This window comes from Paenirhodobacter ferrireducens (genome assembly GCF_004022265.1).
GTDB lineage: Bacteria > Pseudomonadota > Alphaproteobacteria > Rhodobacterales > Rhodobacteraceae > Rhodobacter > Rhodobacter ferrireducens.
Window position 1 is genome coordinate 1 of sequence record NZ_SAVB01000016.1, and the last position, 55840, is coordinate 55840.

Genomic DNA, 55840 nt, shown 5'->3' on the forward strand with positions numbered 1-55840 from the left:
CTGCGAACACCATACGGGCCCGCGGCATGGAGAAAGCCGCAATATGAGGCCGGATACATGTCAGCACCCGACACCGCGCACAACTGCTTCAAATGCCCTCTTGCGTAAGGGGCGGTTATACATGTTGCGCTAATCGGACGACGGGCCGATCTGGGCCTTATCCCGTCTGTCTCATGTCACGGCTTCGATCTCGGCCCGTCCAAGGGCCGAGCAGCGGTTCATGAATGAGCCATGTCGCGCCATTGGTCCGAGCGACAATGGCGAATGATGCGGATCTGGATTTCGGCGGTCTGCCGGTCAGGGTCTCGTGCCATGATCCGTTCGCCGAAGAGCTTGAGGCGGTTCATCCGGGCCTCGACGCGACTTCGGGCGTGGTAGCCGGTCCATTTCTTCCAGATCGATCGCCCCAGACACCGCGTCGCCCGGAGGATCTCGTTTCGTGAGATTGCGGCGGGGCAGTCCGGCTTCCAGGCGCGTCCATTGCGGCGGATCGGGATGATCGGGTCCGCACCGTGTTCAAGGATCGCGGCATGGCAGCGGCGCGTGTCATAGGCTCCGTCGGCAGTGACCGTTTCGATCTCTTCGACTGCCGGGATCTGCGCCAGTCGCTCCGGCAATGAGGAGGGGCAGGAAACGATCCGGGGGATCGTTTCCCCGACGAATGGGCTATCGCCCTGCCTGCTCGAGGTGAACTCGACCGCGCGAATGTCGCCCGTGGTGGTATCCATCGCCAGATGCACTTTGCGCCACTCGCGTCTGCGCGTCGCGCCATGCTTGCGCGCCAGCCATTCACCATCGCCGCGGAAACGGATGCCTGTGCTGTCGATCAACAGATTCAGCCGCGCACCGGAGCGCCGATACGGGATCAGCACCTGGATCCGAGCCTGACGCCGGCACAGCGTCGAATAGTCCGGCACGGGCCAGTCGAGCCCGGCCATCTCGATCAAGCTCGCCACCAGACCGTTCGCCAGTGGGCTCGGACCAATGGCGCCTCACTGGCTCACTCTGACGAAGCGGCAGGCCGAACAACACTTTCAACGTCAGGCAGGTCTGAATGGCGCTGTCGGAGAAGGTCTCGGGGTGGCCGCGCTTGACGGCTCGCTCGGCCTGCCAAGACATTTCCGGATCGAACCAGACGGACAACGATCCTCGCCGCTTCAGGGAGGCGTTATAGCCGGACCAGTTCGTCGTGCGGTAGCGGGTGTCGGCAGGCTCTGGCATGCCAACGATCTAACCCTCAGGATTCTCAAGATGAATCCCTCTCACTGATATGTGCAACAAGCCCTCGGTGACCCGGTCGCGGGTGAAGCCCCAGTAGAGGTCAAGCGCGCGTGACACGGTGATCTCCGGCGCCGACACTGCCCCGAGGATCGCGGCGGCCTCCTGGCGGTTCGGGACCTCCCCATGGGCAGGGATGGCCTCGATCCGCTCGAGAAGCTCCTCGCGCGGCAGACGCGTCACATCCTTGAGCGGCAGCCATGAGAACCCGCGTTTTGCGGCCAGATCCTGCGCGGCCTGAAATCGCCTCTCTGCACCCTCCGATGCCCCGGCCAGGCGTGCCTCCCAAGCCTCGATCTGCGCCCGCCAGATCGCGGGGGCCTTGACCTCGGCCTCGGCTCTCGAATCCGTGTGAAGGCTCAGCCAGATCTCCCTGCGCGGCTCGACTTCGCCGTAGCGGACCGGCACACGCTTGCGCAAATTCTACGTCGCCCCGCGCAACATGACTGCCATGTGCTGCCCCCGCCGAAAACCTCGTGCCAGAGCAAAATGTGGGGCAAGTTGTGTAGCAAAACAAGGCGCCGGGCACGTGCCCTCAGGGGCACGCCAATATAACGCGTTGTATTCACATGAGAAATAATTGCGCACCGCTGCGAGCGATGGCGGACGGGATGGGATTCGAACCCACGAGACGGTTCCCCGCCTACACACTTTCCAGGCGTGCGCCTTCGACCACTCGGCCACCCGTCCGGGGCCGTGTCTAGCCGCAAAGCCGGGGGCGATGCAAGGGCCTCCGTCATCTTCGGAAACCGCCGCGCCGGGCACGCCGGGCCGGACCGGCGAACGGGGCGGTGTGGCCGCCCGAGCTTGCCTCGCCCCAGGCCTGCGCCTAGGCTGGAGATGTCTCTCATCCGCACCGCGCGAAGGAAATCCCATGCAGCTGCCCGTCGAGCCCGGCCAGACCGTCCGCAGCGAGAAGATGCGCGACGCCTGGCGGCTGTCGAACATGCTGCTTGGCATCATCGCCTTTGCGCTCGTGCTGTTCTTGCTGGTGCAGGCGCGCTTCGTGCTGATCTCGCTCGCCATCGCGATCATCCTGTTCTCGCTCACCTCCGAGGCGATCGCGGCGATCGGGCGGGTGCGGATCGGACCGCTGCGGGTGCCGAGTTGGCTCGCCTCGATCGTCGCCCTCGCCCTGATCGCCTCGGGGCTGCTCACCGCCACCGCGGTGCTGCTCGCCCAGGCGAACGAGGTGGTGACGATGGCTGTGGCCTATGCCGGCCCCGCGCAGCGCGCGCTCGCCAGCCTGTTTGGCTGGATGGGCGCCGATGTCGAGCAGGCGGTGCTCGAATCGATTCAGAAGATCGAGATCGCAGGCTATCTCAGCACGCTCGCCGGACAGGCCTCGAACCTGCTTTCGGCTGCGGTGCTGGTGATCCTGTTCGTGGGCTTCCTCTTCGCCGAGCGGATCTGGTTTCCGGCGAAACTCGAGAACCTGATGGGCACCCCGGACAGCGCGCGCAACGTCGAGCGCACGGTGGCGCGGATCATGCGGCGGGTGAACCACTATCTTCTGGTCAAGGCCGCGGTCTCGGCGGTCACCGGCGCGGCGGTCTGGGGGGTGTTCACCATCGGCGGCTATGAACTCGCGCTGCCGGTCGCGGTGCTGACCTTCGCACTGAACTTCATCCCCTCGATCGGCTCGATCATCGCCACGGTGATCGCCGGGCTTGCCGCCTATATCCTGAGCCAGGACACCGCCGCGGCGCTGACCGTCTTTGCCGTCTGCGGCGCGCTGCAATTCGTCATCGGCAACATCATCGACCCGATGCTGATGGGCCACGCGCTGCGGCTGTCGAGCTTCGGCATCATCATCTCGCTCGCCTTCTGGGGGGCGGTGTGGGGTCTGCCGGGGATGTTCCTTGCGGTGCCGATCATGGTCGCGCTGATGATCGTCTGCGCGCAGTCGCAGACCCTGCGCCCGCTCGCAGTGATCCTGTCGCGTGAGGGGCGGCCGGACAGCGAGTGATCCCGCCGCCCTGCGCTGTCCCGCCCGGACTCAGCGGCTGTCGCCTTCCTCGGCGCCGTCGTTGTCCGACAGCGTCACGGCATCGCGCCCGGCATCGAGCGGGTCGCGCGGCGGGGCGACGGGCTGCGCGGGTTCCGAAGGCACCACGCCATGCGGCACCACGGCCCCGGCACCGGCCACCGGCGCCGCAGCCGTCCCCCCCTGCCCCGCCTGCGCCAGCGCCTCGGGGTTGCGCAGCCAGATGTCGCGCTGTGCGAAGGGAATCTCGATCCCTTCCTCGACGAAGCGGGCGTTGATCTGGTGGTTGATTTCCGAGCGCACGCGGACGGTGAAGTTCACGTCCGACAGGATCGCGCGGATCTCGAAATTCAGGCTGTCGGCGCCGAATTCGGTGAACAGCACGAAGGGCTCGGGGTTCATCATCACCAGCGGATGCGCTTCGGCGATCTCCTGCAGGATCCGCGCCACCTTGCGGGTGTCGGTGCCATAGGCCACGCCCACCGGCACGATCAGCCGGCCGTTCTTGTTCGCCCGCGTCCAGTTCGTCACCTGACCGCTGATCAGATCGGCGTTCGGCACGATCACCTCGGAGCGGTCGAAGGTCTCGATTCGGGTCGAGCGCACGGTGATCGCCTTGACGATGCCCTGCTGCGAGCCGACCTGGATCCAGTCGCCCTCGGAAATCGGGCGCTCGATCAGCAGGATGATGCCCGAGACGAAGTTCTGCACGATGGTCTGCAGACCGAAGCCGACACCGACCGAGAGCGCACCGGCGACGATCGCAAGCGAGCTGAGGTCGATCCCCGCGGCCGAGATCGCCAGCACCGCCGACAGGAAGATGCCGATATAGCCGATGCCCGAGACGATCGCGTTCTGACCGCCGCGGTCGAGAGAGGTCTTCGGCAGGATCGAGCTTTTCAGTGCCCCCTGCAACAGCCGCGTCACCGTGTAGCCGATGGCGAAGACCACCACGAGGGTCAGGAAGATGGTGGGCGAGATCTTCACCCCGCCAAGGTCGAAGCCGTTGCGGAACTGCGTCCACAGCTCCATCAGGTCCTCGCGCCGCGCGCCCCAGATCAGCGCGAAGAGCGGCAGCGCGGCGATCGTCAGCACGAAGCCCGCCAGCACCGGCACCAGCGCCTCGCGCCGGCGCTCTTCCGAACGGGTGATGACCACCCAGAACTCGGCCACGAAGCCCTGCAGCACGGCGACGATGCCGATCAGCCCGAGCGAGGTGATCGCCGGCCAGATCAGCGCATTGGCGGCACTGACATAGCCGATCAGACCGAGCACCGGCCCGGCGAGGCCGATCAGGATCAGCACATTCGCGATCCAGCGCATCAGGTTCAGCCGGAACGCGGTGTCGTCGTCCTGCGCCTGCATGATCTTCAGCTGCCGGCGCACGAGCTGGCCGACGCGGAACAGCATCAGCCCGGCAAAGACCTGCAGCGGCGCCTGCAGCACCGAGATCGCTGCATCGGCGCGCGCCGCCACCGCCTGCGCCTTGTCCGAGGCCATCACCCCCGCGCCGCCGAGGAAATCCTCGGCCCGCGGCGTGATCCAGTTGATCACCAGATATTCCAGCCCGACCGCGACTCCCATCATCACGACGTGGAACCGCCCCTCGGCGCGGCCCTCCTCGGCAAGGCCAAGCGCGCTTTCCGCCCCGGGCTGGCCCGGGAAGACGCGGCTGCCCAGCCACCAGGCGGCGACGATGAGCAGCAGCACCACCGGCAGCTCGCGGAACAGCTCCATCAGGATCGGCCCGAAGAGTGAGCTGAGCTGCAACGCGATGACCAGCAGCACCGCCCCGATGAAGGGCAGCAACACCTGGCCAAGCGAGACGAAACCCGAGATCAGGTTGCGCCCGCGCATGGCGGTCTTGCCGAGCAGCCAGCGGGTCATGCCGAGCATCCAGCGGCTGCCGCGCAGCATCAGGATGCCCGACAGGATCACCAGCACCGCGATCAGCGGCGCGCTGTTGCGCAGCGTGTCGTAATTGCTCGGCTGGGTGAAGCGCCACACCGTCTCGTCGTAGATCCACGCGCCCATCCAGCGGAAGAGCGACAGCCCGTCGGACCAGTTCACCGGGTTCAGCGCCGAGGGCGAGAGCCGCAAGAGCTTGACCGCCTGGCGCTCGCGCACCAGCTTGTCGATATTGCGGATGATGCTGTCGGCGCGGGTCGCCGCCTCGCCCGCGGTGATGCCCGGCGCCTGCAGCTTGGCCAGCGTATCGGCAAGCTCGGCGCGGCGCTTGGCGATCGCGGGGTCCTCGGTCTGGCCCTCGGCCGGCGGATCGCCAAGTGCGGCAATCTGGCTTTTCACCGTGGCGATCTGGTCGGCGTTCACCCCCTGCGCATCGGTGAAGGTGGTGCGCCACGTCACCATTTCGGCGCGCAGCTCGGACAGCTTGGTATCCGAGATCTTCGCCTCGGACACCGTTTCCTCGGCGGTGGTCGCCGTCTTGTTCCAGCTCTTGTAATCGGGGGCGTCGGGTTCCTGCGCGGCCAGCGGCAGCGCGAACAGCATCACCACCAGCCAGAGGCGCAGGACCCGCAGGATCATCCCTCGAACACCTCCGGCACGGCGCGGCCGGGCCCGTCGAGCCATTGCGGCACCGGCAGCCCCTTGCCCTTCAGGAAGGCCGGGTTGAACAGCTTCGACTGGTAGCGGTTGCCATAGTCGCACAGGATGGTGACGATGGTGTGCCCCGGCCCCATCTCGCGCGCCATGTGGATCGCGCCCGCGACGTTGATCCCCGACGAGCCGCCGACGCACAGCCCCTCTTCCGAGAGCAGGTCGAAGACCACGGGCAGCGCCTCGTCGTCATGGATGTTGAAGCTCATGTCGGGGGTGAAGCCCTCGAGGTTCTTCGTGATCCGCGCCTGACCGATGCCTTCGGTGATCGACGATCCCTCGGCCTTCAGCACGCCGGTGGTGTAGAAACTGTGCAGCGACGCCCCGTCGGGGTCGGCAAGGGCGATCTTCACCCCTTTCGGCTGCAGTGCCATGCCGGTGCCGGCGAAGGTGCCGCCCGAGCCGACCGAGGCGACATAGCCGTGCACCCGGCCCTGGGTCTGTTCCCAGATCTCGGGGCCCGTGGTCTCAATATGAGCCTGCCGGTTCGCGACATTGTCGAACTGGTTCGCCCAGATCACCCCGTTCGGATCGGTCTTCGCGAGTTCCTTCGCCAGCCGCTCGGAATAGCGCACGAAGTTGTTCGGGTTCGAATAGGGCGCCGCCGGCACCTGGACAAGCTCGGCGCCCGCAAGGCGCAGCATGTCCTTCTTTTCCTGGCTCTGGGTTTCCGGGATCACGATCACCGTGCGGAAGCCCATCGAGGCGCCGACCAGCGCCAGCCCGATGCCGGTGTTGCCCGCCGTGCCCTCGACGATCGTGCCGCCGGGCTGCAACTGCCCCCTGGCGATCGCGTCCTGAATGATGAACAGCGCGGCGCGGTCCTTGACCGACTGGCCCGGGTTCATGAACTCGGCCTTGGCGAGGATGTCGCAGCCGGTGATCTCCGACGCTTTCCGAAGCCGGATCAGCGGCGTGTTGCCCACGGCCGCGGCCAGATCCTTGCAGATGGTCATGCCCATATCCTCGCGCAGTGAAATCAGAAGCCCAGACTTAGGCCGCAACCGCGGCCGCCTCAAGCCCCGTCGGAGGCCCCCGCGCCCATGCCGGAGGCGACGCCGGCCTCGGCCCGCAGCCCCGGGCGCAGCCGCGCCAGCCACAGTGTCAGCACGATCAGCGGCGCGTTTTCCGCCTCGCCGGTCTCGATCAGGGACATCAGCCCGTCAAAGGAAATCAGATGCGAACGGATGTCCTCGCCCTCTGCCTCGATCCCGCCAATGCGGGCGCTGCCATCGGGCAGATCCGCGAGGCCGAGATAGGTGAAAAGATATTCGCTCTTCGCCCCCACCGAAGGATAGAAACGCGGCGCCGCGATCAGCCGCGAGAGGGTGAGTCCCGCCTCTTCCTGTGCCTCGCGCCGCGCCGCGGTCTCGGGCGTCTCGCCGGCGTCGACCCGACCGGCGATCGGCTCGAGGCACCAGGGGTTCGCATCGCCGCGGGCCAGCGGGCCGGTGCGGAACTGCTCGACCAGAAGCACCCGGTCGCGCACCGGGTCATAGGGCAGCACCACCGTGGCATCGCCCGAGACGAAGGCCGCACGGTCGAGCGGCGCACTCATTGCGCCGCCGAAGGTACGGTGGCGCAGGGTATAATCCTCGACCGCAAAGAATTTCGCATAGGGCCGCTCGAGCGCCTCGATCTCGATGTCGCCAGGTTGCGGCACGCGGCGCAGCGTCGCCGGGCGCGGCGCCCGCGCCCTGAGCCGCGAGGCGGCGCGCACGAGGATCAGCGGATAGCGGCGGATCGCCGCCTCGAGCGGCAGCACGCCCCGCAATGCCATGTATTCGGCAACAGCCTCGGTCACCGTCTCCCCCCAGCGGTCGCGCCAGACGTCGAGATCCCAGGGCGCACCGGGCTGCCAGTGCGCCGCGCCCTCGAGGTAGCTGCGCGCCGTCACCCGTCCGCCCTCCGCAAGCGCGACCTCGACCGGGCCGGCGGCATAACCCGCCTCGTAAAAGTCGAGCTGCGGCACCTCGGCGGGCGCAATCTCGGCCACCAGACCCGGCACCCCGGCGCGCCCCGGCACCAGCATCGGGAAGGACAGCTCCTCGCCCCGGGCATCCAGCGCGACGCGCGCCTCGTGCCCGGGAAGATGGGCGGCGCGCGCCTCGACCGGTCGCCCGAGAACCCGCTCCAAAAGCGGAAGATGGCACAAAGTCCCGAAAAAGAAATGAAGTTCTGCCACCGTTCCCGCCTGCCCCTGCCCTGTTCGGGCCGCAAGGCGGCGTGTCACTGCCAGCGCCGGGCGGCCCAGGCCGAGAGGATAGCGGAAAGCACGCCCCCCAGAAAGAGCATGGCGATCACGTCAAGCTGAACCGCCGCGGCCCCGAGCCCGAGCCCCTGGGCGATGACGTCGGTCAGGGCCTCGCTCAGCCCGTGATAGCGGCCACGCAGCATCCGCGCCATCATCTGCAGCGCACCAAGATAGAGCAGCACCGTCAGCGCCAGCCACAACGCGGCGCGCAGCCCGACGCGGGCCGCCCCGGCCATCGTCGCCTGCGGCGCCCGGCCGATCACCCGCCAGCCGATCAGCCAGCCGAAGGACATCGACATCAGCCCGGCTCCCTGGTCGCGCGTCCCGGCCGGCAGGTAGGGCAGAATCGCCGAGGCGGTGAAGAAGCCGGTGAGCGCAAGCCCGATCCCGGCGACCAGCTTTGCCGCCGTCGGCAGGGCTCCGCGCGAGCTGCGCACGATCACTCTCTGCATCGGTCCCCTCGTCACGTTCACACTTCGTCAAGCAAGACTGCCTAGCAGCCGAATGTGGCGCAAATGAGGAGCGCCTCAGCCCTTCAGCGCCTGATAGGCGGCCAGCGCCCGCGCACGGCCCTCGGCCAGATCGACGAGCGGCGCAGGCGGCGGCGCGGCGGGGTCGAGGTTCCACGACCGCGGCGCGGCCGCGAAGAAGGCCTGCGCTCCCGGCGCTCCCGCGGCCAGATAGTGCTGACGATAGCGCCCATCCGGGTCGAACTTCGCCGCCTGCCCCTCTGGGTTGAAGATGCGGAAGAAGGGCGAGGCGTCGGGCCCCGAGCCCGCCACCCATTGCCAGCCCATCGCGTTCGAGGCCGGATCCCAGTCGATCAGCGTCTCGGCAAACCAGGCCAGCCCGACGCGCCAGTCGGTCAGCAGATGCTTCGTCAGGTAGGAGGCGGCAATCATCCGGGCGCGGTTGTGCATCGTGCCGGTGATGAAGAGCTCGCGCATCGCGGCATCGACGAGGGGCGCGCCGGTCTGCCCGCGCCGCCAGCGCTCGGCCGCCGGGCTGTCGCCCTGCCAGGGGAAGGCGTCCCATTCCGGGCGCCAGTTGCGGCTGCCCAGCTCGGGGAAATGGGCCATCAGGTGCCAGGCGAAATCGCGCCACACGAGCTCTTTCAGGAAGGTCTCGGCGCCCGCCGCGCCCGCGTCCATCGCCCGCCGGCCCGCGTGCCAGATGGTGCGGGCGCTGATCTCGCCCCAGGCGAGATTCTCGGACAGGCCCGAGGTGCCGGGCTCGGCCGGCAGGTCGCGCCGCTCGGCATAACCGGCAATCCCGGTTTCGAGGAACCGGTCAAGGCGCGCCAGCGCCGTCGCCTCGCCCACCTGCGCGTGGCGCGCGACGACCGCCGCGCCGCGGTTCATCGCCGCGCCGAGGCGCCAGTCCGCAAGGGCCTCGCTCGCGGGTGCGGTTGCCGGTGGGCGCAGCGCGGTGACGGGCGGCAGCGGCGCGCCCGGGTCGCGCCCGCGCACCGCCTTCCAGAAGGGAGTGTAGACCCGATAGGGCCCGCCCTGCCCGGTCTCGACCGTCCAGGGATCGAACAGCACCTGGCCCGGGAAGGACCGCGCCTCGACGCCCGCGGCCTTCAGCGCCGCCTTGACCGCGGTGTCGCGCGCCTTCGCGGCCGGATTGAGATCGCGGCTCCAGTAGACCGCCGTCGCCCCGGTCTCGGCAATCAGCGCCAGAAGCGTGTCCAGCGCCGCCCCCCGGCGCAGCACCAGCCGCGCGCCGATCCGGTCAAGTGCCGCGGCGAAGGCTGCCAGCGCCTCGCCAAGCCGCCAGCGCGGGGCCGCGCCCCAGACCTCGGCCACCGGGTCGAGAACGAAGACCGGGATCACCGGACGACCGCTTGCGGCGGCGGCGGCCAGCGCCGGGTGATCGGCCAGACGAAAGTCCCGCCGCAGCCACAGAAGGATCGCCCCACTCTCACCCATTCCCGTCTCCCCGTTCCATTCACGCAACCCAAGTCCTTGCGAAGGTTGGCTTTCCCAAAGCCGGCCTGCGGCAACTGCCCCTTCGGCAGGCATCGCACCGCGCTCACGGGCGAAACACGCAGGCCGCACGACAATTTGCTTGTCGTGCCGTTTTCCGCAGTCTAGCGTCGCTTTTGAAGCCCCTCGCAGCTTCCCGCAGCATCCACTCAATACAGGATCACAGTGCTCTGATGAAGAAATCTTCCCTGCTCCTGGCCGGTGTCGCGGCCTCCGTCCTGGCAGCCCCTGCGCTTGCCGCCGACAAGGACCTGCTCGTCTTCGACTGGGCGGGCTTCGAGGTGCCCGGCCTGTTCGAGACCTACAAGGAAAAATACGGCGACAGCCCGACCTATGCCTTCTACGGCGATGACGACGAGGCCTATCAGAAGGTCGCTTCGGGCTTCAAGGCGGACGTCGTGCACCCCTGCTCGCAGATGGTGTCGAAATACCGCGACGCCGGCCTGATCGAGCCCTGGGATGTGTCGAAGATCCCGGCCTTCGCCGACATCGACCCGAAATTCCTCGACAGCCCGATCTTCAAGGACGAGGGCGGCGTGTGGTATCTGCCGACCGACTGGGGCGTGACCGCGATCGCCTACAACCCCGAGCAGGTGCCGGCCGAGGATGTCGCGACGCTGCAGGTCTTCGTGAACCCGAAATACAAGGGCCGCACCTCGCTGCCGAACTCGTCGGACGACGTCTGGGCGCTTGCCTATCTGGCGACCGGCGTCACCGACTGGACCAAGGTCACCGACGAGCAGTTCAAGGCCGCCGCCGACTGGCTGCGCAAGGCCAACGAGAACGTGCAGAGCTATTGGGCTGACCCCTCGGAGATGTCGCAGATCATGGCCTCGGGCGAAGTGCTCGTCGCCTGGTCGTGGAACGACGGCGTCGCCTATCTCAAGGCCGACAACTACCCGGTCGCCTTCCAGCGCGAGGCGAAGGAAGGCTCGTCGACCTGGTTCTGCGGCTATGTCAACATGAAGGACGCGCCCGGCTCGGAAGAGAAGGCCTATGACTTCATGAACTCCTGGCTGCGCCCGGAAGCCGCGCAGCCGCTGATCGACGAGATCGGCTATGGCCATTCGAACACCAAGGGCATGGCGCTGCTGTCGGAAGAACAGAAGCTCGACGCCGGCCTCGGCCCGATCAACGCGCCGATCCTCGCCCAGGTGCCGAACGATCCGAAGCTGCGCGAAAAGCAGCTGGCCGAGTTCGAGAAGATCAAGGCGGGCTACTGAGCCCCGCCCGCACCGACCGTTCGGGGGCGCCTTCGGGCGCCCCTTGACTTTGCCCCCCCTGTCCCCAGCAAAAGACCCGCTGAGGAGAAACGCCATGGCAACGGCCGTCTCCTGGCAGCGCGCCGAAGGCGCGGTGCTGTTCATCGCCGCCATCGCGCTCTACCTGCAGGCCGGCGCCGGCATCCCTTGGTGGGCGGCGGTGCTGCTCTTCTTCGCCCCCGACCTCAGCTTCGCCGCCTATGTTGCCGGGCCGAAGCCCGGCGCCGCGGGCTACAACCTCGTCCATCTCTATGCAGGTGGTGCCGCGCTGCTGGCGCTTGGCCTGATCGCGGCCCTGCCCCTCTGCGCCGCGCTCGGCGCGCTCTGACTGGCGCATTGCGGCCTTGACCGGATGCTCGACTACCGGCTGAAATCGCCCGAAGGCTTCGGACAGACGCATCTCGGCCCGACCGGCAAGCCGCGCTGACCGGCGCGCTCCCCGATGCGCGCGGCCCCCTTGTGCCGCCCCTCGCCCCCCCCTATATTGGTCCTGTCCGGGGCAACCCGGTCTATGGGCATAAACGCGCACAGAATAAGCGGATCGGACCCGGGGGCGGTACCCGGCGGCTCCACCAAAACTCCCTCGTTGGGGGCACATGGGGCCGAAATAGGATCGACGAACGTCTAAAGGTGTTTGCTTTGTCTCGGTGAGCTACCACCGTCATCGGTGCAAATTGTACAGTTGCCAACGACAACCGTGCTCCGGTGGCTCTGGCTGCGTAAGCAGTTCGAGTACCGAAACTTAAGTCCTTGCGCTTAGCCGCGTAAGGCGGGGCCCGCAGGAGCCTGGCAACAGAATCCTGCACCTTCCCCCTTATTTTTAACGCTTGCGTAATCGCCATCTGCGATTGTCTCTTCATCACGAGACGAGGCGATGCGACAGATGGACAAGCTGCAGATTCTCGATGACTGGTTCCAGCGGGTCTGGATCGGCGGCGCCTATGCCGAGATCGGCTCGTTCTATACCGAAGATTTCCTCGCTTCCGGCGTCATGCCCGGGCTCGAGCTGCGCCCGACCGATTTCGCCGAGCTGATCCCCGCTCTCAAGGAGATGATCTCCGATCCCTCGGTCACCTACCTGCGCCATTTCGAGAATGACGAGTGGCTGTGGACGCTGATGCTGATCCGCGGCCGCGCCGCCGAGACGCATGCGCCGCTCGAACTGACCGCGCAGATCGCGCTGCGCTTCGAGGGCGACAAGATCGCCGAGGCGCACAACCATTTCGACGTGCTCGCCTTTCTCGAGGGTGTCGGCATGCTGCCGCCCGACACGCTGGCGCTGTGCCTTGCGGGCGAACACCTGGACTAGTTCGCACCGCCCGCGCCCCCTCTTCCCTTGCGCGCCAAATCCCCTATGCTGAGCGCAAAGGAAAGGGTCCACGCGATGCGCGAAATCGACTACGGCAACCTCATGCACAAAGCCATGCGCGGCCTGATCCAGACCGTGCTGACGGATGTGTCCGAAAACGGACTGCCCGGCGCGCATCATTTCTTCATCACCTTCGACACCCGCCACCCCGAGGTCGAGATGGCAGAGTGGCTGAAGTCGCGCTACCCCGAGGAAATGACCGTGGTGATCCAGCACTGGTTCGAGAATCTCGCCGTCACCGATGACGGTTTCTCAATCACGCTGAACTTCGGCAACAGCCCCGAGCCGCTCTATATCCCCTTTGACGCCGTCCACACCTTCGTCGACCCCTCGGTCGAATTCGGCCTGCGTTTCGAGACTCAGGATTTCGACGAGGACGAGGAAGAGGACGAAGAGGAAGACGAGGATCAGGCCCCGGTCGCCGAGGCGAAACCGCGCGGCGAGGCCGAGGTCGTCAGCCTCGACAAGTGGCGCAAGTAAGCGCCTGCGGTATACCTCTGCATACTGATTGCAAAACAGGTTCCGGCGTCTTATGACGCCCGGGAAGGTTTTGCGCAATTCACGGAGGCCCAGGATGACCGCAACCCGTACCGAGACCGACAGCTTCGGTCCGCTCGAAGTTCCCGCCGACAAGTACTGGGGCGCGCAGACGCAGCGCTCGGTGATGAACTTCCCGATCGGCTGGGAGCGTCAGCCGAAACCGATCATCCGTGCGCTTGGCGTGATCAAGAAGGCCGCGGCGCTGGTGAACAAGGCGCAGGGCGACATGGACGCCGAGATCGCCGACGCGATCGCCGCCGCCGCGACCGAGGTGATCGAGGGCAAGTTCGACGACAACTTCCCGCTCGTGGTGTGGCAGACCGGCTCCGGCACGCAGTCGAACATGAACGCGAACGAGGTGATCTCGAACCGCGCCATTGAAATGCTCGGCGGCGTGATGGGCTCGAAGAAGCCCGTGCACCCGAACGACCATTGCAACATGGGCCAGTCCTCGAACGACACCTTCCCGACCGCGATGCACGTGGCCATCGCCATGCAGGCGCGTGACGTGCTGCTGCCGGGGCTCGAGAAGCTCTCGAAGGCGCTCTGGGCGAAGTCCGACGAGTTCAAGGACATCATCAAGATCGGCCGCACCCATACGCAGGATGCGACGCCGCTGACGCTCGGCCAGGAATTCTCGGGCTATGCAACGCAGGTCGACCGCGGCATCGAGCGGGTGAAACTCGCGCTGCCGCATATCTACGAACTCGCGCAGGGCGGCACCGCCGTCGGCACCGGGCTCAACACCCGCGTCGGCTGGGACAGCCGCATCGCCGCGCAGATCGCCGAGATCACCGGCCTGCCCTTCGTCACCGCGCCGAACAAGTTCGAGGCGCTCGCCGCCCATGACGCGATGGTGTTCTTCTCGGGCGCGCTGAAGACGGTCGCCGCCTCGCTCTTCAAGATCGCGAACGACATGCGTCTTCTGGGCTCGGGCCCGCGCTCGGGTCTGGGCGAACTGATCCTGCCGGAAAACGAGCCGGGCTCGTCGATCATGCCGGGCAAGGTCAACCCGACCCAGGCCGAGGCGCTGACCATGGTCTGCGCCCATGTCATGGGCAATGACGCCGCTGTCGGCTTTGCCGGCTCGCAGGGCCATTTCGAGCTCAACGTCTACAACCCGATGATGAGCTACAACGTGCTGCAGTCGATGCAGCTTCTGGGCGACTCGGCCTCCGCCTTCACCGACAACATGGTGGTCGGCACCAAGGCGAACGTGGCGCGCATCGACAAGCTGATGAAGGAGAGCCTGATGCTGGTCACCGCGCTCGCCCCCACCATCGGCTATGACGCAGCGACCAAGGTCGCGAAGACCGCGCACAAGAACGGCACCAACCTGCGAGAGGAAGCGATCGCGCTCGGCTATGTCGACGGCGAGACCTTCGACCGCATCGTGCGCCCCGAGGACATGATCGGCCCGAAGGGCTGAGCCACGGCCTGACGCCGGGACACTGACTGGAAAGGCGGCCCTCACCGGCCGCCTTTTTGCGTGGCCCCGGCCGTCGCAAGAGGGGGCGCTGCCCCCGGCCTGCGGCCTCCCCCGAGGTATTTCCGGCAAGGAGAAAGCCCGGGGTGTTTTTTCTTGGCCCAAATACTCCGGGGGGAGACCGCAGGCCATAGGGGGCAGCGCTCCCCTCGCCGGCTCAGGGCGTGACCGTGTAGAGGATGAAGCCCGAGGCCGGGGCATAGCTGTCGTAAAGCGCGCGCGCCGTCGTGTTCGTCTCGGCGGTGAGCCAGCGCACAGAGCCATAGCCGCGCGCCCGGGCAAAGGCGCGAACATGGTCGATCAGCGCCCGACCGACACCGTGCCCCCGCGCCGCGGGCAGGGTGAAGAGGTCACTCAGATAGACCACCATGCCCCCCGAGAGCGAGCGGTGCATCAGCGAATATTGCACGAGACCGAGGGCACGCCCCGTCTCGTCGCGGGCGATGTCGGCCCAGTAGGGTTCGGCGTCGGACTGGATCCAGTCCCAGACCTGCGGCTCGGCCGCCTGCGCATCGGTCTTGTAGAAGGCCGCATAGGCGCGGAAGAGCGCTTCCCACTCGGGGCGGTCGGCGGGGCGGACGGGGGTGATGATGACGGACATGGGGCACTCCTTTACCACAGGGGACCCCGCCCAGGTGGCAGGCGCAAGGGGGCAAAATGGCAGACGGGGCGTGGCTTTGGCCGGATCCGCCTCTTGCGCCCGACGCGTCCGGGCGCTTTTCTGGCGCGAACCACCGGAGAGCCCATGCAGAGCCTGACGCAATCGCCGCTCGATCCCGCCTTCGTGCAAAATCCCTACCCGTTCTATGACCGGGTGCGGGCGGCGGGGGGCTTCGCGGTCTGGGAGGACTATGGCCTGCCGGTCTCGGCCCGCGCCGTGGTGGTCGGCGCCGCGCTGCGCGACCGCCGCCTTGGCCGCGAGGCACCGCCCGAGCACGCGCCCGAGATTCCGCCCCACCTCGCCCCCTTCTACGCGGTCGAGGCGCATTCAATGCTGGAGCTGGAGCCCCCGCGCCACACCCGGCTGCGCCGGCTGGTGCTGCGCGCCTTCACCTCGGCCCGGATCGCGGCGCTTGGCCCCGAGATCGAGCTTCTGGCCGAAGAGCTGATCGGCCGCTTTCCGGCAGGCGGCGGCGATCTGCTCGCCCATTTCGCCCGCCCGCTGCCGGTGATCCTCATCGCGCGGCTGCTCGGCGTACCCGAGGAGCGCGCCGACGACCTTCTGTCCTGGTCGAACGCCATGGTCGGCATGTATCAGGCCCGCCGCACGCGCGAGAGCGAGGCCGCCGCCGTCGCCGCGACCGAGGCCTTCGTCGACTTCCTCGGTCGCTATGTCGAGGAGCGCCGGCGCCGCCCGGGCAACGACCTGATCACCGAGCTGATCGCCGCCGAGGAGGCGGGCGACCGGCTCAGCCGCGACGAGCTGATCGCGACCTGCATCCTGCTGCTGAACGCCGGGCACGAGGCCACCGTGCACACCATCGGCAACGGCGTGAAGACGCTTCTCGAGACCGGCACCGGCGCCTATTGGCTGACGCCGAACCGGATCGAGGGCACGGTCGAGGAGATCTTCCGCTTCGATCCGCCGCTGCATCTGTTCACCCGCTGGGTCTACGAGGACCTCGAGATCGGCGGTCAGGCCTTTCGCCGCGGCGACCGGGTCGGGTTGCTGCTCGCCGGCGCGAACCGCGATCCGGGGCCGTGGGAGGAGCCGGCGCGTTTCAATCCCGGCCGGCCGCAACAGGTGAACTACAGCTTCGGCGCCGGGGCGCATTTCTGCATCGGCGCGCCGCTCGCCCGGCTCGAGCTGCAGCGCGCCTTGCCCGTGCTCTTCCGGGCGCTCCCCGATCTGCGGCTGGCTGCCCCGCCGCGCTATGCCGACCTTTACCATTTCCACGGGCTCGAGCGGCTCGATCTGTCATGGTGAGCGCCGCCCCGTCTTCCCCACCCCCGCGCGATATGGCACAGTCATCCCATGGCTGACGTGACCAATCTCAACCGCTTCCGCAAGCAGAAGGCCCGCGCCGAGAAACGCACGCAGGGCGACGAGAATGCCGCGAAGTTCGGCCGCACCAAGGCGCAGCGCGTGCTCGAGGAAACGCAGGCCGAGCAGGCCCGCGCCCGGCTGGATGCGCACCGGCGCGAGGGCGACGAGACGCCATGAGCCGGCCGCGCAAGCATTCTCTGACGCTGCACGGGCACCGCACCTCGGTCTCGCTGGAAGACGAATTCTGGGCCGGTCTGCGCGAGATGGCGGCCGAGCGGGGATTGGGCATCAACGAGATCGTCACCGAGATCGACGATGCGCGGGTGACCGAATCCGGGCTGGCGACGGCGATCCGGCTGGCCGTGCTGCGCCATTACCGCGCGCGGGCGGGCTCAGCCGGGTAGCGCGCCGCGCACCAGCGCCTCGCCTGCCGCGGCAAGCTCCTTGCGGCCGGCAAAGGCCGCGACCTCGAGCGGCGGATGGAACACCACCTCGACCCGGCCCTGCCGCGGCGCCGCCAGCACCTTGAGCAGATGCGGCCCGAAGGACATGTCGCCCCACCAGCCGTAAAAGCGCGGGTCCTCGCCCTCCGGCGCGGTGTAGACCACCGTCACCGGCTGCACCCGCATCACCTTGTCGAGCCCGTCGCTGTAGAAGGCCTGAAACAGCGTCGGCTTGAACGGCAGCACGCGGCGCCCGTCGGTCGAGGTGCCCTCGGGGAAGAACAGCAGGTGGTGGCCGGCACGGATGCGCTCCTCGAACAGCGCCTGCTGCGCCTTCGCCTCGCGCGGGTCGCGGCGGATGAAGACAGTGCCGGTCGCGCGCGCCAGCATGCCGATGCCCGGCCAGCGCGCCACCTCGGCCTTCGAGACGAAATAGACCTTCTGGCAGGCGTTGAGCGAGAAGATGTCGAGCCAGGACACATGGTTGGCCACCACCGCGCCGATCTCGGTCATCGGCGCACCCTTGACCCGGTATCGGATGCCCATCAGCGGGAAGACGGCGCGGCACACCGCGCGGGTGATCTTCGGCGTCCAGGGCCGCGCATGACCATGCAGCGGCCGCTCGACCAGCCGCAGCAACAGCATCAGCGTCAGCCCGCCATAGATCACCACCGCCATCGCCCCGCCCCGGCGCAACACGCGCAGCTTGCCCGCAAGGCTCAGCGGCGCGACATCGGGTTCCGGCTCGCCATGCCAGGTCGGGCTCACGGCTTCACCTCGGCGCGGCGGGTGTAGAACTCGCGGTGCTTGTCGGACATCGCCTTGGTGTCCATCAGCAGCAGCACGTCAGTGGTGTTGAAGGGGGTGTCGATGAAGGCCCCCTCGCCCACGAAACCGCCAAGCCGCAGGTAGGCCTTGATCAGGTTCGGCATCTCGGCCATCGCCTGCCGGCGGTCGAGCTCGGCCTCGGGCACCAGGTCCATCGGCTGGAAATGATCCGCCAGCGCCCGCACGCGCAGCGCCTCGGGGGCGAGATGGTGGTGGTGCAGCCAGGCAAGCGGCATCCGCAGCGCCGCGGCATCGGTGCCGTGGAACGAGGCGACGCCGAAGAGAATCTCGATCCCGTTCGCCAGCACGTAGTCGGCAAGCCCGTTCCACAGCATCAGCATCGCCGCCCCGCCGCGGTGCTCGGGATGCACGCAGGAGCGGCCGAGCTCCAGCAGCTTGCGCCCCGAGCGGCGCAACGCCGTCAGATCGTATTCGCTGTCGCAGTAATAGCGGCCGAAATGCTCGGCCCGGTCGGACGGCAACAGCCGATAAGCGCCGACGACATGGTCGAAATCATCCGGGTTGCGCGACGGGTCGATCAGCACGAGATGATCGTAGACCGCATCGAACTCGTCGATCTCGAGCCGGCCGGCATGGTCGACGAGCTGACCATCCCCTCCGAGTTCCTCGACGAAGACCTCGTAGCGCAGCCTCTGCGAGGCCTTCAGGTCGCGCGCGTCGCGCGCCAGCCGGATTTCATACGCGAGCGGTTCGGAAACCATCAGCTCCTGCCCCTTGTCCCTGTCGCGTTTCTAGGACAGGCGGCGGGCGCGATGCAATGCCACGTGGCGTGTTCCATCGCGTCTTGATTCCCGCGCCCACTGTGCGATGGTCGGAAACCTCAAGCCAGGCTGAAAGTTAACGCTTTCTCAACCCTGGTCTGGAATAACGAGGAACAACTGGACCCGGCGTCCGTCGATCACCTGTTTGCCCGCATGCTCGAAATTCACCGTGACTTTCTCGCCCACGCGCGACTGCACCTGACCGACGCCCCAGTCCGGCGCCTGGGGATTGCGCACCAGCATCCCCGGCTCGAGAAATTCGTTCATCCTGCCCTCACCTCCGGATTGCGCCATGCAGACTGACCTGCCCGAGACCGAAGCCGATCTGGCGGCCCTCGTCGGATCGCGACTCTGCCACGACCTTATCAGCCCATTGGGGGCGATCGGCAACGGGGTGGAGCTGCTGACGATGTCCGGCGTGGCGATGAGCCCGGAACTGCAGCTGATCGCGGAAAGCGTCGCCTCGGCCAATACCCGGGTGAAGTTCTTCCGCATCGCCTTCGGTCAGGCCAGCGCCGACCACCGCCTTGGCCGCCCCGAGCTGGTGACGCTGATGAAGGCATTGTCGCAGGGCGGGCGCATGGCCTACGACTGGCAGGTCGAGGGCGACCAGCCGCGCCGCGCGGTCAAGCTCGCTTTCCTCGCGATCCTCTGCCTCGAGCCGGCCTTGCCGCGCGGCGGCACCATCACCATCCGGCACGAGGATGGCGCATGGCTGGTGAGCGCCAGGGCAGAGCGCACGAAACCCGACCCGGCCCTGTGGGCGAACCTTGATGGCGAACCGAGCGCGATCAGCCCGGCGCAGGTGCAGTTCGCTCTGCTGCCGCGTGCGGCGGCGGCGCAGGGGCGCGCATTGCGGTGGGAGATCTCCGACACCGGCGCCGCCATCGCCTTCTGAGAAAAAGGCCCCGCATCGCTGCGGGGCCTTCGTCTTTCGCGGGCGTCTTGGCGCTTACTTGCGGCAGGTGCCGTCGCCGGTGACCAGATACTTGAACGAGGTCAGCTGTTCCGCCCCCACCGGCCCGCGCGCATGCAGCTTGCCGGTGGCGATGCCGATCTCGGCGCCCATGCCGAATTCGCCGCCATCGGCGAACTGGGTCGAGGCGTTGCGCATCAGGATCGCCGAATCGAGCCGCTGAAAGAACCGCGCCGCCACCGCGTCATCCTCGGTCAGGATCGATTCGGTGTGGTTCGAGCCATAGCGGCGGATATGGGCGATGGCGCCGTCGACACCGTCAACGATCTTCGCCGCGCAGATCATGTCGAGGAACTCGCGGCCGAAATCGTCGGGCGCGGCGGGCACCGTGCCCGGCACCTTCAGCAGATCGCCCTCGGTGCGCACCTCGACGCCCGCGGCGACCAGATCCTCGACCAGAACCGGCCCGTGCGCCTCATAGAAGGCGCGGTCGATCAGCAGGCATTCCATCGCACCGCAGATCCCGGTGCGCCGGGTCTTGGCGTTCAGCACCACACGCCGCGCCTTTTCGACATCGGCCGCGCCGTCGGCATAGATGTGGCAGATCCCCTCGAGATGGGCAAAGACCGGCACCCGCGCCTCGCGCTGCACGAGGCCCACAAGCCCCTTGCCCCCGCGCGGCACGATCACGTCGATATAGGCCACCGCATGCAGCATCTCGGTCACCACGGCGCGGTCTCGGGTGGGCACCAGCTGGATTGCCGCCTCGGGCAGGCCGGCGGCGCGCAACCCCTCGACCATGCAGGCGTGAATTGCCCGGCTCGAATGGAAGCTTTCCGACCCGCCGCGCAGGATCACCGCATTGCCGGCCTTCAGGCACAGCGCGCCGGCATCCGCCGTCACGTTCGGCCGCGATTCGTAGATCACCCCGATCACGCCCAAGGGCGTGCGCACGCGCTGGATGTGCAGCCCGGTGGGCCGGTCCCATTCTGTGATGACCGTGCCGACCGGATCGGGTTGCGCGGCGACCGCGCGCAGCCCGGCGACGATCGAGGCCACCCGCCCCTCGTCGAGCTTTAGCCGGTCGAGCATCGCGGGCGTCAGCCCCTTCTCGGTACCAAAGGCCATGTCCTCGGCATTGGCGGCGAGAATCTCGGTCAGATGCGCGCTCACCGCATCGGCGGCCGCGTTCAGCGCCGCTTCCTTGGCGGGTGCTGGCGCATAGGCAAGCTCGGCGGCCGCGGCGCGCGCGGCGGCGCCCATGGTGTCGATCAGGCTTTTGGCGTCAAATGCGTCCGTCATGGCAGGCTCCTTCGCTGTCGGTCCGATATAGGACCGGCGCAGGAACCGGGCAAGCGCGCAGGCGCCCCGGACGTGTCAATGCGCAGCTTTCGGGCCGCGCAGGAGACAGGTCATGTTCCGGAAGGGAGGGAAATGGCGCGGTTGACGGGGCTCGAACCCGCGACCCCCGGCGTGACAGGCCGGTACTCTAACCAACTGAGCTACAACCGCGCATTTCAGCGCTCGGCGATCGGGGAGGTGGCGCGGTTGACGGGGCTCGAACCCGCGACCCCCGGCGTGACAGGCCGGTACTCTAACCAACTGAGCTACAACCGCTCACCTCCGCCCGATCGCTGTCCGAGCGTGGGGCGTGTTTACGCAGGCCCGCGCGCCCCGTCAAGCGACTCCGTGAGAAAAGTTTCGGTTTTTCTTCTGCCCCTGCCCTGCGCGACCGAAACCCCTGATTTTCAAATAAAAATGGCCCCCTCCATCACGGAGGGGGCCAGGTTCGCCGATCAGGCTCGTTGATGCACCGCCCGAGGTGTTCGTGGTTTCGCCTGGGCCTTCTCGGCGTCTGGGGCGAGCGCACCCACCCCGGATCTCAATGCAGTGCCATCGCACCGCTGGTCAGCAGCGTGACGGTGGTCGAGGCCCCCGCCATGCGGATATCGGCCACGTCGAGCGCATGGTGGTCGAGATCACCGCCGAGCACCTCGATCGAGGCACCGCCGCGGAAGGTCGCATCGAGCACCGAGGTCAGCGCCTCGCCCGCGAGCTGCGCCTCGACCCCGCCCGGGATCCGCCGCAGCGCCTTGGCCGTAATCCGTTTGTTTCCGACGATCAGCTCCACATGGGGCTTCCTTCTGTCCTGCCCTTGCGGGCGTCCGTGGTCTTCGTTGCGGCCCGGCATCGCGGCCGGGCCCCGCTCAGGCCGCGCCCGGCCCTCAGCTGCAGCCGCTCGTTGCACCGCAGGTGTTGCACTTCATGCAGGTGCCGTTGCGCACCAGCGTGTAGTTGCCGCATTCGCCGCAGGCCTCGCCCTCGTAGCCCTGCAGCTTCGCCTTGGTGCGCGCATCCATGGTGACGACGCCCGAGGCGAGCGAGGTCGTCGCCGCAGCGCCCGGCGCCTTCGCGGTTTCCGGCACCAGCGTGTTCAGCGCCGCGATCGGATCGGCCGCGCCCGACAGCGCCATGCCGCCCGCCGCTCCGCCGCGCAGCACCACCAGTTCCTGCGGCAAGCGCTTGCGCAGATAGCCCGAGGAGGAGATCTGCCGCAGCACCTCGAGCGACTTCGAGGCGGCCGACTCGCTCACCGGCTCGACGTTCGAGGCCTTGCCCTCCTCATGCCCGCCACCGAGATCATCGAAGGAGGTTCCCTTCGGCTTGATATGGGCCAGATCGGTGCGGTCGAGATAGCTCACCGCCAGCTCGCGGAAGACATAGTCGAGGATCGAGGTCGCGTTCTTGATCGAGTCATTGCCCTGCACCATGCCGGCGGGCTCGAACTTGGTGAAGGTGAAGGCGTCGACGAATTCCTCGAGCGGCACGCCGTATTGCAGACCGACCGAGACCGCGATGGCGAAGTTGTTCATCATCGCGCGGAAGCCCGCACCTTCCTTATGCATGTCGATGAAGATCTCGCCGAGCGAGCCGTCGTCGTATTCGCCGGTGCGCAGATAGACCTTGTGACCGCCGACGATCGCCTTCTGGGTATAGCCCTTGCGGCGCGACGGCAGCTTTTCGCGGTGCGAGCGGACGATCTCCTTCACCACCACCTTCTCGACGATCTTCTCGGCAAGGGTGACGGCCTTTTCCTGCTGGCTGCCGGTGGCGAGGATCTCCTCGGCCTCCTCGTCATCCTCGACCAGCGCCGCGGCGAGCGGCTGGCTCAGCTTCGAGCCGTCGCGGTAGAGCGCGTTCGCCTTGATGCCAAGCGACCAGCTCAGCTCATAGGCCGCCAGCGCATCTTCGATCGTCGCCGTGTTCGGCATGTTGATCGTCTTCGAGATCGCGCCCGAGATGAACGATTGCGCCGCGGCCATCATCCGGATGTGGCTGTCGACCGACAGGTAGCGCTTGCCGGTCTTGCCGCAGGCATTGGCGCAGTCGAAGACGGCGTAATGCTCGGGCTTCAGGAAGGGCGCCCCCTCGAGGGTCATCGTGCCGCAGACATGGTCGTTCGCCGCGTCGATCTGCGCCTTGGTGAAGCCGAGGTGGCGCAGCATGTCGAAGGACGGATCGTTCAGCCTCTCGACCGGGATGCCCAGCGTCTTCGTGCAGAAATCCTCGCCGAGCGTCCACTGGTTGAAGACGAAGCGGATGTCGAAGGCCGAGGGCAGTGCCGCCTCGATCTTCTCGATCTCGGCCGCACCGAAGCCATGGCCGATGAGCGACGTGCGGTTGATCGCCGGGCAGTTGCCCAAGCTGCCGTGGCCGACCGCAGAGGCGATGATCTCCTCGATCTGCGCCGAGGGGTAGCCCAGCGAGACGAGCGCGGCGGGCACCGAACGGTTGATGATCTTGAAGTAACCGCCGCCGGCGAGCTTCTTGAACTTGACCAGCGCGAAGTCGGGCTCGATGCCCGTCGTGTCGCAATCCATCACCAGGCCGATGGTGCCCGTGGGCGCGATCACCGAGACCTGCGCGTTGCGGAAGCCATGCGCCTCGCCGAGCGTCATCGCCTCGTCCCAGGCCGATTGCGCCAGCGTCACCAGCGCCGGATCGGGGCAGTTCGCGGCATCGAGCGGCACCGGTTTCACCTCGAGCCCCTCATAGCCCGTCGACAGCCCATGCGCCGCGGTGCGGTGATTGCGGATCACCCGCAGCATGTGCGCGGCGTTCTTCGCATGGCCCGGGAAGGCGCCCAGCTCGGCCGCCATCTCGGCCGAGGTCGCATAGGCGACACCGGTCATCACCGCAGTGAGGGCCGCACACAGTGCCCGGCCCTCGTCCGAGTCATAGCCAAGCCCCATGGTCATCAGCAGCCCGCCGATATTGGCATAGCCAAGGCCGAGGGTGCGGAAGTCATAGGAGCGCTGCGCGATCTCCTGGCTCGGGAACTGTGCCATCAGCACCGAAATCTCGAGCGTGACCGTCCACAGCCGGGTGGCATGCACATAGGCGGCCGCATCGAACTTGCCACCCTTGTAGAAGGTCAGCAGGTTCATCGAGGCAAGGTTGCAGGCCGTGTCGTCAAGGAACATGTATTCCGAGCACGGGTTCGAGCCGCGGATCGGACCGTCCTCGGGGCAGGTGTGCCACTCGTTCACCGTGTCATGGAACTGGATGCCGGGGTCGGCGCAGGCCCAGGCGGCGTGGCCGACCTGATCCCACAGCTCGCGCGCCCGCACCGTCTTCGCCACCTTGCCGTCGGTGCGGCGCAGAAGCTCCCAGGGCGCATCCTCCTGCACCGCCTTCAGGAAGGCGTTGGTGACGCGCACCGAGTTGTTCGAGTTCTGGCCCGAGACCGAGATATAGGCCTCGGAGTCCCAATCGGTGTCATAGGTCGGGAATTCGATACTGTCGAAGCCCTGCCGCGCGTATTGCAGCACGCGGTTGATGTAGGTTTCCGGGATCAGCGCCTTCTTGGCCGAGCGGATCGCCGCTTTCAGCCCCGCGTTCAGCGCCGGATCGACGCGGCCCTCTTCCGAGCCGTCCCAGACGCGGATCGCCTCGAAGATCTTGTTCAGCTCGCGCTCGTGCATCTTCGAGCCGGCAACGAGCGAGGCGACTTTCTGCTCCTCGATCACCTTCCAGTTGATGAAGGCCTCGATATCGGGGTGATCCATGTCGCAGATCACCATCTTCGCCGCGCGCCGCGTGGTGCCGCCCGACTTGATCGCGCCGGCCGCCCGGTCGCCGATCTTCAGGAAGCCCATCAGCCCCGAGGACTTGCCGCCGCCCGAGAGCTTCTCGCCCTCGGCACGCAGGCTCGAGAAGTTGGTGCCGGTGCCCGAGCCGTATTTGAAGAGACGCGCTTCCCGGACCCACAGGTCCATGATCCCGCCCTCGCCCACCAGATCGTCGCGCACCGACTGGATGAAGCAGGCATGCGGCTGCGGGTGTTCATAGGCCGAGGCCGATTTCGTCAGCTTGCCGGTGACGTGGTCGACGTAATAGTGGCCCTGCGACGGGCCGTCGATGCCATAGGCCCAGTGCAGGCCGGTGTTGAACCACTGCGGGCTGTTCGGCGCGGCCATCTGCTCGGCCAGCATGAAGCGCATCTCGTCGTAATAGGCGCGCGCGTCGTCCTCGGTGCTGAAATAGCCGCCCTTCCAGCCCCAGTAGGTCCAGGCGCCGGCCAGCCGGTCGAACACCTGCTTGGCCGAGGTTTCGCCCACAATGCGCTGATCTTCCGGCAGGTTCTCGAGCGCCTCGGTATCCGGAACCGAGCGCCACAGGAACTCGGGCACGCCCTTCTCGCGCACCTTCTTCAGCGCCGCGGGAACGCCCGCCTTGCGGAAGTATTTCTGCGCAAGCACGTCGGAGGCGACCTGGCTCCAGCCCTCGGGCACCTCGACGCAGTCGTTGTGGAACACGACCTTGCCATCGGGGTTGCGAATTTCCGAAGTGGTGGTGGTGAAGGCGATCTCGCCATAGGCGCCGGTCTTGGCCGAGGTGAACTTGCGTTCGATCTTCATCTGCACTGTCCCGTGTTCAAATCAAACCCGCCGTGCCGGTTGCGCAAGGACAGAAGAGCCCGCCCCGAGGCATGCTCCCGGGGGCGGCCGTCTCGTTTCCGATCGACCAGGGGTGAGGTTCCGTCCCGCGCCTGCAGCGCCACTACATCTGGTGGCTTCCCAGCTGACGTCCACAAACTGACGTAGGCTCACGAAAGGGTCAACAGATCTTTGCCGGCGTTTTCGGGCATTTTTCTATTGACGGGAAAGCCGGTTTGGCAGGGCTGCGGACGGGCTCGATTCCTCCACAATCGCCCCGCCCGACGCAGCGCCGGAGGAACGGTGGATTCCCCTTGTTCCTCTGCGCTTTCCGACGCGAAGATGACAATCTGGATGAATTTCATCCACAGTTTTACAAGATCTTGTGGATAGCTGGCCGGTTTCAGCCGATGCACAGGACGCCGCGGCGCAGCATGCCCAAAAAATGCGCCAAAACCCCCTCTGCACTGCGGCAAAAAGAGAATCGCCCCCGAGGGGACACACCAGATCTAGGGGCGAGGAGGGACGGTTCCGCCGTGCGAAACATGGTCGGGGCGGCGAGATTCGAACTCACGGCCTTCTGTACCCAAAACAGACGCGCTACCAGGCTGCGCTACGCCCCGACGGGTTCTTCCTACAGGCGCGCGGCGCCGGTGAAAAGGGGGTCAACGACAGGGGATCGCCGCGCGCCCGGCCGCGACCGCGGGATGCGAGAGCACCGCCCCCGCGCCGATGCCGAGCCGGCCGGCCAGGCCGCCGTTGATCTCGAGCACATATTGCGCGGCGCCCTGCGACGGGATCGGGGTGTCATCGAGCGGCCGCGCGTTGCCATGCACCGAGATCACCCGGCCGGCACCGTCCAGAAAGATGATGTCGAGCGGGATCAGCGTGTCATGCATCCAGAAGGCGACCGGGCGTTCGGAGGGATAGACGAACAGCATCCCCGCCCCCTTCGGCAGCGTGCGGCGCCGCATCAGCCCCTGTTCCCGCTCGGCCGCATCATCGGCGATCTCGACGGAGAAGGTGGCAATCGGCGCGCCATCGGCGCGCTGCACGATGGCGCGGTCATCGCGGCAGGCAGGGGCCGCAGCCCCGGGGCCCGCGGCAAGCAGCAGCAGGATCAGCGCGCGAGCGCCATGTCCCAGGCAACGACCTGGGCCGCCATGCGGCCGCGCCGCCCGTCGATCACCCGCAGACATACTGCCTCCCCGGCCGCAAGATCGGCAAAGCCCGACCGGCGCAGCACCTCGATATGGATGAACACATCCTCGGGCTTGCCCCAGACATTGGCGAAGCCGAAGCCCTTGCCCTTGTCAAACCACTTCACCCGCGCCGGTTCAAGCGGCAGCGCGGCCAGCGCCTCGGGATCGGTCTCGCCGAGATCCTCGATCGGTGCCGGGCGTCCCTCGGTCTCGGGCGGCACGATCTCGATCACCTCGACCGCCTGCGCCCCGCGCGGCGTCGCCTGCACCACCACCGTGATTCCGGCATTGTCGGCAACCGAGCCCTGCCCGAAATTGCGCAGCACATTGGCGTGCAGCAAAATGTCGGGACCGCCCTCCTGATCGACGATGAAGCCGAACCCCTTGCCCGGGTCGAACCATTTTACGCGCCCCGTCACGGTCCGGGCTTCGGCCCTCAAATCGTTCATCACCATCCGTCCATCACTTCGACCCGATACAGCCGGAGCGGAGTCTCCCCCCCGCTTCGTTCAACTCTCACACCAAGGCCAACGGATTCAAGCGGAAAAAGTAAGGAAAACCCGACCCGCGCAATTCACGAAGCGTGAAATGCGCGGATTTTTACGGGTTCAACCGCTCAATCTGCCAGTCCGAGGCCGCATCGGGCCGCGTCCAGCGGAAGCGGTCGTGCAGCCGGAAGGCGCCATCCGCCCAGAATTCGATCTCGAGCGGCGTGATCCGAAGCCCGCCCCAGAACGGCGGACGCGGCGGGTTCGGCCCCTTCTGCGCGGTCACCTTCGCCACCTCGGCCATCAGCGCGGTGCGCGAGGAGAGCGGCGCGCTCTGATGCGAGGCCCAGGCCCCGAGCCGCGAGGTCAGCGCACGTGAGGCGTAATAGGCGTCGGCCTGCGGGCCGTCTTCCTTGGTCACCAGTCCGCGCACCCGGATCTGCCGGCGCAGGCTCTTCCAATGCATCACGAAGGCTGCCTTGCCGGCCCCCAGAATCTCCCGCCCCTTGCGCGAGGTGTAGTTGGTATAGAAGACGAAGGCCCCGCCCGAGGGCGCGTCGCGCGCCTCGATCTCCTTCAGCAGCACCATGCGCACATTCGGCAGTCCGTCCGCATCGACCGAAGCAATGGCGATCGCATTCGGATCGTTGATCTCGGTCTTTTCCGCCTCGGCCAGCCAGGCGCTGGCCAGTGCAAACGGGTCATCGCCCGCAAAGATCCCGGTTCTGTCGCTCATCCGATCCTCCATCGTGGCGGCCTTCCCTGCGGGCAAGGCCCCTGCCCCGCCCCTGTCCAGCCTTGATGCCCCCAGATCTTTCGCCTAATGCTTGCGCACTTACCAGAGGGAAGCGGGGGAAACCTGACATGACGAACACCCTGATGTCGGGCAAGCGCGGGCTCATCATGGGCCTCGCCAACGACAAGTCGATTGCCTGGGGGATCGCAAAGGCCTGCGCCGATGCAGGGGCCGAGCTGGCCTTCTCCTACCAGGGCGAAGCCCTGAAGAAGCGGGTCGAGCCGCTGGCCGCCTCGATCGGCACCGACACGCTGATCGAATGCGACGTAGCGAGCCAGGAGAGCCTCGATGCGCTGTTCGCGGCGCTGAAGGAGAAATGGAGCACGATCGACTTCGTCGTGCATGCCATCGGCTTCTCCGACAAGAACGAACTGCGCGGCCGCTATGTCGACACCTCGTCGGACAACTTCAAGACGACGATGGACATCTCGGTCTTCTCGTTCACCGCCGTTGCCCGTCGCGCCGCCGATCTCATGCCCGAGGGCGGGTCGCTGCTGACGCTGACCTATTACGGCGCCGAGCAGGTGATGCCGCATTACAACGTGATGGGCATCGCCAAGGCCGCGCTCGAATGCTCGGTGAAATACATCGCCGAGGATCTGGGCAAGGACGGCATCCGCTGCAACGCGATCTCGGCCGGCCCGATCAAGACGCTGGCCGCCTCGGGCATCGGCGACTTCCGCTACATCATGAAGTGGAACGAGCTGAACTCGCCCTTGCGCCGCAACGTGACCCAGGAAGAGGTCGGCAAGGCCGCGCTCTATCTGCTCTCCGATCTCGGCTCGGGCACCACGGGCGAGATCCTGCACGTCGATGCGGGCTATCACGTCGTCGGCATGAAGGCGGTCGATGCGCCCGACATCGACGTCGTCACCGGCCGCAAGGACGCCTGAGTCCCGGCGATGACACTCTCCGCCTTCCTCGCGATCTACTTCGTGCATCTGGCCGCGGCGATCTCGCCCGGGCCGGCCGTCCTGATGGCCGCGCATACCAGCCTGCGCGAAGGGATGGCGCGGGGGGTGTGGCTGTCGGTCGGCATCGGGCTTGGCGCCTGCCTGTGGGCCTGCGCCGCGCTCTTCGGGCTGGCGGTGCTGTTCCGCATCGCCCCCGCCCTGCTCACCGCACTGAAATTCGCGGGCGCCGCCTATCTGCTTTACCTTGCGGTGAAGATGTGGCGCCACGCCCCGGAGCCCTTCGACGCCGAGGTGACCGAGACCGCCTCGGCGCGCTCGAACCTCGGCCTCGTCTGGCTCGGCATCGCGACGCAGCTCGCCAACCCGAAGCCCGCGGTCTTCTTCGGCACGATCTTCCTGACCTTCGTGCCGCCGCAGGCGCCGCTCTGGGCCTATGCCGCGATCCTCGGCATCATCTTCGTCAACGACGCGGGCTGGAACGTGCTCGTGTCGCGCATCTTCTCGCTTGACCGCACCCGGCGCGGCTATCTGCGCCTGAAAACCGCGATCGAGCGCGGCTTTGGCGGGCTGCTCGCCCTCCTCGGCCTGAAACTCGCACTCACCTGAGAGGCTTGTCATGTCCGAACGTCTTCCCCACGAGAAGGGCTTTCTGGTCAGCTGGGACCAGCTCCACCGCGACGCGCGCGCGCTGGCCTGGCGGCTCGACGGCAAGGGCCCGGACAACGGCGCCTGGCGCGCCATCGTCGGCATCACCCGCGGTGGCCTCGTGCCCGCGGCGATCATCGCGCGCGAGCTGAACATCCGCGTCATCGACACGATTTCGGTCAAGGGCTACAACCACCAGACCCAGCACCCGCCGGTTGTCATCAAGGCACCGCAGGCGGACCTGATGGGCGATGGCGAGGGCATCCTGATCGTCGACGACCTCGTCGACTCGGGCAAGACGATGGAACTCGTCCGCACCCTCTACCCGAAGGCACATTTCGCCACGATCTACGCCAAGCCCAAGGGCCGGCTGCAGGCGGACACCTTCATCACCGAGGTCAGCCAGGACACCTGGATCTTCTTCCCCTGGGACACCGCGCTGCAATACGTGCAGCCCTACCGGGGCGTGGACTGAGCCGATGCGCGCCCGCCTCGGCCGGGCGCTGCACGCGGCCTTCGAGGCGAGCCTGCTCGCCAAGGGCCTTCTGGCCGCGGCCGAGACTTTGTCCGGCCTCGTGCTCTTGCTGCTGCATCAGGGCACACTCGTCGCGCTCGCGCAGCGGCTGACGGCGCATGAGCTGGCCGAGGATCCGGGCGATTTCCTTGCGAACTTCCTGCTCCATGCGGCACAGCGTTTCTCGGTCGAGGCGCAAAGCTTCTATGCGCTCTATTTCCTCAGCCATGGCGGGCTGAAGCTGATCGTCGTCGTGCTGCTTGCCCGCGGGGTGCTCTGGGCCTATCCGGGGGCGATCGTGCTGCTATCCGCCTTCATCCTCTATCAGCTGCATCTGTGGAGCCTCGACCATTCGGTGACGCTGCTGGCGCTGACCGGGCTCGACCTCGTGGTGATCGCCCTCACCTGGGAGGAATGGCGGCGGCGCCGGGGGCTTTCCTTCCTGCCGCCGCGGTCCTAGTGTCGCGCGACACTCAGGAGACACCGATGCCGCTCAGCCCGCTGAACCCCGCCCTTGCCGCCACCTTCGCGCCGCCGGTAATGGAGGCGCGGCGCTGGCTCGTGGGGGTGAGCTTCCCGCCCGAGCGGCCGCTGCTCAACGTCAGCCAGGCCGCCCCGGTCGATCCGCCGCCCGAGGGGCTGCGCCGCGCCATCGCTGAGGCGGCGCTCGACAACCCGGCCGCCCATCTCTACGGCCCGGTGCTTGGCATGGCCGAGCTGCGCGCCGAGATCGCGGCGCAATGGTCCACCGCCTATGGCGGCACGATTTCCGAAAGCCAGGTGGCGATCACCCAGGGCTGCAATCAGGCCTTCTGCGCGGTGATGGCGACGCTTGCCGGCCCGGGGGACGAGGTGTTGCTGCCGACGCCTTGGTATTTCAACCACAAGATGTGGTGCGACATGGCCTCGGTCCGCGCCGTGCCGCTGCCCACCGGCGCGGGGCTTCTGCCCGATCCCGAGGAGGCCGCCGCGCGGATCACGCCGCGCACCAAGGCGATCGTGCTGATCTCGCCCAACAACCCGGGCGGGGCGGAATATCCGGCGGCGCTGGTGCGCGCCTTCCACGATCTTGCCCGGTCGCGCGGCCTCGCGCTCATTGTCGACGAGACCTATCGCGACTTCGACAGCCGCACCGGCGCGCCGCATGACCTGTTCACCGATCCCGACTGGGACGAGGCCTTCATCCATCTCTACTCCTTCTCGAAGGCCTACCGGCTGACCGGCCACCGCGTCGGCGCCATCGTCGCCTCGCCCGCCCGTCTGGCCGAGGTCGAGAAATTCCTCGATACTGTGGCGATCTGCCCGAACCAGCTCGGTCAGATCGGCGCGCTGTGGGGGATGCGCAACCTCGCGCAATGGGTGGCGGGCGAACGCGCCGAGCTGCTTGCCCGCCGCGCCGCGCTGACCGAAGGGTTCGGCGCGCTCGAGGGCTGGCACCTGCATGGCTGCGGCGCCTATTTCGCCTGGGTGGACCACCCCGGCCGCGACGCCTCGCCCGACTTCGCGCGGCGTCTGGTCCGCGAAGCGGGGGTGCTGCTGCTGCCCGGCACGATGTTCATGCCCGAGGGCACAGAGCAGGGTGATCGCGGCCTGCGCATCGCCTTCGCGAATGTCGACACGGCCGGCATCGCGGAATTGATCCGCCGCCTTGCGACGGTGACGCCCTGAGCCTTGCGGCGCCCCCCTCAAAGCCCTAAACACCCGCAAAAGGCCTGATCCCCGGGAGGAATGAGCATGTCGAACAAGCTGCGCAGCCATGGCAAGGGCGTCGTCGTCTGGGTGTTGCTCGCGATGCTCGTCCTTGGCCTCGGCGGCTTCGGCGTCTCGAACTTCTCGGGCCGGGTGCAGTCGATCGGTTCGGTCGGCGACACCGAGATCTCGATCAACGATTATGCCCGCGCCCTGCGCTCGGGGATGAGCGCGGCGCAGGCCCAGCTTGGCCGCCCGCTGACCTTCGCCGAGGCGAAGGCGCTCGGCCTCGACCGGCAGGTGCAGGCGCAGGTCTTCGCCGAGGCCGCCGTGAGCGAACAGGCGCGCCGGCTCGGCATTTCCGTCGGCAACGCCGAGGTCGGCCGCCAGGTGCAGGCGATCCGCAGTTTCCAGGGCGTCGACGGCAAGTTCGACCGCGAGGTCTATCGCATGGCGCTGCGCCAGCAGGGCTATACCGAGACCCAGTTCGAGACCCGCCTGCGTTCGGACGTGGCGCGCTCGATCCTGCAGGGCGCAGTTGCGGGCGGCGTGAAGGCGCCCGAGGCGCTGGCCGCGGCCTATACCAAATACGTGACCGAGAAGCGCGACATCGCCTTCGCCGAGATCACCGATGCCGATCTGACCGCCACCCTGCCCGAGCCGAGCGAGGACGAGCTGAAGGCCTGGCACGCGGATCACGCAGCCGAGTTCACCAAGCCCGAGACGCGCGAGATCAGCTATGTCTGGCTCACCCCCGAGATGCTGAAGGACAAGGTCCAGCCCGACGAGGCGACGCTGCGCGCGGCCTATGAGGAGCGGAAAAGCGAGTTCGTCCAGCCCGAGCGGCGCCTTGTCGACAAGCTCGTCTTCCCGACGAAGGCAGAGGCCGAGGCGGCGAAGCAGAAGCTTGATGCCGGCACCGCGAGCTTTGCCGACATCGCCAAGGAGCGCGGCCTGACGCTGGCCGACACCGATCTGGGCGAAGTCTCGAAGGACGAGCTCGGCACAGCCGGCGACGCGGTCTTCGCGCTGACCGCGCCCGGCACCGTCGGCCCGATCGACAGCGACCTCGGCCCCGCGCTTTACCAGATGAACGGCATCCTGCCCGCCGAGGAGACCAGCTTCGAGCAGGCCAAGCCCGACCTCGAGACCGAGGCGGTGATGGACCGCGCCCGGCGCATGGTCTCCGACATGACCTCGGATCTCGAGGACCGGCTCGCCTCCGGCGCCACGCTCGAGGAGATGGCGAAGGAAACCGACATGCAGCCGGGCCACATCTCGATGGCGCCCGACACCACCGACGGCATCGCCGCCTATGAAAGCTTCCGCACCGCCGCCGCCAAGGTGACCGAGCAGGACTTCCCCGAACTCGGCAATCTCGAGGATGGCGGCGTCTTCGCGCTGCGCCTCGATGGCGTGACGCCCGCTGCGCTGATCCCCTTCGAGCAGATCCGCGACAAGGTCGTGGCAAGCTGGAAGGCGGCGCAGCTGAAGAAGCTGAAGACCGACCGCGCCGAGGAGATCGTCGCCGCCGTCGCGGCCGGGGCGAGCCTTGCCGATCAGGGCCTGCTGGTCTCGAACGCGACCGGGCTCGAACGCTCGGGCTTCGTCGAGGGCGCGCCCGCGACCCTTCTTGCCACCGCCTTCGACACCAAGCCCGGCGCTGCCGCCGTGGTGGCGCAGGACGAGGCCGTCTTCGTCGTGGTGCCGGTCAAGGTGACCGAGGCCGATCCGCAGGCCGCCGACACCAAGCAGGTGCATGACGTGCTCTCGACCCGGCTCGAGCAGTCGATGTCGGGCGATCTTGCCGAGCTTTTCGCCCGCGCTTCGGAAACCGAGGCCGGGCTTACCATCGACAGCACCGCGATCAATGCGGTGCAGGCGCAGATGCAGTAAGGAGGCGGACGTGGCAGCTCTTTCCCCCAGCTTCGAAGAGTTCGAGCGCGCCTGGCAACAGGGCCGCAACCAGCTCGTCTTCGCCCGCCTTGCGGCCGATCTCGACACGCCCGTGTCGCTGATGCTGAAGCTGGCCGATGCGCGCGAGAACAGCTTCATGTTCGAATCCGTCACCGGCGGCGAGGTCCGCGGGCGCTATTCGATCATCGGCATGAAGCCCGACGTGATCTGGGAATGCCGCGGCGAGACAGCCCGGATCAACCGTCAGGCGCGGTTCGAAGAGCGGTTCGAGGAGCTGCCCGGCCACCCGTTCGACAGCCTGCGCGCGCTGATCGCCGAAAGCCGGATCGAGATGCCCGAGGGCCTGCCCGCCGCGGCGGCCGGGCTCTTCGGCTATCTCGGCTATGACATGATCCGGCTGGTCGAGAAGCTGCCCGGCGGCAATCCCGACCCGCTCGGCGTGCCCGATGCGGTGCTGCTGCGCCCCTCGGTCGTCGCGGTGCTCGACGGGGTGAAGGGCGACGTGATCCTGTGCGCGCCGGCGTTCCAGAGCTCGGGCCTGTCGGCGCGGGCGGCCTATGCCCAGGCGGCCGAGCGGGTGATGGACGCGCTGCGCGACCTCGACCGCGCGCCGAACCAGAGCCGCGAGATGGGCGAGACTGCGAAGGTCGGCCCGCTGGTGTCGAACTTCACCGCCGAGGGCTACAAGGCCGCGGTCGAGAAAGCCAAGGACTACATCCGCGCGGGCGACATCTTCCAGGTGGTGCCGGCGCAGCGCTGGCGCGCCGATTTCCCGCTGCCGCCCTTCGCGCTCTACCGCTCGCTGCGGCGCACCAACCCCTCGCCCTTCATGTTCTATCTGAACTTCGGCGGCTTCCAGATCGTCGGCGCCAGCCCCGAGATTCTGGTGCGGCTGCGCGAGGGCGAGGTGACGATCCGGCCGATCGCCGGCACCCGCCCGCGTGGGTTCACGCCGGCCGAGGACAAGGCACTCGAGGAAGAGCTGCTCGCCGACAAGAAGGAACTGGCCGAGCACCTGATGCTGCTCGACCTCGGCCGCAACGACGTCGGCCGGGTGGCGAAGATCGGCACGGTGCATCCGACCGAGAAATTCATCATCGAGCGGTACAGCCACGTCATGCACATCGTGTCGAACGTCGTGGGCGAACTGGCAGACGGCGAGGATGCGCTCTCGGCGCTGCTCGCCGGTCTGCCCGCGGGCACCGTCTCGGGCGCGCCGAAGGTGCGGGCGATGGAGATCATCGACGAGCTCGAACCCGAGAAGCGCGGCATCTACGGCGGCGGCGTCGGCTATTTCGCCGCGAATGGCGAAATGGACATGTGCATCGCGCTGCGCACCGCGGTGGTGAAGGATCGGACGCTCTACATCCAGGCGGGCGGCGGCGTCGTCTTCGACAGCGATCCCGAGGGCGAGTATCAGGAATCGGTCAACAAGTCGAAGGCGCTGCGCAAGGCGGCCGAGGACGCAGGCCTGTTCGTGCGGCACGGCAACGCCTGAGCCCCTGCCCCGCCGGGGGCATCGCAAGGACTGAAACGGGGGCGCTCAGCCCCCGTTTTGCATTGCCGCCAGCGCCAGCGCCGAGACCGGCGCTAGGCTCACCGAGCCGGTGGCACCCACCGACCAGCTCGTCAGCCCCGAGATCGACTCGGGCCAGGCGCTCAACATCACCGTCACCGCCCCGTCGCGCGCCGCCTCGAAGGCCGCGCGGGTGAGCGTGCGCTCGACCACCGCGCCGCGCTCGCGATCGGCGTCGAGCACGCGCCAGACCCGCACCTCGGGCAGGCCTGCCGCACGCGCCAGCTGTTCGGCCGCATTGGTGCCGCCGCTTTGCGTCACCAGCCCCAGCCCCTCGCGACCGAGCACCGCCACCAGATCCTGCGACAGGAGCCGGTTGTTCTGCACCACTGGCGTCGGCGGTTCGACCACCGCCACCGCCTCGGGCAGCACTGTGCGCCAGGCCTCGAGCGCCACCTCGAGATCCTGCGCCGTCGCGCCCGCGGGCAGCGGCGCGGCAAGGATCGCCACCTCGAGCCCGGCGGCGCGATAGGCGGCGGCGGCGGTCGCCGCGTCGGGACGGGTCGGGTCGATCGCGATCGTCAGCGGTAGACCGAGCGCCTTGATCGTGCCGCTGTCAAGCCCGCCCGCCGCCGTGCCGGGGTCGATCAGCACCACCGAGAACAGCGGCTTGCCGGGCTCGGGCGTGAAGGCCGCGCCATAGCGGCGGATCGGCGCGTCGTCGCCCCGGGACGCGGGTGCGGCCGGCGCGGGCACGGCCGCGGTGGTGGGCGGCGGCTCTCCGGCGAGCGCGCCTGCCGGCGCCTCGGTCCCGGGCGGGCGCAGGAATCCAGGCGCGGGGGCGGTGGCCACCTGCGTCTCGTCGCCGATCGTCGGCAGCCGGTTCACCGCGGTGCCGGGCGCGTTGGCAAAGCCCTGCGGCGCATCCCCCGGGCTGAACACGCGCGGCAGCTGCGCCGCGGGCGGCACGATCGCACCATCGGGCAGCAGCACGATCTCCTGCCCCGGTTCGGGCGCCCTCGGCGTGGCAGGCGCGGCGCCGGCGGCGGCGGACGGTGCAGCGGGGGCTGCCGGCGCCGGCACGGCCCGGGCCACGGCGGCCTCGTCCGCCTCGGCCTGCGGCAGCTCGGGCGCCACCACCTCACCGGGCGGCGGCACCGGCACCGGCGCCTCGGCGCCGGGTTCGCGCATCGCAAGCGGCGGCTCGGGCGCAGCGGGCGAGGCCGGCGCGGTGGCGACCGCATCCGGCCGCGCGGCAGTTTCCGTGCCGGGCAGCGGCGTGGCGGTCGGCTCGGCCACCGGAGCGGGCGCCGCCGGCACCACCGGCTCGGCTGCGGTCACGCCCTCGCCCGCCGGCGCAACCGGCGCCGCATCGCCCGCACCGGCCAGAGCCACGGGCGGCGGCAGCGACGGGGCGGGCGCCTCGGCGAGTGGTGCTGCGGGCGCGATCGGGGGGGGCGGAATCGTGGTGGGCGGAGCGGACGGGGCAGCCAGACGCGGGGCAGTCGGACCCGAGGCGGTCGGACCCGGGGCGGCCACGATCGGCGCGGGGCTGTTCGCCGGGACAGGCAGGCGGGGCGTGCGCGGCGCGGCGTCACGCGCGGCCGGCCCATCCTCGCCCGTGGCCGAGGCCGGCGGGGTCGTCGCGTTCGGCCGCGGCAGCGGCGCCACCAGCGACAGCGCCCCGAGCCCCAGCACTGCGACCACGCCGCCCGTGGCCAGCCCCGCGATCAATCCACGAACCATGCGTCCCGCCCTCTCGAATCTGCCCCGTGCGCCCCCGAAGGCCCCTCAAACCGCCCTCCGGCCCTTGACCCCGGCGCGCTGCTCTGAGCATCTATAGCCCGACGCAAGCCCCGGTTCATCCCCTGAATCTCGTCGCGGATCCCGGGCGGCAGAAGGAAACGCCCCATGCTCCTGCTCATCGATAATTACGACAGCTTCACCTACAATCTCGTCCATTATTTCGGCGAGCTCGGCGCCGATGTGAAGGTCGTGCGCAACGACGCGATGGATGTGCAGGCGGCGATGGGGATGGGCGCCGAGGCGATCGTGCTGAGCCCCGGGCCCTGCGACCCCGCCCAGGCCGGCATCTGCCTGCCGCTGACGCTCGCCGCCGCCGAGGCCGGGGTGCCGCTTCTGGGCGTCTGCCTCGGCCATCAGACCATCGGCGAGGCCTTCGGCGGCAAGGTGGTGCGCGCGGGCGAGATCGTGCACGGCAAGATGGGCACCATCCACCACGCCGGCCAGGGCGTGTTCCGCGGCCTGCCCTCGCCCTTCCAGGCCACCCGCTATCACTCGCTGATCGTCGAGCGCGAGAGCCTGCCCGCCTGCCTCGAGGTCACGGCCTGGCTCGAGGACGGCATGATCATGGGGCTGCGCCACAGGGAGCGGCTGATCGAGGGGGTGCAGTTCCACCCCGAATCCATCGCCTCCGAGCACGGCCACCAGATGCTGCGCAACTTCCTCGACGAGGCGAAAGTGAAGGTGACGGCATGAGCGAGTTGAAACCCCTGATCGGCATCGCGGCCGAGCGTACCCTGACCCGCGAGGAAGCCGAGACCGCCTTCGCCACCTTCTTCGAGGGTACGGCGACGCCCGCCCAGATGGGCGGCTTCCTGATGGCGCTGCGCACCCGCGGCGAGACGGTGGACGAGATCGCCGCTGCCGCCGCGGTGATGCGCGCGAAGATGAACCGCATTTCCGCCCCGGCGGGCGCCATCGACATCGTCGGCACCGGCGGCGACGGCAAGGGCACGCTGAACATCTCGACCGCCACCGCCTTCGTCGTCGCGGGCGCGGGCGTGCCGGTGGCCAAGCACGGCAACCGCAACCTCAGCTCGAAATCCGGCGCCGCCGATGCGCTTGGGGCAATGGGGCTTGATGTGATGAAGGGCGCCGAGGTGTCCGAACGCGCGCTGGCCGAGGCCGGCATCGCCTTCCTGATGGCGCCGATCCACCACCCGGCGATGCGCCACATCGGCCCGACCCGGGTCGAGCTCGGCACCCGCACCATCTTCAACCTGCTCGGGCCGCTGACCAACCCCGCCGGCGTCAAGCGCCAGCTGACCGGCACCTATGCGCGCGACTGGATCCGGCCGATGGCCGAGGTGCTGCGCACGCTCGGCTCGGAGGTCGCCTGGCTGGTCCACGGCGGCGACGGCACCGACGAGCTGTCGATCGCCGGCGTGAGCTGGGTCGCGGCGCTCGAGGCCGGCGAGATCCGCGAGTTCGAGGTGCATCCCGAGGATGCCGGCCTGCCGGTCCATCCGTTCGAGGAGATCATCGGCGGCGAGCCGCACGAGAATGCCGAGGCCTTTGCGGCGCTTCTGGACGGCATGCGCGGCGGCTATCGCGATGCGGTGTGCCTGAATGCGGCGGCGGCGCTGATCGTCGCGGGCAAGGTCACCAACCTGAAGGACGGTGCGCAGATGGCGGCCGAAAGCATCGACTCGGGCGCTGCGCGCGGCAAGCTCTGGGCGCTCAAGCGCGCGATGTCCTGAGGAGGCGCGGATGAACATTCTCGACCGGATCAAGGCCTACAAGCTCGAGGAAGTGGCGGCGGCGAAGGCCGCGCGCCCCCTCGCCGCAGTCGAGGCCGAGGCCCGCGCACAGGCGCCGACCCGCGGTTTCGCGCAGGCGCTCGCGGCCAAGGCTGCGACGGGCTACGGGCTGATTGCCGAGATCAAGAAGGCCTCGCCCTCGAAAGGGCTGATCCGCCCCGATTTCGACCCGCCGGCGCTCGCGCGCGCCTACGAGGCCGGCGGCGCGGCCTGCCTGTCGGTGCTGACCGACGCCCCCTCCTTCCAGGGCGCGCCCGAGTTCCTGGTCGCGGCGCGCGGCGCCTGCAGCCTGCCCGCACTGCGCAAGGATTTCCTCTATGACACCTATCAGGTCGCCGAGGCGCGGGCCTGGGGCGCCGATTGCATCCTGATCATCATGGCCTCGGTCGGGGACGAGCTTGCCACCGAGCTCGAGGATGCGGCCACCGGCTGGGGCATGGATGTGCTTGTCGAGGTGCATGACGAGGCCGAGATGGAGCGCGCGCTGACGGTGCTGAAATCGCCGCTGCTGGGCGTGAACAACCGCAACCTGAAGACCTTCGAGGTGACGCTGGACGTCACCCGCCGGCTGGCGCCGACGATCCTGGCCGAGGGCCGCGATCTCGTCTGCGAAAGCGGCATCTTCACCCGCGCCGACATGGCGGCGATGGCCGAGGTCGGCGCCCGCCGCTTCCTGATCGGCGAAAGCCTGATGCGGCAGGCGGACGTCACCGCCGCGACGAAGGCCCTGCTGGAGGCCGCATGACCGGGCTCAGCCATTTCGACGCGCAGGGTCAGGCGCATATGGTCGACGTCTCGGCGAAGCCGGTGACCGACCGCGTTGCCGTGGCCGAGGGCCATGTGGTGATGACGCCCGAGACGCTCGCCCATGTCACCGCCGGCACCGCGAAGAAGGGCGACGTTCTGGGCATTGCCCGCGTCGCCGCGATCATGGGGGCCAAGCGCACCTCGGATCTCATTCCGCTGTGCCACCCGCTGCCGATCACCAAGGTCTCGGTCGAGCTGACGCCCGACGCCAGCCTGCCCGGCGTCCGGATCGAGGCGACGGTGAAGACCTCGGGCCAGACCGGGGTGGAGATGGAGGCGCTGACTGCCGTGACCACCGCTGCGCTGACGATCTATGACATGCTGAAGGCGGTCGAGAAGTCGATGCGGATCGGGGGCATCCGCGTGGTGCTGAAAGACGGCGGCAAGTCCGGCCGCTACGAGGCGACGCGATGATCCCGGTCTCCGAGGCGCTCGACAAGGTTCTGGCACTGGTGGCGCCGCTGCCGGCCGAGACGGTGCCGCTGCGCGCGGGGCTCGGCCGGGTGCTCGCCGCCCCGGTGCACGCCACGCTGACGCAGCCGCCCTTCGACGCCTCGGCGATGGATGGCTATTGGCTTGCCGCCGCCGATCACCGCCCGGGCGCGCGCTTGCGCGTCGAGGGCGAGGCCGCCGCCGGGCGCGGCTATGCCGGCCCGCTTGCCCCCCGTCAGGCGGTGCGGATCTTCACCGGCGCCCCCTGCCCCGCCCCGGGCGGCGTGGTGGTGCTGCAGGAGGACGTGACGCGCGAGGGCGACACGATCACCCTGCCCGAGGCGCTCTCGTCCTCCGACAACATCCGCCCGCGCGGACAGGACTTCGCCGAGGGGATGGAGTACTTCCCCCGTGCGCCGCTGACCGCGCGCGATCTCGGCCTGATCGCGGCGATGAACGTCGCCACGCTGTCAGTGCACCGCCGCCCCGTCGTCGCGCTGATCGCGACCGGCGACGAGCTGGTGATGCCGGGCGAGGCGCCGGGCCCCGATCAGATCCTCAGCTCGAACAGCTTCGTGCTGGCGGCGCTTGCGGAAGAGGCCGGCGCCGAGGTGCGGATGCTGCCGATCGCGCGCGACACCGAAGACAGCCTGCGCTTTGCCTTCTCGCTGGCCGAAGGGGCCGACCTTGTCGTCACCGCGGGCGGTGCCTCGGTGGGCGAGCATGACCTCGTCGGCGCCGTCGCGGCCGAGCTGGGCCTCGAGCGCGCCTTCTGGAAGATCGCGATGCGCCCGGGCAAGCCGCTGATGGCGGGGCGGGTGGGCGCAACGGCGCTGCTCGGCCTGCCCGGAAACCCGGTCTCGGCCACGGTCTGCGCCCTTCTGTTCCTGCGCCCGATGCTCGCGAAGATGCAGGGCTTCGACGGCCGCCCGGTGCCCGCCCGCGCGGTTCTGGGGGCCGATGTCGGCCCGACCGGCCCGCGCACCCATTACATGCGCGCGCGCCTCGTGCCGGGCGAGAGCCTGCCGCAGATCCTGCCGGTCGAAAGTCAGGATTCGGCGCGGATGCGGCTTCTGGCCGAGGCCGATGCGCTGCTGATCCGGCCACTGGGCGACGGTCCGCGCAAGGCGGGCGACGTGGTCGAGTTCCTGCCGCTCTAACCCGCGATCAGTTCCTGCGCCGCGGCGCGGGCCGCCCCGGTGACCTCGGCGCCCGAGATCATCCGGGCGATCTCGTCCACCCGCTCGGCCGCGCTCAGCACGCTGACGCGCGAGGTGGTCATGCCGTCGCTGACCGATTTCGCCACGCGGAAATGGGTGTTGCCGCGCGCCGCCACCTGCGGGCTGTGGGTGACGACCAGCACCTGAGCGCTGTGCGACAGCTTCGCCAGACGCCGCCCCACGGCATCCGCCGTCGCGCCGCCGACACCGCGGTCGATCTCGTCGAAGATCAGCGTCAGCGCATCGGCGCCGCGTGCCAGAACGACCTTGAGCGCGAGCAGGAAACGCGACAGCTCGCCGCCCGAGGCGATGCGGTTCAGGGGCCCCGCGGGCGCCCCCGGGTTGGTCGCCACGGTGAAGGCCACGGCATCCGTGCCCTCGGGGCCGGGCTCGCCCGGTGCGATCTGCGTCTCGAAGACCGCGCGCTCAAGTTTCAGCGGCGCAAGCTCGGCCGCCATTGCCGCATCAAGCCGCACCGAGGCCTCGGCCCGCGCGGTGGACAGCGTGGCCGCCGCCACGCGATAGGCGGCGTCGCAGCCCGCGACCTCGGCCTCGAGCGCGGCAATCCCCGCCTCGCCGGCATCGAGCGCGGCCAGGCGGGCGCGCAGCTCGGCCGCGAACCCGCCCAGCTCATCGGGCAGCACGCCATGCTTGCGGGCCAGCGCGCGGATCGCGAACAGCCGCTCCTCGCAGGACTCGAGCGCACGCGGATCGAAGCTCAGCGCCTCGAGCGCGATCTCCACCCCCTGTGCCGCCTCGCCCAACTCGATCAGCGCCCGGTCGAGCGACGAAAGCGGGCCGTCAAGCCGGCCCTCGGCCTTCTCGGCCGCGCCCTGCAACCAGCGGTCGGCATCGCGCAGCGCGCCCTCGGCGCCCTCGGGGCCAAGGATCTGCAACGCGCGGGCGACATCGGCGCGGATCCGTTCGGCGCCTTGCATGCTGCGGCGGGCGGCGTCGAGCGTCGCCTCCTCGCCCGGCTGCGGGTCGAGCGTGTCGAGCTCGGCCACGGCGTGGCGCAGGAAGTCTTCCTCCTCCTTCACCGCAGCCAGCGCCGCTTGCGCCGCGGCGAGGCGCTTTGCCGCCCCGGCCCGCGCACTCCAGGCGCTGCGGGTGGCGGCGATCAGATCTTCGTGACCGGCGAAGGCATCGAGCAGGGCGCGGTGGCCGCGGGCATTCAGCAGCCCGCCGTCATCTTGCTGACCGTGCAGCTCGACAAGCGTCGCCGAGACCGCGCGCAGCACCTCGCCGCTTGCCCGCCGATCGTTGATCCAGGCGGTCTTGCGGCCATCAAGCGCGTTCACCCGACGCAGGATCAGCTCTTCGCCCACCGGGATGCCGGCCTCGTCGAGCACCGCGCGCGCGGCATGGCCCGCGGGCAGCTCGAACACGGCAGTAACCTCCCCCTGCTCGGCGCCCTTGCGCACGAGCTCGGCCCGGCCGCGCCAGCCCAGCACGAAGCCGAGGCAGTCGAGCAGGATCGACTTGCCCGCCCCGGTCTCGCCGGTGAGCACGGTCAGGCCCGGCCGGAAATCGAGTTCCAGCCGGTCAATCAGAAGCATATCGCGGATGTCGAGCGTGCGCAGCATATCGGCCCCTCAGGCGCGCGCGGTCAGAGCCACTCGCCCTTGATCACCTGGCGATAGATCTTCGACAGCCAGCTGTCGCCCTTCGCCTCGGGGCTCAGCCCCTGCTTCTTCAGCAGGCGATAGGCATCGTCGTAGAAGGGCGAGGACTGGAAGTTGTGGCCGAGAATCGCGCCGGCCGTCTGCGCCTCGTCGGTGATGCCGAGAGCGAGATAGGCCTCGACCAGCCGCTCGAGCGCCTCGGGCGTCTGCGTCGTGGTCTGGAACTGCTCGACCACCACGCGGAAGCGGTTGATGGCGGCGGTGTAATGGCCCTGCTTCAGATAGTAGCGCCCGATCTCCATTTCCTTCGCCGCGAGATGGTCGAAGGCAAGGTCGAACTTCAGCATCGCCGAACGCGCATAGTCGCTGTCGGGATATTGCTCGATCACCTCGCGCAGCGACTGCAGCGCCTGGAAGGTCAGCCCCTGGTCGCGGCCGACCTCGTCGATCTGGTCGTAATAGGAGAGCGCCAGCAGATATTTCGCATAGGCCGCATCCTCGTCGCCCGGATAGGTGTCGAGGAATCGCTGCGCCGAAGACCGCGCCTCTTCGTATTTCTTCGCCTTGTGCTGGGCATAGACTTCCATGATCAGCGCGCGCTTTGCCCATTCCGAATAGGGATAGAGCCGCTCGACCGCGGAGAAATAGCGCAGCGCCTCGGACGGGCGACGCGGATTGCCGACCTCGAGCTCGTATTCGCCGCGCTCATAGATCTGCTGGGCGGTGAAATTCTCGAGCGGGGGCTCTTTGTTCGAGCCGCCGCCGCAGGCGGCCAGCGCCGCGACGAGCACGAAACTACCGACCCGAAGCGCCGCGGTTCTGCCCAGTGCCATGCCCTGCCTCTTCCCGATTCCGCCCGGGAGTTTCAGCCCCGGTGCCCTGCCAAGCCCGCCCCACGGGGCGGCTGCTTCGCTCCTCCTAGCACAGAAAAATCCGGGGCGCAAAACGCCTTTCGCGCCGGAGGACCCCTGCGCGCGCATCGCCGCCAAGCTCAGCGCGCAGCCACCGCAACCGGCCGGCAAACGCCTGCGCCGGGCAGGCTGTGAACCTGGGCGGGAGTGCAGTCTTCCCAGATCCAGGCGGTGCGGTCGGCAAAGAGCGCCCGCAGCAGACGGTTGGTCATCGCATGACCCGAGCGCGTGCCGACATAGCGCCCGACGATCGGCGCGTCGGCCAGCGCGAGGTCGCCCATGGCGTCGAGCATCTTGTGGCGCACCGCCTCGTCCTCGTGACGCAGCCCGCCGGGGCTGAGCACCTTGTCGCCGTCGATGACCACCGCATTCTCGTAGGTGCCGCCCAAGGCAAGCCCGTGCGACTGCATGTAATCGACATCGGCCTGACGGCAGAAGGTGCGGCTGTCCATCAGCTCGCGCACGAAGGCACCATTCGCCATCTTCAGCCGTTTTTCCTGATGGCCGATCGCGGCATCGGTGAAGTCGATGGTGAAGTCGATCTCGAATTCGGCAGCCGGTTCCAGCCGCGCCACGGCCTCGCCCTCGCGCACCTCGACCGGACGCAGGATGCGGATCGCCTGCACCGGCCCGGGCAGCGAGCGCAGGCCGGCGCGGCGGATCGCGCGCACGAAGGGCGCCGAGGAGCCGTCGAGGATCGGAACCTCGGGGCCGTCGATGTCGATCAGCGCGTTGCGGATGCCAAGGCCCGCAAGTGCCGCCATGATATGTTCAATGGTCGAAACCGAGACGCCGTCCGCATTCTCGATCAGCGTGCAGAGTTTCGACGGGGTGACAGTGTCCCACCGCGCCGGAACACGCGGGTTGCGGTCGGTCACGTCGGTGCGGTGGAAGACGATGCCCGTGCCCGCCGGCGCCGGACGCAGCACCATGTGCACCGGGGCCCCCGAGTGCAGGCCCACGCCGTCAAAGGTCACCGGATTTGCCAAGGTCGTCTGCACGAGCGTCTCCTGTTCACAGTGCAGCTCCGGTCCATGCCGGGGCCTGCAAGTGTCAGTTAGGCAAGACCGGGCGACATCACAATTCACTCTTTGCAACAAACTGAAACATTGCTGCGGCGGCGCGGCAAATCCTCGCCGAATACGGTCCAAGGGCCTGAATATAAAAAGAAAAGAGCCAGGTTTCCCCGGCTCTTTCATGCACGTTTTGTGAACTCGTCAGTTCGCCTGACGCCGCAGGAACGCGGGGATCTCGATGCGGTCCTGATCGTGTTCGGCCTCGTCCTCGTAGCTCGGACGCTGCGGGGCGGCGGGGCGATAGGCCTGCTGCGGCGCGTGCTGCGGTGCCTGCGGCTCGGCGGCATGGCCGGTCATCCGGTTGATCAGCGAGTTGATGCCGAAGCGCGGCTTCTCGGCGGCCGGCTGCGGCATCGGCGCACGGCCGGCGCCCATCTGCGGAGCCGCGGGACGGGCCTGGCCGGGCTGCGACGGGGCTTTGTTCACCGCAGCCTGCAGCCGGGCCAGCGCCTCGGGCGAGGGCGTGCCGGGCGCGCGCGGACGCGGCGCAACGAAGGAGCCCGCGTCTTCCTCGACATGCAGCTCGCGGGCCGGTGCGGCAGCCGCGCGCGGCTGGTAGGCGGGCGGCGGCAGCTCGTCCGAGACCTCGCGCGTGACAGGCTGCGGCGCCGGGGCGGCGGGCGCGTCGAAAAGGTTGCGCTCGGGCGCGGCCTGCGGCGCCGGCTGCGGCGCCACATGATGCGCGGCGGCGGCCGGAGCGGCAGCCGGCTCGTTGTGACCCGACTTCAGCGGCTCGGCCATGGTGCGGCGCGGCACCGGCACCTCGACGGCGGCCGGGGTGGCGTCAATCCCGGTCGCGACGACCGAAACCCGCATCATCCCTTCCATGTCCGGATCGAGCGTCGAGCCGACGATGATGTTGGCGTCCGGATCGACCTCTTCGCGGATGCGGTTCGCGGCTTCGTCAAGTTCGAACAGCGTCAGGTCATAGCCGCCGGTGATGTTGATCAGCACGCCCTTGGCACCCTTGAGCGAGATCTCGTCAAGCAGCGGGTTGGCGATCGCCTTCTCGGCGGCCTGGATCGCACGGTCGTCGCCCGAGGCGTCGCCGGTGCCCATCATCGCCTTGCCCATCTCATCCATCACCGAGCGGACGTCGGCAAAGTCGAGGTTGATCAGGCCGGGGCGGACCATCAGGTCGGAGATGCCCTTCACGCCCTGATAGAGCACGTCGTCGGCCATCGCGAAGGCTTCGGTGAAGGTGGTGCGCTCGTTCGCCAGACGGAACAGGTTCTGGTTCGGGATGATGATCAGGGTGTCGACGACCTTCTGCAGCGCCTCGAGGCCCTGCTCAGCCTGACGCATCCGCTTCGCGCCCTCGAACTGGAACGGCTTGGTCACCACGCCCACGGTCAGCACGCCAAGCTCGCGCGCGGCCTGTGCGATGATCGGCGCAGCGCCGGTGCCGGTGCCGCCGCCCATGCCGGCGGTGATGAAGCACATGTGGGCACCGGCGAGATGATCGACGATCGCCTCGATGCTTTCCTCGGCGGCGGCGGCGCCGACGGAGGGACGCGCCCCCGCGCCCAGCCCCTCGGTCGCCTTCAGGCCCATCTGCACCCGCGCCTGCGAGCGCGACTGCTGCAGCGCCTGCGCATCGGTGTTGGCCACGACAAACTCGACCCCGTCGAGCTGCTTCTCGATCATGTTGTTGACCGCGTTGCCGCCCGCACCACCGACGCCGAACACGGTGATCCGCGGCTTGAGGTCTTCGTGATCCGACATCATCAGATTCAAGGTCATGGGTTTCCGCCTGTGTTTTGTGCTGATCGGCCCTGTCCCCGGCCGAAACGTCCCCGTAATTCCCTTAGTTTTATCCGCGAATCCGAGAAACGTCACTCAAAAAACACAGGGGAAGCACAAAATCTGGAGCGCAGCCGCATCCATTCAGCGGTATTTCGCGCATACCTCTGCATCTGGTGGAAAACAAGCAGGAGCAGCCCGGCCCTTGCGTTTCACCAGTTGTCGCGGAACCAGCGCAGCGCGCGCCGGAACGACCGGCCGCCCAGCTTCTCGGCCGGAATCTCGAAATCCCACCATTCGTCCTGCGGATGCGCGGCAAAGAGCGCGAGCCCGACGACAGAGGAGAAGCCAGAGCCGGTCGCGGCCTGCGGCAGCCCCTGCACCCGCAGGGGCCGGCCAAGACGCACATTCTGGCCGAGGATCCGGGCCGCCAGCCCGTCGAGGCCGGGGATCTGGCTGGCGCCGCCGGTCAGCACGATCTGCTGGCTCGGCAGGTGGTCGAAGCCCGCGACATCCAGAAGCGTCCGCACCTCCTCGAGGATCTCCTCGACGCGCGGCCGCATGATGCCGATCAGCTCGGCACGGCTGACGCGGCGACGGTCCTTTTCCCAGTCGCCCGAATTGCCGGCCAGCTCGATCATCTCGCGGTCGTCCATGCCGGTCGCGACGACACCGCCATGGAAGGTCTTGATCCGCTCCGCCGTGGCCATCGGCACCTGCAGCCCCGCGGCGATGTCGCGGGTGACGTGATCGCCGCCCATCCGCACCGCATCGGCAAAGATCATGTGCTTCTTCATGAAGATCGACACCGCGGTGGCACCGCCCCCCATGTCGATGCAGGCCGCGCCGAGCTCCTGCTCGTCCTCGACGAGCGAGCTCATCCCCGAGACATAGGCCGAGGAGGCGATCCCCGCGAGTTCGAGGTCGCAGCGCCGGATGCAATAGATCAGGTTCTGCACCGCCGCCGCATCGACGCTGAGCAGGTGCATGTCGACCGCGAGCCGCGCGCCGACATGGCCGCGCGGATCATTCAGCCCCGAACGGTGATCGAGGGCGAAATTGACCGGATGGGCATGCAGCACCTCGCGGCCCGACCCGATGTCGGGCATGTCGCAGGAGGCAAGCACGCGGGCGAGATCCTGCTCGTCCACCTGCGTCCCCATCACCTCGACCTCGCCGGCCAGGCCGTAGCTGCGCGGCACGGCGCCCGAGAAGCAGGCGATGACATGGTCGACGCGGGTGTTGGCCATCTTCTGCGCCGCCTGCACCGCGGTGCGGATCGCGCGCTCGGTCTCGGCCATGGCGTCGATCTCGCCAAAGCGCACGCCGCGCGAGCGGGTGGTGGCGGCACCGATGACGCGGAAGCTCGACTGCCCGGCGAGGGAACCGACCCCCTCGGCCTCGCGCACCGCGTCGTCATTGTCGAAGCGCAGCACGAGACAGGCGATCTTCGACGAGCCGATGTCGAGAAGGGCGACGACCCCGCGCTGAAGGGCCGCCTTGCGCATGTTCCGCATCGCCCGCTGGGCCTGGTAGAGATCGGTCATTGGGACACCTTCACACTGTTCAGCGCGCCGGCGCTGATCGCCTGATACTGGGCCAGCGCCGGAGCGCTGAGACGGATCGTCGGACGGTCTGCATTGCGCATGTCGAGCCGGGTGAAATCGCGGTTCAGCAGGTCTTCGGCGGCATCGAGGGCGAGCACCCGCTCGACCGCCTGCACCGGGTTCTCCTCGGGCAGAAGGATGCGCTGATCGCGGTCGAGGACCAGATCCCACCGCCGCTCGCCCATCCGCACCAGACCGCGCGCCCGCGGCAGGATCGGTTGCGCCGCGGCCAGGATCAGCAGCGCCTCGGGCACGGCCTCGTCCGCCCCCTCCCCCGCGATCAGCGGCAGGTCGGGGCGCGCGTCGCGGCGGGTCAGCGAGGCGGTGCGATGCCCCATCTCGTCGAGCATCTCGATCCCTGACGGGGTGCGCCACAGGATCACCGGCTCGCGCTCGGTCACCTTGACATCGAGCGCGCCGCCGGTGCGCACGATCAGCGACACGTCCTTCACCGCATCAAGACGGGCGATGGTGTCGTGATAGGCGACGAGGTCGATGGCAAAGCGCGAGGCCGGAAGCTGAACCGGCAGCATCGCACGCACCGCCTGTTCGACCTCGGGGCTCGCGCCTTCGACGGTCAGGGTCGAGACGCGGAACTCGGGCCGGTTCTGGATCGAGAGCTTGATGTCCTCGAGCTTCGCCATCGCATCGGCCCGCCGCCCCTCGTCGCCCAGCCAGAGGCCGAGCCCGAGGGTGACGACGAAGACCGGCACACCGATGCGGGTGAAGGCGCGCACGAAGGGGGTCAGCCACAGCCGCTGCAACCGGAACGCGAGCCGCGAGGGCGCCGGATCGCGCCGCGCGCCGTTCGCGCGCGACCGGATCATCACCCGGCGCTGGCCGGCCTGCAACAGGTAGCGCGGTTCCGCCTTCAGCGATCGCATGAGGCGTCCTCCACCATCCAGCGGCAGAGCTCGGGGAACGAGATCCCCTCGGCCGCCGCCTGTTCCGGGGCAAGCGAGGTCGGCGTCATCCCGGGCTGTGTGTTGGTCTCGAGCAGCACGATGCCCGCGACGCCGCGGCTGTCGTCCCAGCGGAAATCGGTGCGCGACAGGCCCCGGCAGCCAAGCGCCTTGTGGGCACGCACGGCGTAATCCTGACAGGCGCGGAACACGTCCTCGGGCAGATCCGCCGGACAGACGTGGCGCGAGCCGCCCTCGGCATACTTTGCGTTGTAGTCATACCAGCCGGTGGTGATGATCTCGGTCACTGCAAGCGCGTGATCTTCCATCACCGAGCAGGTCAGCTCGCGGCCCGGTGCATAGGTCTCGACCATCACCGTCTCGGGCATCGCGGCAGACAGCTGCGGCGGCCCGTTCGAGCCTTCGGTGACGATGTAGACGCCGACCGAGGAGCCCTCGTTGTTGGGCTTGACCACATAGGGCACGGGCAGAACATGGGCCGCGCCGACCTCGGCCTTCGTCGCCAGCACGCTTTCCACCACCGGCAACCCGGCGGCGCGATAGGCGGCCTTGGAACGGGTCTTGTCCATCGCCAGCGCCGAGGCCAGTACGCCCGAATGGGTATAGGGCAGACGCAGCCATTCGAGCAGGCCCTGAACGCAACCGTCCTCGCCCCAGCGGCCATGCAGCGCGTTGAACACGCAATCGGGCTTGGCGGCGGCCAGCTGCGCCGGCAGGTCCGGCCCCGCGTCGATCTCGATGACCTCGAATCCCGCCACCCTGAGCGCCTTGGCGCATTCGCGCCCGCTCGACAGAGACACTTCCCGCTCCGCGGAAGGTCCGCCCATCAAGACCGCCACAAGGTGGGATGCCCTGCTCGACATGCCCGCCACTTTCGCCTCTCCCGGGGTTTGCCCCCGTGGAATAATTATCGCAACACCCGCGCGCCGCGGATCAATATTCGCCGACGCGCATGATTTCCCACTCTAGCGAAATTCCCTGCGTCTGCAAAACCTTTTTGCGGACGTCCTCGCCCAGCCCCTCTAGATCTTGTGCCGTGGCACCGCCGGTATTGATCAGGAAATTGGAGTGCATCTCACTCATCTGCGCCCCGCCGCGCCGCGCGCCGCGCATCCCCGCCTCGTCGATCACCTTCCAGGCCTTCAGATCGTGCACGTCATCGGCCCGCCCGGTCGAGGAGAACCCCGCCGGGTTGCGGAAGGTCGAGCCGGCCGAGCGCTCCTTCGTCGGCTGGCAGGCGTCGCGCTTCGCGATCTGATCGGCCATCCGCGCCTCGAGCGCCGCGGGCTCGCCCCGTTCGGCGCGGAAGGTGGCGCCCACCAGCACCGCCCCCTCTGGAAGCGTGCTCGAGCGATAGGCCAGATGCAGATCCGCCGCCGGGATCACCACACGCTCGCCCGAGCGCAGCACCGCCTCGACCTCGATCAGGTGGTCGGCGGTATAGCTGCCATAACAGCCCGCATTCATCCGCACGGCCCCGCCGATCGAGCCCGGAATGGTGCGCAGGAAGGTCAGATCGAGCCCCGCCTCGGCCGCGCGCCGCGCGACATGGGCGTCCAGCGCCGCGGTCCCCGCACGCACCCGCCCCGCGTCGGCCTGCACCTCGATCGCGTTGAAGCCGCGGCCAAGACGGATCACCACCGCCCGGATGCCGCCGTCGCGCACGATCAGGTTCGACCCCACCCCCATCGGGAAGACTGCCACCTCGGCCGGCAGCGCGGCCAGGAAGGCCGCAAGGTCCTCGGCATCGGCGGGCTGGAAGAACCAGTCGGCCGGGCCGCCGACGCGCAGCCAGGTGAGATCGGCGAGCGGGCGATTGCGGCTGAGCGTGCCGCGCGGGGTATAGGCGATGCTGTCCATATCCTCTCGCTTAGCCCGCCGCCCGCGGCCGGGCAAGAGCTCAGTCGGCGGCTCGGTCGGTGGTGTCGATCACCACCTCGTAGTCGAGCGTCGTCGTCACCTCCGGCCCGCGGAACCCGCCCTCGAGCGGCAGCGTGCCCGCCTGCCCCGGCGCCACACACAGCGCCACATGGCCATCCGTCACCGCCACCCCATGCGTCGGGTCATAGCCGCGCCAGCCCTGCCCGGGTAGCCACACCTCGGGCCAGGCGTGCAGGTGGCGCCGGCCATCGACGCTTTCGGCCTCCGCCTGATAGCCCGAGACGAAGCGCGCCGGGATCCCCTGCGTGCGCGCCGCGGCGATGAACAGCATGGTCAGATCGCGGCAGGCGCCCTTCGCCGTCGCCAGCGTCTCGGCCGGGCTCTGGGCATTGCCGGTCAGGCGGATATGGCGATCGGTGCGGGTAAACAGCGTCTCGTTCAGCGCGGCAAGAAAGTCCCCGGCCCGGCCGCGGGTGGCGGCGGCAAGGCTGGCGGCGAAAGCCGCGACCTCGGGCGCAACGGGCTCGGCCGGCAGGAAGGCCGCCGGCGCCGCCACCGGCCAGGGCAGCGCCGGCAGCGCCTCGACCAGCGGCGCCGGCGCATGGGTGTCGAGGGTGAAGCGACTCTCGATCACCAGCTCGCGGGTCTTGCGGCCGAAGGTCAGCCGGGTCAGCGGGTTGCCCCAGACGTCGGTGCGGTCGACCCGGGTCACCGGCGCCGGCGTCACCGCGATCTCGGCCGAATGCAGCGTCACGCCCTCGGGCCGCGGGCTCAGCCGCAGACGCTGCGGGCCGAGCCGGACCGGCGCGGAATAGCCGTAGCGGGTGAGATGACGGACGGTGAAGCGCATCTGGGCCTCCTGCCTTGTGCGGGCAGGATAGGCCGCAAGGCCTGCGCGCACCAGTGTCGCGCTCAGCCCCCGGCCTTGCGTCCGATGCGGAGCAGACGGCGGGCGAGGAAGCGCAGCGGCCAGCGCAGCACCGAGGCCTGCGCGGCAAGCAGCAGCACGCCAAGCACCGGCCCGTCACTCACGAAGACCCAGACCAGCAGCGGCAGGCCGGTGACGATCAGCGCGATACCGCCCGGCCAGTGAAAGCGGCGCGGTGCGAGGCCGATCAGCGTGGCGATCAGCGCCCAGAGGCAGGCGGCAATCAGCGGGGCGCTCATGCCAGCCCCGCAAACGAGGCGGCAAGCGCCGCGCCCGAGGCGAGCGCGCCGAAGACCGGCACCACCATCGGCACGCGGAAGGGCGCCACGGGCGCGCGCCGCTTCAGCCCGATCAGAGCGAGGTTCACCAGCACGAAGACGCACAGCAGCACAGTGGTGGTGAGCTGCGCCAGCGCCGCGACCGGCAGCGCAAGCGCCGCAACCAGCATCAGCCCGCCCGCGAGAAGCGTCGCCGCCACCGGCGTGCCAAGCCGCGGGTGGATATGGCGGAAGACGCCGAGTGCCGGCAACCGCCGGCCAAGACCGTAAAGCACCCGCGCCGCCATCACGATCTGCGCCAGCACCCCGTTCAGCGCGGCAGCGACCGCAATCGCCGGCAACAGCGCCTGCGGCGCCGAGGCCCGGGCCCAGACCTCGGCGAGCGGGCTTTCCGAAAGGGCAAGATCGGCGGGCGCCACGGCATGGACCGCGGCGGCCGAGACCGCAACATAGAGGAGCGTGGTGATGACGAGCGCGGCCAGGATCGCGCGCGGCAGGGTGCGGGTCGGGTCACGCACCTCCTCGGCCATGTTCACGATATCCTCGAAGCCGATGAAGGCGAAGAAGGCCAGCGCCGCCCCCGCGGCAATCCCCGACCACGGCACTGCGGTGGCGAGCGGGGCCGCCGCCGGTGCCCCTGCCCCGGCCCAGATCACCAGCAAAAGCCCCGCGACCTCGATCACCGTCAGGATCGCGGCGAAACCGATCGACTCCAGCACCCCCCAGAGCGCGATCACCGTCAACAGCAGGCCGAGGGCAAAGATCAGCGGCGCCGAAGGCAGCGGCAGCAGGAGCGTCAGATAGCCCACCCCGCCGCGCAGCACCGCCGCGGCCGAGATCACCCCCGAGAGCACGATGGCAAGCCCGACGAGCACGCCAAGCGCGCGCGAGGCAAGCCCCGCCTCGACATAGGCGACCTCCCCCGCGGCTTCGGGCAGGCGGGTGGAAAGCTCGGCATAGGAGAGCGCCGAGGGCGCGGCAATGAGGCCAGCGAGCACGAAGGCAAGCGGCGTCCAGCCGCCCGCATGCCCGGCAACGGCGCCGACCAGCACATAGATGCCGGCGCCGACCATGACACCCACGCCATAGGCGGTCAGCAGGACGGGGCCGAGGCGACGCTTCAGCTCCTCGCCCTGCGCCATCTCAGGCGCCGAGGATGTTGGGCAGGTTGTTCGCCCAGGCCGAGATCGTGCCGGCGCCGAGGCAGACCACGATGTCGCCCGGCCGCGCCTGCTCCTTCACCAGCCGCGCGAGGTCTTCCTCGTGGAAGAGGGCGCGGGCGTGGCGGTGGCCGTGACGGATCAGCCCGGCGACGAGGTCGTCGCGCGTGGCGCCCGGGATCGGGTCCTCGCCCGCGGCATAGACATCGGCGATCGCCACCACGTCGGCCTCGTTGAAGCAGGTGCAGAAATCGTCGAAGAGGTTGTGCAGGCGCGAGTAGCGGTGCGGCTGATGCGCCGCGATCACCCGTGCGCCCGGCGTGCCCGACACATATTGCCGCGCCGCCTTCAGCACCGCCGCGATCTCGACCGGGTGGTGGCCGTAATCGTCGATGATGGTGACGCCGCCCAGCACCTCGCCCACCTTGGTGAAGCGCCGGTTGACGCCGCCGAACTGCGCGAGTGCGGCGCGGATCTCGTCCTTCTTCATGCCAAGGTGGCGCGCCACGGCGATCGCCGCAAGGCTGTTCGAGACGTTGTGGTTGCCCGGCATCGGCAGCGAACAGCCCTCGATCTTCGCCTCGGGGCCCTCGTTTTGCAGCAGAACGTCGAAATGCGCCCGGCCTTCCGAGAAGCTGAGGTTGACCGCGCGCACATCGGCCTGGGCGTTGAAGCCGAAGGTCGTGACGCGGCGGTCGGTGACGCGGCCGACAAGGGCCTGGACCTCGGGGTGGTCGGTGCAGCACACCGCCATGCCGTAAAACGGGATGTTGGTGACGAAATCGTAGAAGCCCTGGCGCAGGTTCTCGATCGTGCCCCAGTGCTCCATGTGCTCGGGGTCGATGTTGGTGACGATCGCGATGGTCGCCGGCAACCGGTTGAACGAGCCGTCGGATTCATCGGCCTCGACCACCATCCACTCGCCCTCGCCCGCCCGCGCGTTCGAGCCATAGGCGTGGATGATGCCGCCGTTGATCACGGTCGGATCGAAGCCGCCCTTGTCGAGCAGCGTCGCCACCATCGTCGTCGTCGTGGTCTTGCCATGGGTGCCGGCGATCGCGATGTTCGACTTCAGTCGCATCAGCTCGGCCAGCATCTCGGCGCGGCGCACCACCGGCAGCTTGCGCCGGCGCGCCTCCTCGAGTTCGGGGTTGCCCTTCTTGATCGCCGAAGAGATCACCACCACCGCGACGTCGTCGGTGATGTTCCCGGCGCGCTGCCCCTCGTGGAAGGTCGCGCCCAGCTCGACCAGCCGGTCGGTGATCTTCGAGGCCTTGGCATCCGAGCCCTGCACCTTGTAGCCGAGCGTGATCAGCACTTCGGCAATGCCCGACATGCCGATGCCGCCGATGCCGATGAAGTGGATCGGGCCCAGTTCCCCGGGAAGTTTCGTGGCGGCAGCGCTCATTTCGGTTGTCCTGCAAGTTTCTCGACGATTTCGACCAGCCGCCCGGTGGCATCGGGGATGCCGTATCCGAGCGCGGCCTGCGCCATCTGCACCGCACCCTCGGGATTGTCCAGAACCAGCGCGACCTGGACCGAGATGCTCTCGGCCGTGGCCTGTGCCTCGGGCACGAGGATCGCGGCACCGGCCTCGGTCAGGCCGCGGGCATTCGCCGTCTGGTGATCGCCGGTGGCGGCGGCATAGGGGATCAGGATCGCGGGGCGCCCGATCACCGAGATGTCGGCGACCGACGAGGCGCCCGAGCGCGAGATCACAAGCTGGCACTCGGCCAGCCGGCGCGGCACGTCCTTGAAGAAGGGTTCGACCTCGGCGGCGATGCCGGCCGCGGCATAGGCCGCCGTGACGCGCTCCATATCCTCGGGGCGGGCCTGATGGGCAACGCGCAGCCGGGCGCGCAGCGGCGCGGGCAGCGCGGCCAGCGCCACGGGCACGACGTCGGAGAGCACCCGCGCGCCCTGCGAGCCGCCGATCACCAGCATCGAAAGCGCCCCCTCGCCCGGCGGGGTGTAGGGGGCGGCGGCGCATTCGATGATCGCGGCACGCACCGGGTTGCCGGTGTGCACCCCCGCCACGCCGGGCGGCAGATCGGTGGGCCAGGTGCCGCAGGCGAAGGCGTCGACATGGCCGGCAAAGATCCGGTTCACCCGCCCCATCACGCCGTTCTGCTCGTGGATCGCGCGCGGCACGCGCAAGAGCCACGCGGCGCTGAGCGCGGGGATCGTCGGATAGCCGCCAAAACCCACCACCGCGGCCGGGCGGTCAGCCAGATCGTGCCGGATCGCGGTGAAGATGCCGCCAAGGATGCGGAACGGCACGGCGAGCTTCGCCAGCGCCCCACCGCGCGCGAAGGTGGCCGAGGCCA

The 55840-nt window shown here is 68.6% G+C and carries 52 protein-coding genes, 4 tRNA genes, 1 other RNA gene and 2 pseudogenes (1 of these 59 cut by a window edge); 23 read left to right on the forward strand and 36 right to left on the reverse strand.

From position 1 onward, the window contains the following. Positions 1-171: 171 nt before the first annotated feature. The 3 genes and pseudogenes from EOW65_RS12090 to EOW65_RS12100 all read right to left on the reverse strand — a co-directional run bounded on the left by EOW65_RS12090 (position 172) and on the right by EOW65_RS12100 (position 1968). A pseudogene (locus EOW65_RS12090) lies at positions 172-1221 on the reverse strand (IS5 family transposase). A gap of 9 nt (positions 1222-1230) precedes the next feature. Further along, positions 1231-1698 carry a hypothetical protein gene (locus tag EOW65_RS12095; protein WP_164880084.1) on the reverse strand — a complete coding sequence of 156 codons (468 nt, stop codon included), beginning with the start codon at positions 1696-1698 and terminating at the stop codon, positions 1231-1233. Between the two features lie 180 nt (positions 1699-1878). Further along, a tRNA-Ser gene (locus EOW65_RS12100) sits at positions 1879-1968 on the reverse strand. Between the two features lie 184 nt (positions 1969-2152). On the opposite strand from EOW65_RS12100, the gene EOW65_RS12105 reads away from it, so the two are divergent. Next, entirely contained in the window at positions 2153-3247 is a 1095-nt protein-coding gene (locus EOW65_RS12105) for an AI-2E family transporter (protein WP_394342746.1), read from the forward strand. A 30-nt stretch (positions 3248-3277) separates the two neighbouring features. Here EOW65_RS12105 and EOW65_RS12110 read toward each other — a convergent pair whose 3' ends face one another. The 5 genes from EOW65_RS12110 to EOW65_RS12130 all read right to left on the reverse strand — a co-directional run bounded on the left by EOW65_RS12110 (position 3278) and on the right by EOW65_RS12130 (position 10069). Further along, positions 3278-5812 (reverse strand): DUF3772 domain-containing protein, encoded by a 2535-nt coding sequence (locus EOW65_RS12110; protein ID WP_164880085.1) that lies wholly within the window; start codon positions 5810-5812, stop codon positions 3278-3280. Beyond that, positions 5809-6840 carry a cysteine synthase A gene (locus EOW65_RS12115; protein ID WP_128149776.1) on the reverse strand — a complete coding sequence of 344 codons (1032 nt, stop codon included), beginning with the start codon at positions 6838-6840 and terminating at the stop codon, positions 5809-5811. Before EOW65_RS12115 ends, EOW65_RS12110 begins: the two co-directional genes overlap by 4 nt. A gap of 59 nt (positions 6841-6899) precedes the next feature. Next, positions 6900-8069, reverse strand: coding sequence for an NUDIX domain-containing protein (locus EOW65_RS12120; protein WP_276319602.1), 1170 nt, complete (start codon positions 8067-8069; stop codon positions 6900-6902). 44 nt (positions 8070-8113) lie between these two features. Then, entirely contained in the window at positions 8114-8590 is a 477-nt protein-coding gene (locus EOW65_RS12125) for a TrgA family protein (RefSeq protein ID WP_128149780.1), read from the reverse strand. A 75-nt stretch (positions 8591-8665) separates the two neighbouring features. Further along, entirely contained in the window at positions 8666-10069 is a 1404-nt protein-coding gene (locus tag EOW65_RS12130; RefSeq protein ID WP_128149782.1) for a cryptochrome/photolyase family protein, read from the reverse strand. Between the two features lie 230 nt (positions 10070-10299). Between EOW65_RS12130 and EOW65_RS12135 the strand changes: the two genes are divergently transcribed. The 6 genes and pseudogenes from EOW65_RS12135 to fumC all read left to right on the forward strand — a co-directional run bounded on the left by EOW65_RS12135 (position 10300) and on the right by fumC (position 14726). Then, the gene (locus tag EOW65_RS12135; RefSeq protein WP_128149784.1) at positions 10300-11349 is read left to right on the forward strand and encodes an ABC transporter substrate-binding protein; all 1050 of its coding nucleotides are present in this window, start codon (positions 10300-10302) and stop codon (positions 11347-11349) included. Positions 11350-11443: 94 nt separating this feature from the next. Further along, a pseudogene (locus EOW65_RS12140) lies at positions 11444-11815 on the forward strand (DUF4260 family protein). 26 nt (positions 11816-11841) lie between these two features. Beyond that, positions 11842-12195, forward strand: a transfer-messenger RNA (tmRNA) gene (ssrA, locus tag EOW65_RS12145). 76 nt (positions 12196-12271) lie between these two features. Further along, on the forward strand, positions 12272-12697 hold the full coding sequence (locus EOW65_RS12150; RefSeq protein ID WP_164880086.1) for a nuclear transport factor 2 family protein: 426 nt from the start codon (positions 12272-12274) through the stop codon (positions 12695-12697). A 75-nt stretch (positions 12698-12772) separates the two neighbouring features. Next, complete coding sequence (locus EOW65_RS12155) at positions 12773-13237, forward strand: SspB family protein (protein ID WP_128149788.1); 465 nt, start codon at positions 12773-12775, stop codon at positions 13235-13237. Between the two features lie 94 nt (positions 13238-13331). Beyond that, complete coding sequence (gene fumC, locus EOW65_RS12160) at positions 13332-14726, forward strand: class II fumarate hydratase (protein WP_128149790.1); 1395 nt, start codon at positions 13332-13334, stop codon at positions 14724-14726. A gap of 214 nt (positions 14727-14940) precedes the next feature. Here the strand turns inward: fumC and EOW65_RS12165 are convergent, their stop codons facing one another. Beyond that, the gene (locus EOW65_RS12165; RefSeq protein ID WP_128149792.1) at positions 14941-15384 is read right to left on the reverse strand and encodes a GNAT family N-acetyltransferase; all 444 of its coding nucleotides are present in this window, start codon (positions 15382-15384) and stop codon (positions 14941-14943) included. Between the two features lie 144 nt (positions 15385-15528). Here EOW65_RS12165 and EOW65_RS12170 point away from each other — a divergent pair, with 144 nt between their 5' ends. From EOW65_RS12170 to EOW65_RS12180, 3 genes are read left to right on the forward strand one after another with little or no spacing between them, the layout of a single operon-like run. Then, positions 15529-16710 carry a cytochrome P450 gene (locus EOW65_RS12170; protein ID WP_128149794.1) on the forward strand — a complete coding sequence of 394 codons (1182 nt, stop codon included), beginning with the start codon at positions 15529-15531 and terminating at the stop codon, positions 16708-16710. A gap of 48 nt (positions 16711-16758) precedes the next feature. Further along, the gene (locus tag EOW65_RS12175; RefSeq protein ID WP_128149796.1) at positions 16759-16947 is read left to right on the forward strand and encodes a DUF4169 family protein; all 189 of its coding nucleotides are present in this window, start codon (positions 16759-16761) and stop codon (positions 16945-16947) included. Next, the gene (locus EOW65_RS12180) at positions 16944-17174 is read left to right on the forward strand and encodes a ribbon-helix-helix domain-containing protein (protein ID WP_121533984.1); all 231 of its coding nucleotides are present in this window, start codon (positions 16944-16946) and stop codon (positions 17172-17174) included. Before EOW65_RS12175 ends, EOW65_RS12180 begins: the two co-directional genes overlap by 4 nt. Here EOW65_RS12180 and EOW65_RS12185 read toward each other — a convergent pair. The 3 genes from EOW65_RS12185 to EOW65_RS12195 form a co-directional block, all read right to left on the reverse strand. Beyond that, the gene (locus EOW65_RS12185) at positions 17163-17981 is read right to left on the reverse strand and encodes a lysophospholipid acyltransferase family protein (protein ID WP_394342747.1); all 819 of its coding nucleotides are present in this window, start codon (positions 17979-17981) and stop codon (positions 17163-17165) included. The two genes, EOW65_RS12180 and EOW65_RS12185, sit on opposite strands and share 12 nt — an antisense overlap. Next, complete coding sequence (locus tag EOW65_RS12190) at positions 17978-18763, reverse strand: GNAT family N-acetyltransferase (protein WP_128149798.1); 786 nt, start codon at positions 18761-18763, stop codon at positions 17978-17980. The genes EOW65_RS12185 and EOW65_RS12190 overlap by 4 nt, the downstream gene beginning before the upstream one ends. Before the next feature lie 147 nt (positions 18764-18910). Next, complete coding sequence (locus EOW65_RS12195; protein ID WP_113900145.1) at positions 18911-19090, reverse strand: DUF3553 domain-containing protein; 180 nt, start codon at positions 19088-19090, stop codon at positions 18911-18913. Positions 19091-19115: 25 nt separating this feature from the next. Here EOW65_RS12195 and EOW65_RS12200 point away from each other — a divergent pair, with 25 nt between their 5' ends. Beyond that, on the forward strand, positions 19116-19721 hold the full coding sequence (locus EOW65_RS12200; RefSeq protein ID WP_128149800.1) for a histidine phosphotransferase family protein: 606 nt from the start codon (positions 19116-19118) through the stop codon (positions 19719-19721). A 54-nt stretch (positions 19722-19775) separates the two neighbouring features. Here the strand turns inward: EOW65_RS12200 and EOW65_RS12205 are convergent, their stop codons facing one another. From EOW65_RS12205 to pdxH, 10 genes are all read right to left on the reverse strand, one after another. Continuing rightward, the gene (locus EOW65_RS12205) at positions 19776-21041 is read right to left on the reverse strand and encodes a glutamate-5-semialdehyde dehydrogenase (protein WP_128149802.1); all 1266 of its coding nucleotides are present in this window, start codon (positions 21039-21041) and stop codon (positions 19776-19778) included. Between the two features lie 133 nt (positions 21042-21174). Next, positions 21175-21251, reverse strand: a tRNA-Asp gene (locus tag EOW65_RS12210). Positions 21252-21279: 28 nt separating this feature from the next. After that, positions 21280-21356 (reverse strand) — tRNA-Asp (locus EOW65_RS12215). A gap of 265 nt (positions 21357-21621) precedes the next feature. Further along, on the reverse strand, positions 21622-21870 hold the full coding sequence (locus EOW65_RS12220; RefSeq protein ID WP_128149804.1) for a hypothetical protein: 249 nt from the start codon (positions 21868-21870) through the stop codon (positions 21622-21624). 94 nt (positions 21871-21964) lie between these two features. Continuing rightward, a complete protein-coding gene (locus tag EOW65_RS12225; RefSeq protein WP_128149806.1) occupies positions 21965-25660 on the reverse strand; it encodes a vitamin B12-dependent ribonucleotide reductase in 3696 nt (1231 codons plus the stop codon). Positions 25661-25848: 188 nt separating this feature from the next. Then, the gene (locus tag EOW65_RS12230) at positions 25849-26043 is read right to left on the reverse strand and encodes a hypothetical protein (RefSeq protein WP_128149808.1); all 195 of its coding nucleotides are present in this window, start codon (positions 26041-26043) and stop codon (positions 25849-25851) included. Between the two features lie 181 nt (positions 26044-26224). Further along, a tRNA-Pro gene (locus tag EOW65_RS12235) sits at positions 26225-26301 on the reverse strand. A gap of 42 nt (positions 26302-26343) precedes the next feature. Next, on the reverse strand, positions 26344-26733 hold the full coding sequence (locus EOW65_RS12240) for a DUF192 domain-containing protein (RefSeq protein ID WP_240664659.1): 390 nt from the start codon (positions 26731-26733) through the stop codon (positions 26344-26346). A 65-nt stretch (positions 26734-26798) separates the two neighbouring features. Continuing rightward, on the reverse strand, positions 26799-27329 hold the full coding sequence (locus tag EOW65_RS12245; RefSeq protein ID WP_380711072.1) for a cold-shock protein: 531 nt from the start codon (positions 27327-27329) through the stop codon (positions 26799-26801). Between the two features lie 151 nt (positions 27330-27480). Beyond that, positions 27481-28104 (reverse strand): pyridoxamine 5'-phosphate oxidase, encoded by a 624-nt coding sequence (gene pdxH / locus EOW65_RS12250; RefSeq protein WP_128149812.1) that lies wholly within the window; start codon positions 28102-28104, stop codon positions 27481-27483. Positions 28105-28232: 128 nt separating this feature from the next. Between pdxH and fabI the strand changes: the two genes are divergently transcribed. The 7 genes from fabI to trpE all read left to right on the forward strand — a co-directional run bounded on the left by fabI (position 28233) and on the right by trpE (position 35341). Continuing rightward, positions 28233-29057 (forward strand): enoyl-ACP reductase FabI, encoded by an 825-nt coding sequence (fabI, locus tag EOW65_RS12255; protein ID WP_128149814.1) that lies wholly within the window; start codon positions 28233-28235, stop codon positions 29055-29057. A gap of 9 nt (positions 29058-29066) precedes the next feature. Then, positions 29067-29684 carry a LysE family translocator gene (locus EOW65_RS12260; protein WP_128149816.1) on the forward strand — a complete coding sequence of 206 codons (618 nt, stop codon included), beginning with the start codon at positions 29067-29069 and terminating at the stop codon, positions 29682-29684. A gap of 10 nt (positions 29685-29694) precedes the next feature. Then, the gene (gpt, locus tag EOW65_RS12265) at positions 29695-30198 is read left to right on the forward strand and encodes a xanthine phosphoribosyltransferase (RefSeq protein WP_128149817.1); all 504 of its coding nucleotides are present in this window, start codon (positions 29695-29697) and stop codon (positions 30196-30198) included. A gap of 4 nt (positions 30199-30202) precedes the next feature. Further along, positions 30203-30697, forward strand: a complete 495-nt coding sequence (locus tag EOW65_RS12270; RefSeq protein ID WP_128149819.1) for a DUF2127 domain-containing protein — start codon at positions 30203-30205, stop codon at positions 30695-30697. 26 nt (positions 30698-30723) lie between these two features. Further along, positions 30724-31905, forward strand: coding sequence for an aminotransferase (locus tag EOW65_RS12275; RefSeq protein ID WP_128149821.1), 1182 nt, complete (start codon positions 30724-30726; stop codon positions 31903-31905). A 66-nt stretch (positions 31906-31971) separates the two neighbouring features. Beyond that, positions 31972-33822 carry a peptidylprolyl isomerase gene (locus EOW65_RS12280; protein ID WP_164880087.1) on the forward strand — a complete coding sequence of 617 codons (1851 nt, stop codon included), beginning with the start codon at positions 31972-31974 and terminating at the stop codon, positions 33820-33822. Further along, positions 33797-35341, forward strand: coding sequence for an anthranilate synthase component I (gene trpE, locus EOW65_RS12285; RefSeq protein WP_128149825.1), 1545 nt, complete (start codon positions 33797-33799; stop codon positions 35339-35341). The genes EOW65_RS12280 and trpE overlap by 26 nt, the downstream gene beginning before the upstream one ends. 45 nt (positions 35342-35386) lie before the next feature. On the opposite strand, the gene EOW65_RS12290 is transcribed toward trpE, so the two are convergent. After that, positions 35387-37105: a divergent polysaccharide deacetylase family protein gene (locus EOW65_RS12290; RefSeq protein ID WP_128149827.1), complete on the reverse strand. Its 1719-nt coding sequence runs from the start codon at positions 37103-37105 to the stop codon at positions 35387-35389. Positions 37106-37270: 165 nt separating this feature from the next. Here EOW65_RS12290 and EOW65_RS12295 point away from each other — a divergent pair, with 165 nt between their 5' ends. From EOW65_RS12295 to EOW65_RS12315, 5 genes are read left to right on the forward strand one after another with little or no spacing between them, the layout of a single operon-like run. After that, positions 37271-37858, forward strand: coding sequence for an anthranilate synthase component II (locus tag EOW65_RS12295; RefSeq protein ID WP_128149829.1), 588 nt, complete (start codon positions 37271-37273; stop codon positions 37856-37858). Then, positions 37855-38862: an anthranilate phosphoribosyltransferase gene (trpD, locus tag EOW65_RS12300; RefSeq protein WP_128149831.1), complete on the forward strand. Its 1008-nt coding sequence runs from the start codon at positions 37855-37857 to the stop codon at positions 38860-38862. Before EOW65_RS12295 ends, trpD begins: the two co-directional genes overlap by 4 nt. A 10-nt stretch (positions 38863-38872) precedes the next feature. Further along, positions 38873-39667 carry an indole-3-glycerol phosphate synthase TrpC gene (gene trpC, locus EOW65_RS12305; protein ID WP_128149833.1) on the forward strand — a complete coding sequence of 265 codons (795 nt, stop codon included), beginning with the start codon at positions 38873-38875 and terminating at the stop codon, positions 39665-39667. Beyond that, positions 39664-40143 (forward strand): cyclic pyranopterin monophosphate synthase MoaC, encoded by a 480-nt coding sequence (moaC, locus tag EOW65_RS12310; RefSeq protein WP_128149835.1) that lies wholly within the window; start codon positions 39664-39666, stop codon positions 40141-40143. The genes trpC and moaC overlap by 4 nt, the downstream gene beginning before the upstream one ends. Beyond that, the gene (locus tag EOW65_RS12315; RefSeq protein ID WP_128149837.1) at positions 40140-41321 is read left to right on the forward strand and encodes a molybdopterin molybdotransferase MoeA; all 1182 of its coding nucleotides are present in this window, start codon (positions 40140-40142) and stop codon (positions 41319-41321) included. Before moaC ends, EOW65_RS12315 begins: the two co-directional genes overlap by 4 nt. On the opposite strand, the gene recN is transcribed toward EOW65_RS12315, so the two are convergent. The 13 genes from recN to EOW65_RS12380 all read right to left on the reverse strand — a co-directional run. Next, entirely contained in the window at positions 41318-42967 is a 1650-nt protein-coding gene (gene recN, locus EOW65_RS12320; RefSeq protein WP_128149839.1) for a DNA repair protein RecN, read from the reverse strand. The two genes, EOW65_RS12315 and recN, sit on opposite strands and share 4 nt — an antisense overlap. A 23-nt stretch (positions 42968-42990) precedes the next feature. Beyond that, positions 42991-43839 carry an outer membrane protein assembly factor BamD gene (locus EOW65_RS12325; protein ID WP_164880088.1) on the reverse strand — a complete coding sequence of 283 codons (849 nt, stop codon included), beginning with the start codon at positions 43837-43839 and terminating at the stop codon, positions 42991-42993. Between the two features lie 158 nt (positions 43840-43997). After that, positions 43998-44918: a UDP-3-O-acyl-N-acetylglucosamine deacetylase gene (gene lpxC, locus EOW65_RS12330; protein ID WP_128149841.1), complete on the reverse strand. Its 921-nt coding sequence runs from the start codon at positions 44916-44918 to the stop codon at positions 43998-44000. Positions 44919-45134: 216 nt separating this feature from the next. Continuing rightward, the gene (gene ftsZ / locus EOW65_RS12335) at positions 45135-46736 is read right to left on the reverse strand and encodes a cell division protein FtsZ (protein ID WP_128149843.1); all 1602 of its coding nucleotides are present in this window, start codon (positions 46734-46736) and stop codon (positions 45135-45137) included. Positions 46737-46948: 212 nt separating this feature from the next. Then, positions 46949-48283 (reverse strand): cell division protein FtsA, encoded by a 1335-nt coding sequence (gene ftsA, locus EOW65_RS12340; RefSeq protein WP_128149845.1) that lies wholly within the window; start codon positions 48281-48283, stop codon positions 46949-46951. Continuing rightward, positions 48280-49170, reverse strand: a complete 891-nt coding sequence (locus EOW65_RS12345) for a cell division protein FtsQ/DivIB (protein ID WP_394342749.1) — start codon at positions 49168-49170, stop codon at positions 48280-48282. Before EOW65_RS12345 ends, ftsA begins: the two co-directional genes overlap by 4 nt. Positions 49171-49214: 44 nt before the next feature. After that, complete coding sequence (locus EOW65_RS12350) at positions 49215-50093, reverse strand: D-alanine--D-alanine ligase (RefSeq protein ID WP_240664663.1); 879 nt, start codon at positions 50091-50093, stop codon at positions 49215-49217. A gap of 106 nt (positions 50094-50199) precedes the next feature. Further along, entirely contained in the window at positions 50200-51126 is a 927-nt protein-coding gene (murB, locus tag EOW65_RS12355) for a UDP-N-acetylmuramate dehydrogenase (protein WP_128149849.1), read from the reverse strand. Positions 51127-51166: 40 nt separating this feature from the next. After that, on the reverse strand, positions 51167-51997 hold the full coding sequence (locus EOW65_RS12360) for a transglutaminase family protein (protein ID WP_128149851.1): 831 nt from the start codon (positions 51995-51997) through the stop codon (positions 51167-51169). Between the two features lie 62 nt (positions 51998-52059). Then, a complete protein-coding gene (locus tag EOW65_RS12365; RefSeq protein ID WP_128149853.1) occupies positions 52060-52314 on the reverse strand; it encodes a DUF2484 family protein in 255 nt (84 codons plus the stop codon). Then, positions 52311-53495, reverse strand: a complete 1185-nt coding sequence (locus EOW65_RS12370; protein WP_128149855.1) for an APC family permease — start codon at positions 53493-53495, stop codon at positions 52311-52313. The genes EOW65_RS12365 and EOW65_RS12370 overlap by 4 nt, the downstream gene beginning before the upstream one ends. A 1-nt stretch (position 53496) precedes the next feature. Continuing rightward, positions 53497-54921 carry a UDP-N-acetylmuramate--L-alanine ligase gene (murC, locus tag EOW65_RS12375; RefSeq protein WP_128149857.1) on the reverse strand — a complete coding sequence of 475 codons (1425 nt, stop codon included), beginning with the start codon at positions 54919-54921 and terminating at the stop codon, positions 53497-53499. Continuing rightward, a protein-coding gene (locus EOW65_RS12380) for a UDP-N-acetylglucosamine--N-acetylmuramyl-(pentapeptide) pyrophosphoryl-undecaprenol N-acetylglucosamine transferase (protein ID WP_128149859.1) crosses the window boundary here: on the reverse strand, positions 54918-55840 show its 3' portion. It continues 181 nt past the right edge of the window; the window shows 923 of its 1104 coding nt (coding positions 182-1104); its start codon lies off the right edge, out of view — the gene reads right to left on this strand; the stop codon is at positions 54918-54920. The genes murC and EOW65_RS12380 overlap by 4 nt, the downstream gene beginning before the upstream one ends.

Bases quoted from the DNA above. Each gene is read 5' to 3' on its own strand.
- EOW65_RS12350 (WP_240664663.1), bottom strand. From the start codon at position 50,093: ATGGGCGGACCTTCCGCGGAGCGGGAAGTGTCTCTGTCGAGCGGGCGC.
- trpE (WP_128149825.1), top strand. From the start codon at position 33,797: ATGCGGTGCAGGCGCAGATGCAGTAAGGAGGCGGACGTGGCAGCTCTT.
- EOW65_RS12150 (WP_164880086.1), top strand. From the start codon at position 12,272: ATGGACAAGCTGCAGATTCTCGATGACTGGTTCCAGCGGGTCTGGATC.
- moaC (WP_128149835.1), top strand. From the start codon at position 39,664: ATGACCGGGCTCAGCCATTTCGACGCGCAGGGTCAGGCGCATATGGTC.
- EOW65_RS12165 (WP_128149792.1), bottom strand. From the start codon at position 15,384: ATGTCCGTCATCATCACCCCCGTCCGCCCCGCCGACCGCCCCGAGTGG.
- pdxH (WP_128149812.1), bottom strand. From the start codon at position 28,104: ATGAGCGACAGAACCGGGATCTTTGCGGGCGATGACCCGTTTGCACTG.
- EOW65_RS12205 (WP_128149802.1), bottom strand. From the start codon at position 21,041: ATGACGGACGCATTTGACGCCAAAAGCCTGATCGACACCATGGGCGCC.
- ftsZ (WP_128149843.1), bottom strand. From the start codon at position 46,736: ATGACCTTGAATCTGATGATGTCGGATCACGAAGACCTCAAGCCGCGG.
- EOW65_RS12190 (WP_128149798.1), bottom strand. From the start codon at position 18,763: ATGGTTTCCGAACCGCTCGCGTATGAAATCCGGCTGGCGCGCGACGCG.
- EOW65_RS12370 (WP_128149855.1), bottom strand. From the start codon at position 53,495: ATGGCGCAGGGCGAGGAGCTGAAGCGTCGCCTCGGCCCCGTCCTGCTG.
- EOW65_RS12230 (WP_128149808.1), bottom strand. From the start codon at position 26,043: ATGAAATTCATCCAGATTGTCATCTTCGCGTCGGAAAGCGCAGAGGAA.
- EOW65_RS12290 (WP_128149827.1), bottom strand. From the start codon at position 37,105: ATGGTTCGTGGATTGATCGCGGGGCTGGCCACGGGCGGCGTGGTCGCA.
- EOW65_RS12260 (WP_128149816.1), top strand. From the start codon at position 29,067: ATGACACTCTCCGCCTTCCTCGCGATCTACTTCGTGCATCTGGCCGCG.
- EOW65_RS12365 (WP_128149853.1), bottom strand. From the start codon at position 52,314: ATGAGCGCCCCGCTGATTGCCGCCTGCCTCTGGGCGCTGATCGCCACG.
- trpD (WP_128149831.1), top strand. From the start codon at position 37,855: ATGAGCGAGTTGAAACCCCTGATCGGCATCGCGGCCGAGCGTACCCTG.
- EOW65_RS12115 (WP_128149776.1), bottom strand. From the start codon at position 6,840: ATGACCATCTGCAAGGATCTGGCCGCGGCCGTGGGCAACACGCCGCTG.
- recN (WP_128149839.1), bottom strand. From the start codon at position 42,967: ATGCTGCGCACGCTCGACATCCGCGATATGCTTCTGATTGACCGGCTG.
- murC (WP_128149857.1), bottom strand. From the start codon at position 54,921: ATGAGCGCTGCCGCCACGAAACTTCCCGGGGAACTGGGCCCGATCCAC.
- EOW65_RS12360 (WP_128149851.1), bottom strand. From the start codon at position 51,997: ATGCGCTTCACCGTCCGTCATCTCACCCGCTACGGCTATTCCGCGCCG.
- EOW65_RS12195 (WP_113900145.1), bottom strand. From the start codon at position 19,090: ATGAACGAATTTCTCGAGCCGGGGATGCTGGTGCGCAATCCCCAGGCG.
- EOW65_RS12280 (WP_164880087.1), top strand. From the start codon at position 31,972: ATGTCGAACAAGCTGCGCAGCCATGGCAAGGGCGTCGTCGTCTGGGTG.
- EOW65_RS12225 (WP_128149806.1), bottom strand. From the start codon at position 25,660: ATGAAGATCGAACGCAAGTTCACCTCGGCCAAGACCGGCGCCTATGGC.
- EOW65_RS12130 (WP_128149782.1), bottom strand. From the start codon at position 10,069: ATGGGTGAGAGTGGGGCGATCCTTCTGTGGCTGCGGCGGGACTTTCGT.
- ftsA (WP_128149845.1), bottom strand. From the start codon at position 48,283: ATGACCGATCTCTACCAGGCCCAGCGGGCGATGCGGAACATGCGCAAG.
- EOW65_RS12315 (WP_128149837.1), top strand. From the start codon at position 40,140: ATGATCCCGGTCTCCGAGGCGCTCGACAAGGTTCTGGCACTGGTGGCG.
- EOW65_RS12155 (WP_128149788.1), top strand. From the start codon at position 12,773: ATGCGCGAAATCGACTACGGCAACCTCATGCACAAAGCCATGCGCGGC.
- EOW65_RS12180 (WP_121533984.1), top strand. From the start codon at position 16,944: ATGAGCCGGCCGCGCAAGCATTCTCTGACGCTGCACGGGCACCGCACC.
- EOW65_RS12200 (WP_128149800.1), top strand. From the start codon at position 19,116: ATGCAGACTGACCTGCCCGAGACCGAAGCCGATCTGGCGGCCCTCGTC.
- EOW65_RS12325 (WP_164880088.1), bottom strand. From the start codon at position 43,839: ATGGCACTGGGCAGAACCGCGGCGCTTCGGGTCGGTAGTTTCGTGCTC.
- trpC (WP_128149833.1), top strand. From the start codon at position 38,873: ATGAACATTCTCGACCGGATCAAGGCCTACAAGCTCGAGGAAGTGGCG.
- EOW65_RS12270 (WP_128149819.1), top strand. From the start codon at position 30,203: ATGCGCGCCCGCCTCGGCCGGGCGCTGCACGCGGCCTTCGAGGCGAGC.
- EOW65_RS12125 (WP_128149780.1), bottom strand. From the start codon at position 8,590: ATGCAGAGAGTGATCGTGCGCAGCTCGCGCGGAGCCCTGCCGACGGCG.
- EOW65_RS12170 (WP_128149794.1), top strand. From the start codon at position 15,529: ATGCAGAGCCTGACGCAATCGCCGCTCGATCCCGCCTTCGTGCAAAAT.
- gpt (WP_128149817.1), top strand. From the start codon at position 29,695: ATGTCCGAACGTCTTCCCCACGAGAAGGGCTTTCTGGTCAGCTGGGAC.
- EOW65_RS12275 (WP_128149821.1), top strand. From the start codon at position 30,724: ATGCCGCTCAGCCCGCTGAACCCCGCCCTTGCCGCCACCTTCGCGCCG.
- EOW65_RS12345 (WP_394342749.1), bottom strand. From the start codon at position 49,170: ATGATCCGGTCGCGCGCGAACGGCGCGCGGCGCGATCCGGCGCCCTCG.
- EOW65_RS12105 (WP_394342746.1), top strand. From the start codon at position 2,153: ATGCAGCTGCCCGTCGAGCCCGGCCAGACCGTCCGCAGCGAGAAGATG.
- fabI (WP_128149814.1), top strand. From the start codon at position 28,233: ATGACGAACACCCTGATGTCGGGCAAGCGCGGGCTCATCATGGGCCTC.
- EOW65_RS12175 (WP_128149796.1), top strand. From the start codon at position 16,759: ATGGCTGACGTGACCAATCTCAACCGCTTCCGCAAGCAGAAGGCCCGC.
- fumC (WP_128149790.1), top strand. From the start codon at position 13,332: ATGACCGCAACCCGTACCGAGACCGACAGCTTCGGTCCGCTCGAAGTT.
- EOW65_RS12295 (WP_128149829.1), top strand. From the start codon at position 37,271: ATGCTCCTGCTCATCGATAATTACGACAGCTTCACCTACAATCTCGTC.
- EOW65_RS12135 (WP_128149784.1), top strand. From the start codon at position 10,300: ATGAAGAAATCTTCCCTGCTCCTGGCCGGTGTCGCGGCCTCCGTCCTG.
- EOW65_RS12110 (WP_164880085.1), bottom strand. From the start codon at position 5,812: ATGATCCTGCGGGTCCTGCGCCTCTGGCTGGTGGTGATGCTGTTCGCG.
- EOW65_RS12245 (WP_380711072.1), bottom strand. From the start codon at position 27,329: ATGAACGATTTGAGGGCCGAAGCCCGGACCGTGACGGGGCGCGTAAAA.
- murB (WP_128149849.1), bottom strand. From the start codon at position 51,126: ATGGACAGCATCGCCTATACCCCGCGCGGCACGCTCAGCCGCAATCGC.